Here is a 55,827-nt window from a genome sequence, read left to right on the forward strand (position 1 = left end):
AGGGTCGTGCTCGCGCCCGGTGACGTGGTGGCGCTGCCGAGCGACGGCTACTACCTGACGCGCACGTTGGCCGCCGAGCTGCCGGTGAAGGTGGTGGAGGTGCCGACGGCCGGGCCGTACCCGTCGTTCGAGGGCGTGCGGTTGGTGCTGCTGGAGTCGCCGTCGAACCCCGGGCTGGACGTGTGCGACATCGCCGCGCTGGTCCAGGCCGCGCACGCGGCGGGCGCGCTGGTGGCGGTGGACAACACGACCGCGACGCCGCTGGGGCAGCAGCCGCTGCTGCTCGGCGCGGACGCGGTGGTGAGCAGCGACACGAAGGCCGTCGCCGGGCACAGCGACGTGCTGCTGGGCCACGTGTCCACGGCGGATCCGGAGTTGGCGGAACGGGTGCGCGCGGCGCGGACGACCGGCGGCGCGATCCCCGGACCGTTCGAGGCGTGGCTGGCGCACCGGGGTCTCGGCACGCTCGACCTGCGGTTGAGCAGGCAGGCGGCGAACGCGGCGGCGCTGTACGAGGTGCTGGCCGGCCATCCGGCGGTCAGCGGGCTGCGGTGGCCCGGCGCCCCGGCGGACCCGGCGCACGAGGTGGCGTCGCGGCAGATGCGGCGGTTCGGCGGGGTGCTGACGTTCGTGCTGGCGGACGAGCGCGCGGTGGCGTCCTTCCTGGAGCGGTCCCGGCTGGTGTTCGCGAGCACGAGCTTCGGCGGCCTGCACACGAGCCTGGACCGGCGGGCGCAGTGGGGCGACCCGGTGCCCGAGGGCTTGGTGCGGCTGTCCGCGGGCTGCGAGGACACCGCCGATCTCGTCGAGGACGTGCTCCGGTCACTCTGACGGGTCCACTGCGTGGGAGGGGTTGCGTGGTGGCGAACCGGCTGCCACCCTCGTCACCATGTCTTTTCGCGCCATGACCGACGGGCGGGGTCACATCGACCTCCGCCTGGTCGCCAGCGCGCTCTGTCCTTCCCGGTGATCGTCCCGCGTCCCGCGGGCCCGAGAGGCTCGCACACGTCACCGAGTGCCGAGAAGGAATCATGTTCGCCGTTCCGGAGAACACCATCGCCCTGCCCCAGTCGCACGTCGCGCTGCACCCCGTGCGGATCGCGCTCGACACGGCGGCACGGCGTGAGCGCTGGGCCCACCTGCTCCGCTACGACCCGGAGACCCGCTTCGCCGCGCTGGTCGACCGCACCGACGAGCAGGAGGTGTGGCTGATGAGCTGGTTGCCCGGCCAGCACGCCGACCTGCACGACCACGGCGTCACCAGTGGCGCGTTCACCGTGGTCAGCGGCTCGTTGACGGAGGTGGTCACGCCGGGCCCGACCCAGGTGCTGCACCACCTCGTGGCGGGCCAGTCGCGGGTGTTCGGGCCGGGGTACGCGCACCAGGTGCGCAACGACGGCGTCGACCCCGCCGTCACGATCCACGTGTTCCGCGACGGCGGGCGCACCATGAGGCCGGTGCGGTTCGACCCGGTCTCGGGGACTACGTCCGCGCGGTGATGTGCGGCGGGACGTCCCAGTCGCCGACCAGCGCCGGGTCCGCCTCCGGCTCGCCCCACGCGGTGCGCAGCGGCAGCACGCCCGCCCAGCGCGCGTTGGCGGCGACGTCCTCGTCCTCGTCGCCGGGCGGGCCGCTGCGGATCTTCACCGACGCCTCGGTCAGGTCGAGCGACAGCACGGCGGTCGCGGCCAGCTCCTTCGGCGTCGGCAGGCGGGCGTAGTCCCACGAGCCGGGCGCGAGGTGCTCGGTGAGCACGCGCAGGGCGTGCAGCTTGGCGTCCGGGTCGGTGACGGGGACGGCGGTGCCGTGGACGACGGCGGCGCGGTAGTTCATCGAGTGGTCGAACACCGAGCGGGCGTAGACGACGCCGTCCAGGATCGTGACGGCGACGCACACGGGCACGCCGGTGGCGGCCTCGCGGAGGCTGCGCGCGCCGGTCGAGCCGTGCAGGTAGAGGGTGTCGCCGTCGCGGCCGTAGCCGGTGGGCAGCACGAGCGGCGCGTCGTCCACTACGACGGCCAGGTGGCAGACGAGGGCGGCGTCGAGGACGGCGTGCAGCGCCTCGCGTTCGGTGACGGCGCGGTTGCGCCCGCGCTTGATGGTGCTGCGGTCCGTCGGTGACAACGTCATGGGAGGAGCTTGTCCGGTAAAGTGGCCCTCTTCAAGTGCCAATTCTTGGCGTTTTGAGGAGGCCACTGTGGCGGAGACGGCGTTGGCGGTGGTGTTGGACCGCGAGTCGGCCGAACCGCTGGCCGTCCAGCTCGCGGACGCCCTGCGCGCGGCGGCGGGTGACGGGCGGCTGCGCAGCGGTGACCGGCTGCCCTCGACCCGGGCGTTGGCCGAGCGGCTCGGCGTGAGCCGGACCGTGACAGCGGCAGCATACGAGCAGTTGCACGCCGAGGGCTGGATCGCAGGACGCCACGGGTCGGGCACCTACGTGACGACCACGCCGCCGGGTGCGTTGAAGGCGCGGGCCCGGCGCGTGGCGGCGCCCGCCGTGCCGGTGGACGTGGTGGACCTCGCGCCCGGCGCGCCGTGGGCCGAGGGGTTGGACCGGGCGGCGTGGCGGCGGGCGTGGCGGGCGGCGGCGGACGTGCAGCCGTTGTTCCGGCCTGCGCGGGGCGGGTTGCCGGAGTACCGGGCGGTGGTGGCGGAGCACCTGTTGCGGCACCGGGGGTTGGCGGTGCGCGGCGGGTTGCGGGAGGAGTTGGTGCTGGCGACCGGCGGGACCACGGCGGCGTTGGTGGAGCTGGGGTCGGCCGTGCTGCGGCCGGGTGACGTGGTGGCGGTGGAGGAGCCGGGGTACCAGCGGGCGGTGTGGGCGTTGCGGTCGGCCGGGGTGAAGGTCGTGCAGGCGCCCGTGGACACCGAGGGGTTGTTGGTGGAGGCCGTGCCGCCGGGGGTTCGCGGGGTGTACTGCTCGCCCGCGCACCAGTACCCGATGGGCGGGCGGATGTCGGCGGCGCGGCGGGTGGCGTTGGTGGAGCGGGCGCGGGCGGAGGGGTGGCTGGTCGTCGAGGACGACTACGACGGCGAGCTGCGGTACGACGTCGCGCCGTTGCCGTTGCTGGCGGCGTTGGCGCCGGACGTGGTGGTGCACCTGGGCACGACGAGCAAGATCCTCACGCCGACGCTGGGCGCGGGGTGGATGGTCGCGCCCGAGCCGATCGCCGCCGAGGTGATGGCGCACCGCGACCGGACCGGCACCAGCCCGTCCGCGGCGGGGCAACGGATCCTGGTCGAGTTGGCGCGCAACGGCGACCTGGGGCGGCACCTGCGCAAGCTCCGGCGTGAGCTGTCCGAACGGCGTGCGCTGCTGTCTGCGGCGTTCGCCGACGCCGGTATCCCCGTGCTGGGTGACGACGCCGGCGCGCACATCGTCGTGCCGCTGCCGTCGGCGCAGGCGGAGCGGGACGTGCTGGCCGAGGCGCACGACCGCGGCCTGCGGCTGGACGGCCTCGGCCGCCACCACGCCGGCCGGCCGAAGGTGCACGGCGCCGCGATCGGCTACAGCGCCTGCTCGCGCGACCAGCTGACGGCGGCGATCCCGGACCTGATCCACATCCTCGCCACCCACGCCCGCCCGTCCTGAACGTAGAACTCGGGGTACCTGAGCGTTCGACACGCGCGACCTGAGCGTTCGACACGCGCGGCCTGGAGGTACGACTCGCGGGGCGCGAACGTAGGACACGCGCGAGAGTCCTAAGTTCGCGTCGCGCGTGTCGAACGCTCAGGTACCGCGTGTCGAACGCTCAGGACCCCCGAGTTCTACGCTCGGGTGTCCGGTGCGGGTGGGCGGTTACGCCATCCGGGTAGGGTCCGAGCCATGACACAGCGCAAGACCAAGGTCGCCGTGGTGTTCGGCGGGCGCAGCAGCGAGCACATGGTCTCCTGCCTGTCCGCCGGCAGTGTCCTGCCGCACCTGGACCGGGACAGGTTCGACGTCGTGCCCGTCGGCATCACCGAAACGGGCGCGTGGGTGATCGGCGCCGACGACACCAAGGCGCTCGAAGTGCGCGACCGGCAGCTGCCCACCGTCAACGCGCTGGTCCCCGTGTCCGGCAGCGAACTGGTGCCCGTGGCGCCCAACGACGTGCTGGCCGACGTCGAGGTCGTGTTCCCCGTGCTGCACGGCGCGTGGGGCGAGGACGGCACCATCCAGGGCCTGCTGGAGCTGGCCGACATCCCGTACGTGGGACCGGGTGTGCTGGCCAGCGCGGTCGCCATGGACAAGGAGTTCACCAAGCGCCTGCTCAAGGGCGCGGGCCTGCCGGTCGGCGAGTTCGCCGTGCTGCGCCGCGAGCAGGAGACCCTGGCCGAACGGGACCGGGAACGGTTGGGGCTGCCCGTCTTCGTCAAGCCCGCGCGCGCCGGGTCGTCCGTCGGCATCTCGAAGGTCGTCGACTGGGCCCACCTGGACAGCGCGATCGCGCTGGCGCGCAAGACCGACCCGAAGGTGATCATCGAGGCCGCCGTCTCCGGCCGCGAGGTCGAGTGCGGCGTGCTGGAGTTCCCGGACGGCCGGGTCGAGGCGTCGCTGCCCGCCGAGCTGCGCATCGTCGGCGGCGCGGTCGACTGGTACGACTTCGACGCCAAGTACCTCGACGACGTGTGCGAGTTCGACATCCCCGCCAAGCTGGACGAGCACGTCACCCGCGACCTGCGCGAGATGGCCGTCGCCGCGTTCCGCGCGCTGGACTGCCAGGGCCTGGCCCGGGTCGACTTCTTCGTCACCGACTACGACGAGCTCGTGGTCAACGAGGTCAACACCATGCCCGGCTTCACGCCGATCTCGATGTACCCGCGCATGTGGGCCGAGACGGGCGTGGACTACCCGACGCTGCTGACCACGTTGGTCGAGACCGCGATCGCCCGCGGCACGGGACTGCGTTAGACCGCACTAGCCCCTGGTGTCCACGGGGCCCTTGGCGAGGGTGTCCCGGATCGTGGTCGAGACGTCCTGCAAGGGTCCCGTGCCCGCGTCCGACGGCACGGTCAGCGCCACGTACACCGGCCGGTCCACCACGTACCAGGTGGCCGAACCGCCCTCGGACACCTCGAGCCACTGCACGTCCGAGATCACCCGCAGCGCGGAGGTCGGGGTGAGGTCACCGGGACGGTCCAGCCCGCACCGAAGAACGACGGGCTCGTGGTGCGCGTCACCCCACGCCACCGCGCCGGCCGGTGCGGGCGCGGCCAGCTCGCGGCGAGGCAGCGTGACGCCGCTGGACAGGAGCTGCGCGGGCAGCGCGCCCAGCAGCGCCTCGCACTCGTCCGACTCGGCCTTCGGCGCGGGCACCGGCACGAGCGCGACGGGCCCGGTGTGGACGGCGGACGGGTCCGCGGAGTCGTCGTCGCCGAGCAAGAGACCCGCCGCCGCGACGCCCACCACGAGCAGCGCCGTCAGCCCGATGGCGACGGCGAGCAACGGGCGGGGGAGCGGTGGAGCGGGTTCCGGTTCCTGTGCCACCCGGCTATGACAACACGGACCTACAGGTGCACCACCGGGCAGGTCAGCGTTCGGGTGATGCCCTCCACGTTCTGGATGCGGGCGACCACCAGTTGCCCCAACTGGTCGACGGTGTCGGCCTCGGCGCGGACGATGACGTCGTACGGGCCGGTGACGTCTTCCGCGGTGGCCACACCGGGGATGCCGGAGATCTCCGCCGCAACGGCGGCTGCCTTCCCGACCTCGGTCTGGATGAGGATGTATGCGTGCACCACGGCGTGCCCCTTCGTCGCGACAGGTTAGGTCGGGGTAGGAACGTGCACAGCAACGTACCCCAGTTGGGGTTCCGAATGCTCAGAACGGGAGGCAATCTTGCGTCCGGAGCCGCCGCGCAACGCGGACACGGTCGCTGAGGTGGGTGAGTTCGGTCTCATCCGCCGGGTGACGGCAGGTCGGACGCAGCCGCCCACCACCCTGCTCGGGCCGGGTGACGACGCGGCTGTGGTCGCGGTGCCCGACGGCCGCGTGGTGGTGTCCACCGACGTGCTGGTCGAAGGTGTCCACTTCAGACTCGACTGGTCGTCTCCCGAGCAGGTGGGACGCAAGGCGGCGGCGGTGAACCTGGCCGACGTGGTGGCCATGGGCGCGATGCCGACGGCCCTGCTGATCGGCCTCGCGTGCCCGGCCGACACGCCCTCCTCCGTGGTGGAGGGGATCACCGCCGGGCTGTGGCAGGAGGCGACCGTCGCGGGCGCGGGCGTGGTGGGCGGCGACATGGTGTCGTCCGCGACACTGGTGATCTCCGTTACCGCGATGGGTGACATGGGCGGGTTGGAGCCCGTCACCCGTTCAGGCGCGCAAGTGGGTGATGTCGTCGCGGTCTGCGGACGGCTCGGCTGGGCGGCGGGCGGGTTGGCCGTGCTGCAGCGCGGTTTCCGGTCGCCGGTCGCGGTCGTCGGCGCGCAGCGGAACCCCGAACCCCCTTACGAGGCCGGGCCCCAGGCCGCCGCGGCGGGCGCGACGGCGATGATCGACGTGTCGGACGGGCTGCTCGCCGACCTCGGGCACATCGCGGACGAGTCGGGCATCGGCATCGACATCCGCACGGAACTGCTGGAGGTCCACCCGCGGCTGATCGACGTCGCGGCGGCGCTCGGCGCGGACGCGCGGCACTGGGCGCTGACCGGTGGCGAGGATCACGCGCTGGCGGCGACGTTCCCCGAACCGGGGGCCGTTCCCGAGGGCTGGCGCACGATCGGCACGGTCCGGCACGGCAGCGGCGTGACCGTCGACGGGCGCGCGTACGAGAAACCCCCTGGCTGGGAGCACTGGCGGTAGGTAGCCTCGCGTTTGTGGAACTATGCACGCTGGCGTATGACCATCCAGACTCGGTCAAGCTGATCACCGACCTCCAGCAGGTCTACGTGGACCGCTACGGCGAGGGCGACGTCACGCCGGTCGACCCGGCCGAGTTCGCCGCGCCGCTGGGGCACTTCGTGGTCGGGTACCTCGACGGCGTGCCGGTGGCGTGCGGCGGGTGGCGCGCGCACGACGTGGCCAAGCACTCGTTGCGCCCCGGCGACGCCGAGATCAAGCGCATGTACGTGGGCGAGGCCCTGCGCGGGCGCGGACTGGCGCGGATCGTGCTGACGTCGCTGGAGACGGCGGCCCGGGCGGCCGGGCGCACGCGGATGGTGCTGGAGACCGGGTTGCGCCAGCCCGAGGCCATCGGGCTCTACCGGGCCAATGGATACGCGCGCATCGACAACTTCGGCGTCTACCGGGATGATCCCGAAAGCCTTTGCTTCGCGAAGGATCTCTGAGGGCCGGGAGGACCGGATGGCGATCTACGCGTTGGGTGACTTCGAGCCGGTGATCCACCCGGACGCCTACGTGCACCCCGACGCGACGGTGATCGGCGACGTGCGGATCGGCGCGCACGCGTCGGTGTGGCCGCAGGCCGTGCTGCGCGGCGACTACGGGCGCATCGAGGTCGGCGCGCGGACGTCGATCCAGGACGGCACGGTGGTGCACTGCACCGAGGTCCACCCGACGCTGATCGGCGCGGAGTGCGTCGTGGGGCACAACGTGCACATCGAGGGCGCGACCATCGCCGACCGGTGCCTGATCGCCTCGGGATCGGTGGTGCTCAACGGGTCCGTGGTGGAGACCGGCGCGATCGTCGGCGCGGGCGCGGTGGTGTCGTTCGAGGGGCACGTGCCCGCCCGGTCGATGGCGCTCGGCGTGCCCGCCCGGGTGCGCGAGGGGTACGTCGTGCCGGACGGCGCGTGGCAGTTCGCCGTGGACAAGTACGTGAACAACATCTTGCTGTACCGCAAGGAGCTGCGACGCCTGGACTGAGATAGGGTCCCGCCGTGGCACGTCCGCTTGAGGAGATCATGGAAGCCGGCTGGGCCGCGGCACTCGCGCCCGTGGCCGATCGCATCGCCGCGATGGGCGAGTTCCTGCGGGCGGAGGTGGCCGCGGGGCGGACATACCTGCCCGCCGGGGAGAACGTGCTGCGGGCGTTCCAGCAGCCGTTCCACGCCGTGCGGGTGCTGATCGTCGGCCAGGACCCGTACCCGACGCCGGGGCACGCGGTCGGGCTGAGCTTCTCGGTGTCGCCGGAGACCCGGCCCATCCCGAAGAGCCTGATCAACATCTACACCGAGTACGTGGCGGACCTGGGCCACCCCAAGCCGACCAACGGCGACCTGACCCCGTGGGCCGAGCGTGGCGTGCTGCTGCTCAACCGGGCGCTGACCGTGCAGCCGGGCAAGTCCAACTCCCACCGCAACAAGGGCTGGGAGCCGGTGACCGAGCAGGCGATCAAGGCGCTGGCCGAGCGGGACGCGCCGCTGGTCGCGATCCTGTGGGGCAGCCAGGCACGTGCCCTCAAGCCGCTGCTGGGCGCCGACCGCTGCGTGGAGTCGGTCCACCCGAGCCCGCTGTCCGCGGCAGGCGGCTTCTTCGGCTCGCGGCCGTTCAGCAAGGCCAACGAGCTGCTGGTGAAGCAGGGCGCCGAGCCGATCGACTGGAAGCTGCCGTAGCTCCGGCTTCGCGGTGGCTCCGGCTGCGTTTCGCGGTTGTCCACAGGCGGAGCCAGGTCGCCGCCTGGTAGGGCGTTGATGGCGAGGGCGCGCGGGCGACGCCGTGGGGGAAGTCGACCGCGCCGGAACCGTGCTGTACGCCGAAAGGGCCCCCGGGATCGCTCCCGGGGGCCCTTTCGCCAAGCTCAGGCGCGGGTCATCAGCCGCGCACCACCTTGCCCGCCTTCAGGCACGAGGTGCACACGTTCAGCCGCTGCCGCGTCGAAGAGGAAACCTTCGCGCGCACGGTCTGAATGTTCGGGTTCCACCGGCGGTTCGTCTTCCGGTGGGAGTGCGAGACAGAATGGCCGAAGCCCGGCCCCTTGCCACAGACGTCGCACACGGCAGCCACGTCAGCCACTCCTTAAGGTTCCTGATCGATACTCACGCCCCGGCGGGCGCGCAAGCGTGCACAAGCCTCAGCCGGGCATGGCAACCCAGACAGGGTAGCCGGTGGCGCGTTCTGCCACCAAACCGGGTCGAATACCCTCGCCGGCATGCAGGCTCTCGATGCGGTCGCGGTGCGCCAGTGGGCGGACGCCTGTGTTCGGTCGCTGGACGCCAACCGGGAGGCCATCGATCGCATCAACGTGTTCCCCGTGCCGGACGGCGACACCGGGACCAACCTGCTCCAGACGATGCGCTCGGCGTTGGACGCGCTGCTCAGGACACCCGTCGACACGGTCGGCGCGGCGTTGGGCGCGCTCGCGCGGGGCGCGCTGGCCGGTGCGCGGGGCAACTCCGGGGTGATCCTGTCGCAGGTGCTGCGCGGCCTGGCGGAGGCCGTCCAAGGCGCCTCCACGGCGTCCGGCGCGTCGTTGCGGCGGGCGTTGTGGCGTGCCGACGAACTGGCCACCGCCGCCGTCTCGGAGCCGGTCGCGGGCACGGTGCTGTCCGTGCTGCGCGCGGCGGCCGAGGCGGCCCGCGACTGCCCGTCCGACGACCTGGACGAGGTGGTCACGGTCGCGGCGAAGGCGGGTGCCGAGGCGTTGGCCGACACGCCGCGCCAGCTGGCCGTGCTGGCCAGGGCCGGCGTGGTCGACGCGGGCGGGCGGGGTCTGGTCGTGCTGCTGGACACGTTGGCGGCGGTGATCACCGGCCGGGCGGTCGAGGACGTGCCGGTCGTCGTCACGGTGCCGCGCGAGCCCCTGACCACCGCGCGCGAGGCCGGGTCGTCGGAGTTCGAGTACGAGGTCATGTACCTGCTGGACGGCTCGCCGGACGTGGAGGCGTTGAAGGCCGGGCTGACGGCCATCGGCGACTGCGTGTCCGTGGTCGGCGACGGCGCCGCGCTGTGGACCGTGCACGTGCACTGCAACGACATCGGCGCGGCGGTGGAGGCGGGCATCCGGGCCGGCCGGCCGCACCGGATCACGGTGGCGCGCTTCGCCGACCAGATCGCCGCCCAGGCCCCCCGGTTCGTGCGCGACCGGGCGATCGTCGTGCTCGTCGAGGGCGAGGGCGCGGCCGAGCTGTTCCGGTCCGAGGGCGCGGTGGTGTTCGAGCCGGGTGACGAGGTGACGGCGGCCGACCTGCTGGCCGTGGTGGTGAGCACGCGGGCGCGGCAGGTGACCGTGCTGCCCGGCGACCCGACGTGGCGCGAACCGCTGGACGAGGCCGTCACGCAAGCCGTCGCCGCAGGTCAGGACGTCGTGGTCGTGCCGACGTTCTCCCCGGTGCAGGCGTTGGCGGCGCTGGCCGTGCACTCGCCGTCCCGGCGCGCCGGTGACGACGTGGTCGCCATGGCGGAGGCGGCGGCGGCCACCCGGCGCGGCGAGGTCGCGGTGTCCGACCGGGAGGCGATCACCTGGGTCGGCCGGTGCCGTCCCGGCGACCTGCTCGGCATGGTGGACGGCGAGGTCGTGCTGATCGAGCCCGACCCGGCCGGCGTGGGCGCGCTGGCGTGCCGGCTGGTCGACCGGATGCTCGCCAGCGGCGGTGAGCTGGTCACCGTGCTGTGGGGACGGGCCGCCCCGGACGGGGTCGAGCGGGTGCTGGAAGATCACCTGCGCGTCGCCCACCCGGAGGTCGAACTCGCCGCTTACCCGGGCGGGCAGCGTGACGCGCTGCTGACTGTCGGTGTCGAGTAGTTGAATAGGCCGGGATGACGACCTTCGACGAGAAGCTGGTGTCGGTGCTCGGCAAGAAGAGCGCCGACGCGCTGGAGGCCGGGCTCGGCCTGACCACCGTCGGCGAGCTGCTGCGCCACTACCCCCGCCGGTACGACGAGCGCGGCAAGCTGACCGAGATCGCCGGGCTGGAGCTCGGCGAGCACGTCACCGTGCAGGCGCGGGTCAAGAGCGCGCGGCAGCGTCGGATGAAGTCGCGCAGCGGCGAGCTGCTGGAGGCCGTGATCACCGACGGCACCAGCGACCTGCACCTGGTGTTCTTCGGGCGCGGCTCGCGCAAGGTCGAGCGGGAGCTGCTGCCGGGCCGTGAGGCGATGTTCGCGGGCAAGGTCGGCATGTTCAACGGCAAGCTCCAGCTCGCGCACCCCGACTACCAGGTGCTCGACGGCGAGGGCGTGGCGGCGGCGGACTTCGCGGGGGCGATGATCCCGGTCTACCCGGCGGCGCAGGGCATCCAGTCGTGGAACGTCTCCAACTGCGTCGAGCAGGTCCTCGCGGTGTGGGACGGGGTGGCGGACGACCCGCTGCCCGAGTCGCTGCGGGCCTCGCGCGGGCTGATCGGGCTGGAGAAGGCGCTGCGCGACATCCACCGGCCGGACGGCTGGGCCGCGATCACCGTCGCGCAGCAGCGGTTGAAGTGGGACGAGGCGCTGGCGGTCCAGCTGACGTTGGCGCAGCGCCGCCGTTCGGCGACGGCCCGTCCCGCGCCCGCGTGCCCGCCCCGGGACGGCCTGGTGCGCGACGCGTTCGAAGCGCGGCTGCCGTTCGAGCTGACGGCGGGGCAGCGCGAGGTCGGCGAGCAGATCGTCCGGGACCTGTCCGGCGAGCACCCGATGAACCGGCTGCTCCAGGGGGAGGTCGGCTCGGGCAAGACGATCGTGGCGTTGCGGGCGATGTTGCAGGTGGTCGACGCCGGGCGGCAGGCGGCGATGCTCGCGCCGACCGAGGTGCTGGCGGCGCAGCACGCGCGGTCGTTGCGGGAGTTGTTGGGCGACCTCGGGCAGGCCGGTGAGCTGGGTGGGGCCGAGCACGCGACGCGGGTGACGTTGCTGACCGGGTCGATGGCGACGGCGGCGCGGAAGCGGGCGTTGTTGGAGATCGTGTCCGGCGAGGCCGGGATCGTGGTCGGCACGCACGCGTTGATCCAGGACAAGGTCGAGTTCGCGGACCTGGGGCTGGTCGTGGTGGACGAGCAGCACCGGTTCGGCGTGGAGCAGCGGGCCGCGTTGAGCGGGCGCGCGGGCGGGTCGACGCCGCACGTGCTGGTGATGACGGCCACGCCGATCCCCCGCACGGTGGCGATGACGGTGTACGGCGACCTGGAGGTGTCCGCGCTGCGCGAGCTGCCGCAGGGGCGTTCGCCGATCAGCACGTCCGTGGTGCCGGTGGCGCAGAAGCCGGGCTGGCTGGACCGGGCCTGGCAGCGGATCCACGAGGAGGTCGGCAAGGGCCACCAGGTGTACGTGGTGTGCCCGCGCATCGGCGACGGCGACGCGGAGGACGACGGGGAGGCGCCGCCGAAGGAGCCCGCCAAGGGCTCGCCGAAGGACGACGGCTCCGATCGCCGGCCGCCGCTCGCGGTGGTGGACGTGGCGAACAAGCTGGCCGAGGGGCCGTTGCGCGGGCTGCGGATCGACATCCTGCACGGCCGGATGCCGCCGGAGGACAAGGACGCCGTGATGCGGGCGTTCGCGGTGAACGAGGTGCAGGTGCTCGTCGCCACGACCGTGGTCGAGGTCGGCGTGAACGTGCCCAACGCCACCGTCATGGTGATCATGGACGCGGACCGGTTCGGGGTCAGCCAGCTGCACCAGCTGCGCGGGCGGGTCGGGCGGGGCAGCGCGCCGGGGCTGTGCCTGCTGGTCACCGAGATGCCGGACGGCACGTCGACGATGGAGCGGCTGCGGGCGGTCGAGTCCACTTTGGACGGCTTCGAGCTGGCGCAGCTGGACCTGGAGCTGCGGCGCGAGGGCGACATCCTCGGCGCGGCGCAGTCCGGCAAGCGGTCGGGGCTGAAGATGCTGTCGCTGCTGCGCGACGAGGACGTGATCGCCGAGGCGCGGGTGGTGGCGCAGGAGGTCGTGGAGGCGGACCCGGAGCTGACCGCGAACCCCGGGCTGGCCGGGCTCGTGGCGGGGCTGCTGGACGACGAGCGGGCGGAGTACCTGGAGAAGGCGTAGTCCGCTCGGTGTCCGGAGGGCTCGGTCGGCCCGGTGGCTGGTGCCGGTGGGCGGGGAAGGGCTGGTCGCGCTGCCGGTTACCCTGGCTTGTGCGCCGATTCCTGCTCGTCCTGGTTCCGTTGGTGCTCGTCGCCTGCACGGCCGCGCCCGCCGCTGACCCGGCCCCGACCACGTCTTCGCCGCCCAAGGGCGATCTGGCGGTGCTCGCCGAACGCATCGAGCAACGGCGGGTGGAGCTGGGCACGGCGACGTTCCACACCGAGGGGTTCGCGTCGGACGGGCAGGCCACCGAGGTGCGCAACGTGGTGGACGGCACGCTGCGGCGGGACGGCGACGGCGTGACCGGGGCGATGACGATGGACGTGTCGACCGGCGGCCGGCCGAAGAAGATCGCGCTGGTGGTCGTGCGCGACGGCACGTACGTGCAGGTCGAGGGCGCGCCGATGCCCGCGGGCAAGAAGTGGGGCTTCTACCCGTCGGCGAGCGGTGGCGAGGTGTCCGCGTTGCTGCGCGGCTTCGGGCCGAGCGCGACGCCCGGCGCGGAGCTGGACTACGTGCAGCCGCGGGCGGCGTTGATCGTGGGCAAGTCGTCCGAGCAGGTGGACGGGGTGCCGGCGACGCGGTTCGACCTGGTGGTCGACGCGCTGAAGATGGCGAAGGTCATCGAGGACCAGGACATCCAGTTGCAGCACACCCAGCTGGCCGAGTACGGGGTGACGATCTCGGCGTCGGTGTGGGTGGACGACACCAGCGCGCCGGTGCGGGCCGAGTACCGGTTCGAGCTGGACGGCAAGGTCGTGAAGCAGTCGACGACCCGGTTCCGCAGGTGGGGCGAACCGGTCGAGATCACCGTGCCGGCGCCGGGTGAGGTCGTGCCGGCCGACCAGCTGCCCCAGTAGGCGGAGGGGTAGGGCGCGGACTACTTGGACTGCCTGCCCTTGGGGACGGGCAGTTGGGTGGTCGGCTGCTCGGACGGGTCGGCGTCCTTGGCCTTGGTGGCGGGCTTGCCGTCGGAGGGTTTCGTGCCGGCGGGTTTCGTGCCGGTCGGCTTGGCGGGCACGGGCTTGGCGGTCGCCGGTTTGGCGGGTGCGTCGGCGGCGTTGGTCGCCTTGTCGGCGGCACGGCCGGCCGCCGCGTCGGCGGGGTCGCCGTCGGCCGTGGCTTCCTCGTCCAGCGGGGTGAGCGTGGCCACCGCCAGGGACACCGCTTCCTGCGCCGCGGCGAACTGCTCGCTCAACGCGCGGTGCACGCGGTGCAGCTCGGCCAGCTTCTCGTCGGCCGCCGTGGTGCGGCGGTCGGCGTGGGCGTCGGCCTCGGTGATGGTCTTCTCGGCGAGGGCGTCGGCTTCGGTGACCGTCTTCTCCGCGCGCGCGTTCGCCTCGCTCACCGCCTGCTCCGCCTTGGCCAGCGCCTCGGCCTCCAGCTCGGCGACCTGCTTCTCGGTCTCCGCGCGCAGCGCCGCCGCCTCGGCCCGAGCGGCTTCGAGGAGCTTCACGGCCTCGGCCTTCGCCTCGACCACGTGCACCTCGTGCTCCTTGCGGAGCTTGGTGCGCAGCTCGTCGTACTCCTTGTCGAGGTCGTCGTGGTAGCCCTTGTACTTCTGCTCCAGCTCGACCCGCTTCGCCTCGAGCCCGGCGGTCTTCGCCTCGAAGTCCTCGGTGAGCTTCTCGCGGTCGGCGCGGGACTCCGCCATCAACGCCTCGTGCTCGGCGGTCAGCTTGGCCCGCAGCTCCTCGTGCGAGCGCTCCAGCTCGGTGCGGCGCTCGTCGTACTGCCGCTCCAGCTCGGTGGTCCGCTGCTGGTGGGCGGCCTCCAGCTGCCGCCGCCGGTCCTCCAGCTCGCCCATCGCGCGGTGGTGCGCCGCCTTGCCCTCGGCCGCCGCCCGCTCGGCCTCGGCGCGGGTGGCGTTGGCCTGGTCGAGCGCGGCCTTGCGGATGTCGGCGATCTCCTCCTCGGCCAACGTCATCATCACGCGCACGCGCTCGGTGACGTTGGACGCGCTGGAAGGGCTCGTGGCCAGCTTGCCGAGCTGGGACTTGACCTTGTCGAGCTCGGCGCGGGTGGAGTTGAGGAGCTTGCCCAGCTCCGCCACCTGGGCCGACGCCGCCTCCCGGGCCCGGTTCGAGTTCTTGAGGTCGAACTCGAGCCGCGTCACCCGTTCGTTCACCTGACGCTGGTTGTACCCGCGCAGTACGACGTCGAAATGGGTGCGGGCAGCAGGCTGCCCAGTCCCTTCAGCCCCGGCCATGGGCCAACCCTACCGAGAAGTCGCCGGGCGTAGTCACCCGATGCGGCGAACGCACCGTAACGAGCCGGTGATCCACCGTGCGGGGTGAACGCCGGCGGGCGGGTGGTGCGGTAGGGGTCTCGTCGCGCGCCGGTCGATCCGCCGCACGCGTGGGGGCTGCGCCAGGCGACCTCGCAAGGGAGAATCCCGGGGCGTGATCCCTGGTCGCGCCCGCCTTGACCGGGGGAGTGAACGATCACGATGACGTCCGTCACGTGAGATGGAACTCCCGAGGGGCGGGAAGCGCACGGTAGCGTGCCTTGATTCACCGAGTCCCGCCCGCGCCTCGGGCGGGACTCGCCGAGTAACCGGGAGGGAACGCCGCATGTTCCGCAAGGTTCTTGTCGCCAACCGCGGCGAGATCGCGATCCGGGCCTTTCGCGCTGCCTACGAACTGGGCGCCGGCACGGTTGCCGTCTTCCCCCACGAGGACCGCAACTCCCTGCACCGGCTGAAGGCCGACGAGTCGTACGAGATCGGCGAGCCCGGCCACCCCGTCCGGGCCTACCTGTCCGTCGAGGAGATCATCAAGGCGGCGCGCAAGGCGGGCGCCGACGCGGTCTACCCCGGCTACGGGTTCCTGTCCGAGAACCCCGAGCTGGCCAAGGCCTGCGCGGACGCCGGCATCACGTTCGTCGGGCCGCCCTCGGACGTGCTCGAACTGACCGGCAACAAGGCGCGCGCGATCGCCGCGGCCCGCGCGGCCGGCCTGCCGGTGCTCAAGTCCAGCGAGCCGTCCAGCGACATCGACGCCCTGGTCCGGGCCGCCGAGGACATCGCGTTCCCGGTGTTCGTCAAGGCCGTCGCGGGTGGTGGCGGGCGCGGCATGCGGCGGGTGGAAGAGCCCGCCGCGCTCAGGGAGGCCCTGGAAGCCGCGTCACGCGAGGCGGAGTCGGCGTTCGGCGACCCGACGGTGTTCCTGGAGCAGGCCGTGGTCGAGCCGCGGCACATCGAGGTGCAGATCCTCGCCGACGGCGAGGGCAACGTGATGCACCTGTTCGAGCGCGACTGCTCGGTGCAGCGCCGCCACCAGAAGGTCATCGAGATCGCGCCCGCGCCGAACCTCGCGCCCGAGCTGCGCGACCGGATCTGCGCCGACGCGGTCAAGTTCGCCCGGCACATCGGCTACCGCAACGCCGGCACGGTCGAGTTCCTGCTCGACCCGAACGGCAACTACGTCTTCATCGAGATGAACCCCCGCATCCAGGTCGAGCACACGGTCACCGAAGAGGTCACCGACGTGGACCTGGTGCAGTCGCAGATGCGCATCGCGGGCGGTGAGTCGCTGGACGACCTCGGCCTGAGCCAGGAGACTGTGCAGCTGCGCGGCGCGGCCCTGCAGTGCCGCATCACCACGGAGGACCCGGCCAACGGCTTCCGCCCGGACACCGGCATGATCAGCGCCTACCGCTCGCCGGGCGGCTCGGGCATCCGGCTGGACGGCGGCACGACCGGCGCGGGCACGGTCATCGGCGCGCACTTCGACTCGATGCTGGTCAAGCTGACGTGCCGCGGTCGGACGTTCTCCGCCGCGGTGGCGCGGGCGCGGCGCGCGGTGGCCGAGTTCCGCATCCGGGGCGTGTCCACGAACATCCCGTTCATCCAGGCGGTGCTGGACGACCCGGACTTCTACGAGGGTCGCGTCACGACGTCGTTCATCGAGAAGCGCCCCCACCTGCTGACGGCGCGGCACTCCGCCGACCGCGGCACGCGGATGCTGACCTACCTGGCCGACGTGACGGTGAACAAGCCGAACGGCCCCCGCCCGTCCGTCGTGGACCCGAGGGTGAAGCTGCCGGTGGTCGACCTGAACGCCGAGCCGCCGGCGGGGTCGAAGCAGAAGCTGGACGAGCTGGGGCCGGAGGGCTTCGCCCGCTGGCTGCGGGAGAGCAAGGCGCTGGCCGTCACCGACACCACGTTCCGCGACGCGCACCAGTCGTTGCTGGCGACGCGGGTGCGGACGAAGGACCTGCTGGCCATCGCGCCGCACGTGGCGCGGATGGCGCCGCAACTGCTGTCGTTGGAGGCGTGGGGCGGCGCGACGTACGACGTGGCGCTGCGGTTCCTGGCCGAGGACCCGTGGGAACGGCTGGCGGCGCTGCGTGAGGCGGTGCCGAACATCACGCTGCAGATGCTGCTGCGCGGTCGGAACACGGTGGGCTACACGCCGTACCCCGAGGCGGTGACCAGCGCGTTCGTCGAAGAGGCGACGAAGACGGGTATCGACGTCTTCCGCATCTTCGACGCGCTGAACGACGTGGAGCAGATGCGGCCGGCGATCGAGGCGGTGCGCGAGACGGGCACGGCGGTGGCCGAGGTGTGCCTCTGCTACACGTCGGATCTCTCGAACCCGGACGAGCGGATCTACACGCTCGACTACTACCTGAAGCTGGCCGAGCAGATCGTGGGGGCCGGTGCGCACGTCCTCGCGGTGAAGGACATGGCGGGCCTGCTGCGCCCGCCGGCGGCGGCGCGGTTGGTGACGGCGCTGCGCAAGGAGTTCGACCTGCCGGTGCACCTGCACACGCACGACACGGCGGGTGGGCAGCTCGCCACGTACCTGGCGGCCATCCAGTCCGGGGTGGACGCGGTGGACGGCGCGGTGGCGTCGATGGCGGGCACGACGTCGCAGCCGCCGTTGTCGGCGATCGTGGCGGCCACCGACTACACGGAGCGGTCCACCGGGCTCGACCTGCGGGCGGTGTGCGACCTGGAGCCGTACTGGGAGTCGGTGCGCAAGGTCTACGCGCCGTTCGAGTCGGGGATCCCCGGGCCGACGGGGCGGGTCTACTCGCACGAGATCCCCGGTGGGCAGCTGTCGAACCTGCGGACGCAGGCGGTCGCGCTCGGGCTCGGGCAGAAGTTCGAGGAGATCGAGTCCATGTACGCGGCGGCCGACCGGATGCTCGGTCGGCTGGTGAAGGTGACGCCGTCGTCCAAGGTGGTGGGCGACCTGGCGTTGCACCTGGTCGGAGCGGGCGTCTCGCCGAAGGAGTTCGAGGCGGACCCGGGTCGGTTCGACATCCCGGCGTCGGTGATCGGGTTCCTGCACGGTGAGCTGGGCGACCCGCCCGGCGGGTGGCCGGAGCCGTTCCGGAGCAAGGCGTTGCAGGGCCGCGCCGCGCCGAAGGGCGTGGCGGAGCTGACCGAGGACGACGTGAAGGGGCTGGAGCACGACCGGCGCGCGACGCTCAACAGGTTGCTGTTCCCGGCGCCGACGAAGGAGTTCCTGGCGCACCGGGACGCGTACGGCGACACGAGCGTGCTGGGCAGCAAGGACTTCTTCTACGGGCTCAAGCCCGGGGAGGAGTACCAGGTCGACCTGGAGCCGGGTGTGCGGCTGCTGATCGGGCTGGAGGCCATCGGCGAGGCGGACGAGCGCGGTATCCGCACGGTGATGGCGACGTTGAACGGGCAGTTGCGGCCGATCCAGGTGCGTGACCGCTCGATCGCGGCCGAGGTGCCGGTGGCGGAGAAGGCGGACAGGGGCAATCCGGGGCACGTCGCGGCGCCGTTCGCCGGTGTCGTCACGCCGAGCGTGGCGGAGGACGAAGAGGTCGAGGTCGGGCAGACGATCGCGACGATCGAGGCGATGAAGATGGAGGCCGCGATCACCGCGCCCAAGGCCGGGCGGGTGAAGCGGCTGGCGGTGCGCGGGGTGCAGCAGGTCGAGGGTGGGGATCTGTTGATCGTGTTGGAGTGAGGGTTGGTTGTTGCGGGTCGGGTGGGGTGGCCTGGGTTGGGTCGGGTGGGGTCTGGCTCCGGTGGTTGCTCCGGGGTGAGGCCGGCTCGATGTGACGTGGGGCCCTTACGTGCACCCCAGGCTGGACGAAGCCGGGCAGGCTTGGCGGGAAATGCGTCCGCCAAACCTGCCCGGCTTCGTCCAGCCAACGGCACCCGAACCCATGTCAAATCGGGCCTGGGTGGGGCGGTTCCGGGGCGTTGTGGGCGGGATTGAGTGTTCGCGGCCACATCCGGCGTTCGGGGGAACCGGGTGGTCCGGGTTGGCGTTGGTCGTGGCATGAAGAAGGTCGCTGTCGGGTTGTTCGCTCTCACGGCCGGTGCCCTCGCCTGGGCGGTGCGGGATGTGTCGTTGGCGTTGGGTGGGAAGCCCGGTGGGGAGCGGGTGCTCCGGTCGCCCCGGTACCGCGACGGGAAGTTCCACAACGCCGCCACCACGCGGACGATGCCCGACGGCGCCGCCGGGACCGTGCGGGAGATGTTCTTCGGCGGGCAGCAGCGGCGGCCCGTGGGCGAGGTGCCTTTGGTGCCGCCGGCCGCCGGCTCGGCGGACGGGTTGCACATCACCTGGTACGGGCACGCGTCGACGTTGGTGGAGATCGACGGCGCGCGGGTGCTGATCGACCCCGTGTGGAGTGAGCGGGTCTCACCGTCGCAAGTGGTCGGTCCGCGTCGGCTGCACCCGGTGCCGCACTCGTTGCACGAGGTGGGGCGGGTGGACGCGGTGGTGATCTCGCATGACCACTACGACCACCTCGACCTGGCGACGGTCCGTGCGTTGACCGGGGACACGGACGCGGTGTTCGTGGTGCCGCTCGGCATCGGGGCGCACCTGCGCCGGTGGGACGTGCCCGAGCACCGGATCGTGGAGCTGGACTGGGACGAGTCGCACGAGGTGGCCGGCGTCACGTTGGTGGCCACGGCGGCGCAGCACTTCTCCGGCCGGGGCTTTCAGCGGGACACCACGTTGTGGGCGTCGTGGGTCTTGAAGGGGCCGGCGCACCGGGTCTATTACAGCGGTGACACCGGTTACTTCGACGGGTATCGGGCGATTGGCGAGGAGCACGGTCCGTTCGACGCTTCTCTGATCCAGATCGGTGCTTACGGGCCCGGGTGGCCGGACATCCACATGACGCCGGAAGAAGGTGTGGCGGCGCATCGTGACGTGCGAGGTGGGCTGTTGATCCCGGTGCACTGGGCGACCTTCAACCTGGCGTTCCACGACTGGTCCGAGCCGGTCGACCGGGTGTGGCGCGAGGCGAAGGCGCACGGGGTGCCGTTGGCCGTGCCGCGCCCCGGCGAGCGGATCGACGTGGAGCAGCCGCCGGAGGTCGACGGGTGGTGGCAGGCGCTCGCGGTGGGACGATGACCCGGTGACCAGGATCGTCGCGGGCGCCGCCGGTGGCCGCCGGCTGCAAGTGCCGCCGAGGGGTACCCGTCCCACCTCCGACCGGGTTCGGGAGGCGTTGTTCAGCTCGTTGGAGACGTTGGTCGACTTGGACGGCGCGGTGGTGCTCGACCTGTACGCGGGGTCGGGGGCGCTCGGGTTCGAGGCGTTGTCGCGGGGTGCGATGAGCGCCACGTTCGTGGAGTCGGACAAGCGGGCTGCCGAAGTCCTGAAGAGCAACGCCAAAGTGGTCGCGCTGCCCGGCGCGACGGTGCTGAACCGCACCGCGGAGGCGGTGGTGGGCGGTGCGGCGGAGGTGGCGTGCGACGTCGTCTTCGCCGATCCTCCCTACGCGGTGACGGACGAGCAGCTCAACCGGCTCCTCGCGTCGCTGGTCACGAACGGTTGGACGAAACCGGGGTCGCTGATCGTCGTCGAGCGCGGCGCGCGCAGCCCTGAACCGATTTGGCCGAGTCCGGTGGAATCGTTGCGCAGCAAGCGATACGGCGACACCGCGCTGCACTGGGCCGAACAGGTCGACGCCTCCGGGTGATGCCGACCACGCACCGGAGTGGACGCGTCCGATCGGGTGCTACCGTCCGAAACCATGACGCGTGCCGTGTGCCCCGGCTCCTACGACCCGGCCACCAACGGACACCTGGACATCATCGGCAGAGCGGCGAAGCTCTACGACGAGGTCGTCGTCGCCGTGCTCATCAACAAGACCAAGAAGACGTTGTTCTCGGTGGAAGAGCGCACGGAGATGCTGCGCGAGGTCACTTCGCAGTGGTCGAACGTCCGCGTCGACTCCTGGCACGGCCTGCTGGTCGACTACTGCCGGGAGAACGACATCCAGGCCATCATCAAGGGCCTGCGCGCGGTCAGCGACTACGACTACGAGCTGCAGATGGCGCAGATGAACTACCAGCTCAGCGGGGTCGAGACGCTGTTCATGCCGACGAACCCGATCTACAGCTTCCTGGCCAGCTCCCTGGTCAAGGACGTGGCGACCTACGGCGGCGACGTGACGAGCCTGGTGCCGCCGTCGATCAAGGACCGGCTCACGGCCAGGCGCGCAGAGGGTCGTTGACAGGTCACGGTCCGTTAACTCGAGGACCGCCTCGTCTTCGCCCGGTGTGGTTAGCGTTCACTGGCATGAGCGAGATCACATCGCGCACCGCGAAGGTGCTGCTCTCCCTGCTGCTGGTCCTCGCGGGCACGTTCACCACGTCGACCCAGGCGGTCGCGGCCGAGTCGGTCGCGGTCGCGCAGGCGGCCTGCGGTGACACGTCCGGCTTCCGCAAGGTCGCGCTGTCCGCCCTGCCCGTCCAGGCGACCGACACCGTGAGGCTGGTCCAGCGGGGCGGGCCGTACCCGTATCCGCAGGACAACCAGACCTTCTACAACCGCGAGGGCATCCTCCCGGCGTGCTCGACCGGCTACTACCGGGAGTACACGGTCAAGACGCCCGGCGTCTCCACCCGCGGCGCGCGGCGGATCGTGACCGGCAACGCCACCCCGAAGCTGTACTTCTACACGTCGGACCACTACGCGAGCTTCGTCCTGGTGGACATCACCCGTTAGCCGGACACGCCCTGCCGATCTCCCGGCGGCGAGGAGATCGGCAGGGCACACTAGGACGGGTACTGCTGTGGGCGCGAGGAGTGTGACGTGTACCGGGTGTTCGAGGCCCTCGACGAGCTGGTCACGATCGTCGAGGAAGCGCGTGGCGTGCCGATGACCTCCGGGTGCGTCGTGCCGCGCGGCGACGTGCTCGAACTCCTCGACGACGTGCGCGACGCCATCCCGGCGGAGCTGGACGACGCCCAGGACGTGCTCGACCACCGCGACGAGCTGGTCGGCAAGGCGCAGCACGACGCGGACCAGGCCCTGAGCAAGGCGCGGTCGGACTCCGAGCGGATGGTCGCCGAGGCTCAGCACGAGGCGGAGCGGATGCTGTCCGAGGCGCGGGCCCGGGCCGAGCGGATGGTCGCCGACGCCGAGGACCAGGCGCAGCGCACCGTCTCCGCGGGCCGCCAGGAGTACGAGGACCTGGTGGGCCGGGCGCACGCCGAGGCCGACCGCATGGTCCAGGCGGGCCGGGCCAACTACGAGCGCGCGATCGAGGAGGGCCGGGCGGAGCAGGCGCGCCTGGTCGACGGGACCGAGGTCGTGCAGGCGGCGCACGCCGAGGCCGCCCGCGTGCTGGACGCGGCCCGGACGGAGACCATCCGGCTGCGCAGCGAGTGCGACGCGTACGTGGACGGCAAGCTGGCCGACTTCGAGGACCTGCTCGCGCACACCCTGCGCAGCGTCGGGAAGGGTCGCTCGCACCTGCGCGGCCCGGCCGTCGCGAGCGCCGCCGCACCGTTCGACTACCACGAATGACCCAACCGGACGACGCCCCGACCAGCCGATTTCACTCCGACGCCCGTTGTCCCGTACCCTGGAACGGCTGGTCGTGGTAAGTCCCCGACGGCAACACCAAACATCATGTCTGAGCATCGTCACGCCTCCGCGCGTCCCACAGCGACCGGGCCCTGGGTCATCGACACCAGGGACCTCGGGCGTCGTGCGGGCTCCAGCCGCGGGCTGCGCAGGACGGTGCCCGCGGAGGGCGTCGGCCTTCTTGGCGTGATCGCGGTGCCGGCGGGGGGCAACGTCGAACTCGACCTCCTGCTGGAGTCGGTGGTCGAAGGCGTGCTCGTGACGGGCACGGCCGCGACGGTGGTCGAAGGGGAGTGCTCGCGCTGCCTCGATCCGCTGTCCGCGGAGATCGAGGTGGAGCTGACCGAGCTGTACGCGTACCCGGACAGCGCCACCGACGAGACGACCGAAGAGGACGAGGTCAGCCGTCTGCACGACGACCTGATCGACCTCGAACCCGTGGTGCGCGACGCCATCGTGCTCGCGCTGCCACAGGTGCCGCTGTGCTCGCCGGACTGCCTCGGGCTGTGCGTCGACTGCGGCGGCAGGCTGGCTGATCTCGGCCCCGACCACGGGCATGAGACGATTGACCCCCGTTGGGCCGCCCTGCAAGAGCGGTTCGACGGGAATCGTGACAATCCAGAGGAGAACTAGTCGTGGCCGTCCCGAAGCGGAAGATGTCGCGCTCGAACACGCGCTCGCGCCGCGCTCAGTGGAAGACCAGTGCTGTGCACCTGGTGGCTTGCCAGAACAGGGCCTGCCGCCAGCCGAAGCCGCAGCACATCGCCTGCCCGGCCTGCGGTCAGTACGACGGCCGCCAGGTCGTCCAGCCGGCCTGATCACCCTCTGGCGAAGGTAGCGGCGAATCGTGGGGGGTAGGTCGTCGCGCGGTCGGTCCGCCGACCGCGCCCCGTTGATCGAAGCGCTCGGCGTCCCGTTGGACGCCGAGCTGCTGACGCTCGCGCTCACACACCGGTCGTACGCGTACGAGAACGGTGGGCTGCCGCCGAACGAGCGGCTGGAGTTCCTCGGCGACGCGGTGCTCGGCCTCGTCGTCACCGATCACCTGTACCGCACGCACCCCGAGCTGCCCGAGGGTCAGCTCGCCAAGCTCCGCGCGAGCGTGGTGAACATGCACGCCCTGGCGGGCGTGGCCCGGGGTCTCGGCGACGACGGGTTGGGCGGGCACCTGCTGCTCGGTCGCGGCGAGGAGCTGACCGGCGGCAGGGACAAGGCGAGCATCCTCGCGGACGGCCTGGAAGCCGTCATCGGCGCGGTGTACCTGCAGTTCGGCATCGAGACCGCGCGTCAACTCGTTCACCACCTGTTCGACCCGTTGTTGGCGGAAGCGCCGCTTCGAGGTGCTGGACTGGACTGGAAGACGAGTCTCCAAGAGCTGACCGCGTCCGCCGGTCTGGGCGTCCCCGAGTACCGGGTGGACGACCAGGGCCCGGACCACCGCAAGGAGTTCACCGCGACGGTGCTCGTCGGTGGTCAGGCCTACGGGACCGGGGACGGGCGCACGAAGAAGGAAGCCGAGCAGAAGGCGGCCGAGGCCGCCTACCGGGTGCTGCACGAACGGGTCCGCGCCGAGGAGACCGGCGCGTCCGGGAACGGCCACGCGCCCGGCTCGGCCACGCAGGCTCCATCCCAGGCTTCACCTCAGGCTGCACCTACTCAGGAAGACTGACGCCGAAATGTATGCCACGAACGTCCGGACGAACCGGCGCGCCCGCCAGGCGCGTCCGTCCCGCCCGCTGAACGCCAGCCGCAACGGCGGTATCCAGGGCCTGGTCCTCGTGCGCGACACCGCCCAGGCGGGCGGCTGGGTGCTCAAGCCGACCAAGCCGCAGGCCGCCGCCTACCAGATGCTCGAAGAGCTGGAGCGGGCCGAGGCCGCCGCCGCCGAGCGCGAGTCCGAGGACTGATCACCCGCCGGTGCCCGAGCTGCCCGAGGTAGAGGTCGTCCGCCGAGGTCTGCACGAGCACGTCGCGGGGAGGACCGTCGAAGCGGTAGAAGTCCTCCACCCACGCGCGATCCGCCGACACCTGCCCGGTGCGGCGGATTTCGCCATGCGCCTGACCGGTCAGCGACTGGAGGCCGCGCGCCGTCGCGGCAAGTACCTGTGGGTCGACCTGTCGGGCGGTGACGCCATGCTCGCGCACCTCGGCATGAGCGGCCAGATGCTGGTCCAGCCCGTCGGCGCGCCGGACGAGAAGCACCTGCGGGTGCGGGTCCGGTTCGCCGACGGCGGCCCGGAACTGCGGTTCGTCGACCAGCGCACGTTCGGCGGGTTGGCGTTGGCGGAGATCGTCGAGGTCGACGGCGCCCGGTTGCCGCGGCCGGTGGCGCACATCGCGCGCGACCCGATGGACCCGGCGTTCGACCCGGACGCGGCGGTCGCGGCGTTGCGGAAGCGGCGGACCGAGGTCAAGCGCGCCCTGCTCGACCAGACGCTCGTCTCCGGCGTGGGGAACATCTACGCCGACGAGGCGCTGTGGCGGGCCGGGCTGCACGGGGCGCGACCCGTGGACAAGCTGACCAGGGCCAAGGCCGCCGAGCTGCTCGCTCACGCCACGCAGGTGATGCACGAGGCGCTCGGCGAGGGCGGCACGTCGTTCGACGCGCTGTACGTCAACGTGAACGGCCAGTCCGGCTACTTCGACCGGTCCCTGGCCGTGTACGGACGGGAGAACGAGCCGTGCCGGCGGTGCGGGACGGCGATCAGGCGCGAGCCGTTCATGAACCGCTCGTCCTACTCGTGCCCGCGCTGCCAGCCCCGACCCAGGGGGTGACGGGCCGGGCTCACCGCGCCGGGTCGGCGAGCCTGCGCAGCAGCGGCGTGACCGATCTGAGCGCGTCACGCTCTTCCGGCTCCAGCCGGGCGATCCGTTCGGACAACAGCTCCGCCTCGCCGTGCGCGAGCGACAGGATGGTGTCCCGGCCGAGGCCGGTCAGCTCGACGATGGTGGCCCGCCCGTCGGCCGGATCGGATTCGCGGCGCACCAGGCCGCTCGATTCCAGGCCCGTCACCACCGTGGTCGCCGTCGGCTGCGAGCACAGCGCCCGCACCGCGATCTCGCCGATCCTCATCGGCCCCTGCGACGCGAGTTCCGCGAGCACCAGCAGTTGTGTGGGCTGCAGGCGCCGGACGGACGCGGACTGGCGCAGGCTGCGGATCAGCCGGTGCACGGCGACCACGAGTTGTAACGCGTCCTGATTAGTCACACTGGTGGTCATCAGACCTCCTCGTGGCTCACCGTGAGTGAGCATGTGTCCGAATTCGGACAGGACATTCGCACTTTCGTAGTACGGCTGTCCAGGGAATGGATTCATTCGCACCCGGATGTACTCACGCTTTCCGCACCGATGCGGAGAAGGAAGCGTCAAAACGGCATAAAGGTGAACAGGGCCCGCATCAAGGGCCCGTCAGGAAGTTCGCCGAACGTAGTCGGGCACGGCGGGCGCGCGAAGTCCGGGCGTAGTGTCTCAGCGTGACAAAGGTGCTGGTCGTCGATGACGAGCCGCAGATCGTGCGGGCGTTGCGGATCAACCTGTCGGCCCGCGGCTACTCGGTCCTGACCGCGCACGACGGCACGACGGCGCTCAAGGCGGCGGCGGAGGGCAAGCCGGACGTGGTGGTGCTCGACCTCGGGCTGCCGGACGTGGACGGCACCGAGGTCATCGCGGGTCTGCGCGGCTGGACGACCGTGCCGATCATCGTGCTGTCCGCGCGGGTCGACTCCGCCGACAAGGTGGAGGCGCTGGACGCGGGCGCCGACGACTACGTGACCAAGCCGTTCGGGATGGACGAGCTGCTGGCCAGGTTGCGGGCCGCGGTGCGGCGCTCGGCGGTGGTGGAGGGCGAGGACGCGGTCGTGGAGACGGCGTCGTTCACGGTCGACCTGGCGGCGAAGAAGGTGCGCCGGGAGGGCGTCGAGGTGCACCTGACGCCGACGGAGTGGGGCCTGCTGGAGATCCTGGCCCGCAACCGCGGCCGGCTGGTGGCGCAGAAGCAGCTGCTGCAGGAGGTGTGGGGCCCGGCGTACGCGAAGGAGACCCACTACCTGCGCGTCTACCTGGCCCAGTTGCGGCGCAAGCTGGAGCCCGAGCCCGCACGCCCCCGACACCTGGTGACGGAGCCCGGCATGGGCTACCGGTTCGAGCTCTAGCGCACGTCGGGACGGGGAGTGCGCCAAGTGGCGACACCGCGTCGGCCGACGCGGTGTCGGGCGGGCCGCTCGACCGGCCGCACTCGGCCGGACCTGCGTGAGGTTCGCCGTGGCCGGTCGGCGGCCCGGTGACCGCTCAGCCCGCCGGCATCGTGGGGTGGCGCTGGAACATCAGGGCGGTGCGCACCACGAGTTCCTTGGTGATGGCCGCCGCACGGCCGGTGAGCACGCGTTCCCTCGGCCTGTCGTCGGCGTCCACGAACTGGATCAGGCCGTCCCGCCGACCGAGGCTGATGCACCGGATGCGGTACTGGAAGTCGAGCCGGTCAGCCGGCTGCCCGCCGGCGAGCCGCTTCGCCAGCGCCCGCACGGCCTGCTGCGACGTCGGCAGGCCGGTCGCGCAGGCCATGCGCAGTTCGAGGCCGTCGTGGCGCTTCATCGCGGCGGCGTCGCCGATGCCCTGGACGTCCGGGTGCGAGATCGACGTCAACGTCTGGTCGACCAGCATCCGGCCGCGGCCGTCCACCGCGAACCCGGCCCGCGCCGCCAGGTCCGGCACGGCGAAACCGGCTGTCCACACGACCGCGTCGGCGGCGACGAGCTCGCCGGTGTCGAGCACCAGGCCGTCGGCGCGGACCTCGGTGACGTGCGCGTGGTCGCGGACCCGGACGCCGAGCCGGTCGAACACCTCGCGCAGGTGCCGCCTGCCCTTGTCCGACAGGGCCTCGCCGAAGCCGCCGGCGGTGACCAGCAGCACGTCGAGGTCCGGGCGCGACTCGGCCAGCTCGGAGGCTGCCTCGATGCCGGTCAGCCCGCCGCCCATGACGGCGACCGTGCGCGCGGTCGTCAGCGCCACGGCCAGCTTCTCCGCGTCCTCCTGGGTGGACACCGCGTGCGCGTGCTCGGCCGCGCCCGGGACGCCGGCCAGGTCGGCGTGGCTGCCCAGGGCGTAGATCAGCCGGTCGTAGGCCAGCGTGCCGTTGGTGAGCTGGACCTTGCGCGTGTCGGGGTCGATGTCGGTGACCCGGTCCACCACCAGCTCGACACCGGTGCCCTTGAGGACGTCGGCGAGCGGGACGTCGCGCATCCGCTGCCCGGTCGCGAACTGGTGCAGCCGGACCCGTTCGACGAACCGGTCCCGCGCGTTGACGAGGGTGACCCGCGAGTCGGTCCACTTGGCCGCCAGCTTGGCCGCGGCCAGACCCGCGTAACCCGCACCGACCACCACGATGTGCTCTGCCATGTTCGGCTCCTTTCGCCTGTCAGAGGAGCGAAACGGGAGCGTCGGATGTGACGGCTTAGGGTGTGAAGCGTGTCACTCGTTTCCGTGATCCACACCTGGCAGGTGCCCGCGCCGACGCTCGTCGCGGCCCGCGAGCTGCTCGACGAGGCGTTCGACGGCGAGTTCGGCGACGAGGACTGGGAGCACAGCCTGGGCGGCGTGCACGCCTTCGTCTGGGACGGCGACGAGCTGATCGCCCACGGCGCCGTCGTGCAGCGTCGGTTGCTGCACGACGGGCGCGCGCTGCGGGCCGGGTACGTGGAGGGCGTCGCTGTGCGTGCGGATCGACGTCGTCAGGGCGTGGGCGGGGTCGTGATGACGGCGCTGGAGGACGTCGTGCGCGGTGCGTACCCCCTCGGCGCCCTCAGCGCGTCGGAGGACGGCCAGGAGTTCTACGCGGCACGGGGGTGGCAGCGGTGGCAGGGGAGGACGTTCGCGATGACGCCGACCGGGGTCGAGCGCACCGAGGAGGAGGACGACGGGGTTTACGTCCTGCCCGTCGTGCCGCTCGACCTGACGGGCGACCTCGCGTGCGACTGGCGTGACGGCGACGTCTGGTAGCTACGGCGCGTCCTGGTCGTCCTCTTCGTCCTTGGTGGTCGGCGCGGTGGCGTTGGTCGACGTGGAGGACGACGGCGCGGGTGGGCGGTAGGACACCGGCGGGTTGCTCGGCGGCTGGGCGGTGAGCCGGGGTTCGGACGACGTCGCCGCGCTGGTCTCCGGCGCCGCGTCCGCCGCCGGTGGGGTCGGGTTCTCCGGAGTGGAGCCCGCCGCCTTGCCCGGCGGCTGCTCGCCCGCGCGCTTGGACACCGTGACCACGAGCGTGGCCGTCCTCGCGTCCGGCGCGGCGGCGTCCGGCGCGTCCTCCGTCGTCAGCACCTCGACCTGTGGCACGGGTGGTGGCGCCGCCGTCGGCCCGCCGCCGGTCAGCACCGACGCGAGGGTGGCGATCACGGTGGCGACGACGGCGCCGCCCGCGGCGAGCAGCACGACCGCGGTGAGCTTCTTCTTCGGCGGCGCGGTCTGGTCTTCCTCGAACACACCATCTCCCTGTGGGGGATCCGGACGGATGGTCAGTGTTCGGGTTATCGGCCGCTCACGCCGCCTGCCTCAACGTTCGGGCGGTCCACCACACGATGGTGTGGCGGACCGTCACCGACGGCGGATGATCTCGTTACGCGCCCGACGGCGGGTCGACCGGCGCCGTGGTGGTCGTCGTCGTGGTGGTCGTCGGCTGCGTGGTCGTGGTGGTCGTGGTGGGAACGGTCGTCGTGATCACCGGCGGCGTCGTGGTGGTCGTCGGCTGGGGCTGGGGGTCGTCCACCACGGTGGTCGTGGTGGTGCCGTCCGGCCGGGTCACCGTGGTCACGCGGGTGCGGCGCGACGTGGTCGTCGTCGTGGTGGTCTCGGTCGTCGTGGTGGTCGACTCCGCGGTGGTGGTCTGGCTCACCGAAGAGGACGACGACGTGCGCGGCGCCGTGCTGAGCGTGCTGCGGGACACGACGTCCTCACGCGGCAGCTGGTTGCCGGGCGACGCGTCCGGGGTCGCGCCCGCCAGGGACGCGATGGTGGCGAAGATCGTCGACACGGCGACACCGGACGCGGCCAGCAGCACGTGGGGCGACACGCGCGGGCGGGTGCGCTCGGGCTCCGGGGTCTCGTACAACGGTTCTCCCAAGGTCTGTCGGACGTCGTCTCTACCAGCCGAAGTTCTGGGTCCAGTACCAGCCGCGGGTGTCCAGCCCCACGCCGATGGTGGTGAACCCGCAGTTCAGGATGTTGCGGCGGTGCCCGTCGGAGTTCATCCAGGCCTTCATGACCTGCTCGGCGGACCGCTGGCCCATGGCGATGTTCTCCCCGCCGGGGCTCGGGTAGCCCGCCGCGCGCATGCGCTGGGCGAAGTCGACGCCCTCGGGGGTCGTGTGCGAGAAGTAGTCGCGCTGGGCCATGTCGGCGCTGTGGCCCTGCGCGGCCGTGACCACCCGGTCGTCCACCTTCAGCGGCTTGCAGCCGGCGAGGTCGCGCGCCTCGTTCACCAGGGCGACGACCTGCTGCGCCTGCGGCGCGTCGGCGAGGGTGGTCGTCGTCGTGGGGGCGGGGGACGGCTCGGACGTCGTGGTCGTCGTCTCCGTCGTCGTGGTGGTGGTCTCGGTCGTGGTCGTCGTCTCGGTGGTGGTCTCCGTGGACGGCGGCGCTTCGGTGGTGGTCGGCAGGACTTCCGGCTCACGGCTCTGCGCGGGCCCGCCCACACCCCCGACCCCGCCGACGCCGGTGTTGTCGGAACGGCTGCGCTGTGCTGCGCTTTCCCCGACGAACGGGGCGAGCTGTTCCGGGTTGGCGACGGCGACGCCGGTCGCACCGGCCGCGCCGAGGAGCAGGCCGACGAGTCCGCCGATCACGGACCGGTTACCGCGCCGTGCTGTCACGGTCGCGCACCGTACCACTAACGGGTGAAATGACAGGATGGCTCTTGTGGCTGGAGTAGAGCGGACCGTGCGCCTGACCGCGTGGGTGCGGGGTCACGTGCAGGGTGTCGGTTTCCGGTGGTGGACCCGCGCCAGGGCGCTTGAGCTGGGACTTGTCGGTTCGGCGTCCAACCTGCGTGACGGCCGGGTCGAGGTGAACGCGGAAGGGTCCGAAGTCGCGTGCCGGGAGCTGCTGACTGCGCTGCGTTCGGGTGACACCCCCGGTCGGGTGGACTCGATCGTGGAGCGCTGGTCGGAGGCCCGCGGCGGCTTCACGGGTTTCGTCGAGCGTTGAACGCCGAGGGGCCCGATGGCGTAGTACATCGATGTGGACCGTGGCGAAGATGTCGTCAGGCAGCTGTACGGCCGTTGGCGCGGCCCGCTGCACGGCTACGTCCTGCGTCTGGTCGGCGGTGACCACCAGCAGGCGGAGGACGTCGTCCAGGAGACGTTGCTGCGGGCGTGGCGGCACGTCGACGAGCTGACCCCCGCCGACGCCGGCCCGTGGCTCTACACGGTGGCCAGGAACCTGGTCATCTCCGGCTTCCGCAAGCGCGGGGGCCGCAACAGCGAGGTGCCGATCGAACCGGGCGACCTGCCGCCGGTCGCGGACGAGGTGGAGCACGTCCTGCAGAGCTGGCAGGTCGCGGAGGTGCTGCGCGGGCTCAGCGCCGACCACCGCAACGTGGTGGTCGAGCTGTACTACCGGCGGCGTTCGGTGGCGGAGGCGGCGGCGGTGCTGGGCATCCCGCCCGGCACGGTCAAGTCGCGCTGCTTCTACGCCCTCCGGGCGCTGCGGGACGCGTTGGAGGAGCGGGGGGTGACCGAGTCGTGAGCTGTGACCAGACCGTGGCGCTCGGCGCCTACCTGCTCGGCTCGCTCGACCCGGCGGAGCGGTCGTCGTTCGAGCGGCACGTGCGCGGTTGCGCCGACTGCCGGCGGGAGATGGTCCGGTTGGCCCCGCTGCCCGGGTTGCTCGGCCAGGTGCAGCTGTCGGACCTGGAACTGCCGTTCGACGACCCCGCGCCCGATCCCGACCTGCGACCGTTGCCGCCCGCGCCCGAACCGGGGCCCGCGCCCGCGGTGCGTCGGAGGCGGTGGCCGGTGCTGGTCGGCGCGGGCGTGCTCGCCGTGGTCGTGGCGCTGGGCGTGCTCCTGGTGCCGAGGCTGACCGGGGACGACGCCGTGAGGTGGCACGCCACCGACGCCGCGTCGGGCGTGGTGGCCAGCGCGGACCTCGTCGGCAAGTCGTGGGGCACCGAGCTGTGGATGAGCATCGAGAACATGCCGAAGGGCGCGAGGTGCAAGCTGATCGTCCACGACCGGGCCGGACGGACCGAGATCGGCGGCTGGTGGGGCACCGACCACGCCCCGGACGAGCGGATACCCGGCGCCACGTCGTTCCCGGTCGAGGAGATCGAACGGCTCGACCTCGTGGTCGACATGACGGTGCTGGTCTCGGTCCGGCCCTGATCGCGCAGGTCAGCGTGCCGACGACCGGTTCGCGGCCCGCACGGGTACTCTGCCCCGCGTGCACCTCAAGAGCCTGACGCTGAAGGGGTTCAAGTCCTTCGCCTCGGCTACCACGCTGCGCTTCGAGCCGGGCATCACCTGCGTCGTCGGACCGAACGGCTCAGGCAAGTCGAACGTGCTCGACGCGCTGCGCTGGGTGATGGGCACGCAGGGCGCGAAGGACCTGCGCGGCGGCAAGATGGAGGACGTCATCTTCGCCGGCACGTCCGGCCGCGCGCCGCTCGGCCGCGCCGAGGTGACGCTGACCATCGACAACTCCGACGGCGCGCTGCCGATCGACTACGTCGAGGTGTCGATCACCCGCCGGATGTTCCGCGAGGGCGCCACCGAGTACGAGATCAACGGCAACTCGTGCCGGCTGATGGACATCCAGGAACTGCTCAGCGACTCCGGCATCGGCCGCGAGATGCACGTGATCGTCGGCCAGGGCCAGCTCGCCGCGATCCTGGAGTCCAAGCCCGAGGAACGGCGCGCGTTCGTCGAGGAGGCCGCGGGCGTCCTGAAGCACCGCAAGCGCAAGGAGAAGGCGCTGCGGAAGCTGGAGGCGATGCAGGCGAACCTGACCCGCCTGACCGACCTCACCGCCGAGCTGCGCCGCCAGCTCAAGCCGCTGGGCAAGCAGGCCGAGATCGCGCGTCGCGCGCAGGTCGTGCAGTCGGAGCTGCGGGACGCTCGGATGCGCCTGCTGGCCGACGACCTGGTGACGCAGCGCGTGGCGTTGGCGCGCGAGGAGCAGGACGAGGCCGCCGCCCGCGCCCGCCGCGCCGAGGTGGAGAAGTCGCTGCAACAGGCCCAGTTGCAGCAGAACGAGCTGGAGGACCAGGTCGCGGCCGACGCGCCGAAGCTCCAGCAGGCCCAGGACACCTGGTACCGGCTGTCGGCGCTGGAGGAACGGCTGCGCGGCACCGTGCGGCTGGCCGTGGAACGCGAGCGGCACCTGTCGGCGGCGGTGGACGCGCCGCGCGGCGGGCGTGACCCCGACGAGCTGGACGCCGAGGCCGAGCAGACCGCGGAGCTGGAGCAGGAGCTCCAGGACGGCGTGACCGAGGCCCGGGTGGGGCTGGCGGAGGCCGTGGAGACGCGGGCCGAGCTGGAGCGCATGGTGTCCGCGGCGGAGAAGGCGCACCTGGCCGCGGTGCGGGCGATCGCCGACCGGCGCGAGGGCCTGGCCCGCCTGTCCGGGCAGGTGGAGGCGCTGCGGTCGAAGACGAGCGCGACCGCCGAGGAGATCGAGCGGATGTCGATCGCGCTGGCCGAGGCGGTCGAGCGGTCGGAGGTCGTGCAGCAGGAGCTGGCCGAGGCCCGTGAGGTGACCGGGACCGAGGACGAGGACGACGTCGGGCTCGACGAGCGGCACCGGCTCGCGGTGGAGTCGGACGACGCGGCGCGCCGCCGGGTCGAGGAGCTGGTCAAGGCCGAGCGGACGGCCGAGCGGGACATCGCGTCGTGGAAGGCGCGGGTGGACGCGCTGTCGTTGGGCCTGACCCGCAAGGACGGCGCGGGCGCGTTGCTGGCGTCGCGGCTGCCGGGGTTGCTGGGCTCGGTCGCGGCGCTGCTGACCGTGGAGCCCGGCGCGGAGGTCGCGCTGGCGGCGGCGCTGGGTCCGATCGCGGACGCGGTCGCGGTGGCGTCCGGCGCGGACGCGGTGGCGGCGCTGGAGCTGTTGAAGGAGCAGGACACGGGTCGGGCCGGCGTGCTGGTGGGCGGTGCGCCGGTGAGCGTCGACCGGTCCGGTTGGCCGTCGTTGCCGCCGGGCGCGCGGTGGGCCGTGGACGCGGTGCAGGCGCCGGAGCCGCTGCGGCCCGCGTTGCACCGCGCGTTGGACCGGGTCGTGGTGGTCGACTCGCTGGCCACCGCGCGTGAGCTGGTGGACGCGCACCCGTCGGTGCGCGCGGTGACCCGTGACGGCGACGTGCTCGGCGCGGACTGGGCGGTCGGCGGGTCCGGGCGCAGCCAGAGCGTCATCGAGGTCCAGGCCGCGGTGGACGAGGCGTCGGAGAAGCTGGCGCTGGCGGAGCGCGCGCTGGAGCAGTCCACGGCCGCTCTCGAGGGCGCACGGGCCGAGCAGCAGGCACGGCGTGCCGAGGTCGCTGCGGTGAAGGAGCAGCTCAACGAGGCCAAGGTGCGGCGCGCCCGGTCGTCGGAGCGGCTGAACCGGCTGGCCGCGGCGGTGCGTTCGGCCGAGGCCGAGGTGGAGCGCGTGCGGGCGCAGCGGGAGAAGGTCGAGGCGGCCCGCGAGGAGAACCTGCTCAAGCTCGGCGAGCTGGAAGAACGCCTGCTGGTGGCGGAGGAGCAGCCGCTGGACGACGAGCCGGACACCTCCCACCGCGACGAGATGGCGTCCGAGCTGGCCGCCGCGCGCCAGGGCGAGGTGGACGCCCGGCTGGCGCTGCGGACCGCCGAGGAGCGCGCCCGCGCGTTGCAGGGCAAGGCGGAAGGGCTGCGCCGGGCGGCGCGTGCCGAGCGCGAGGCGCGGGAACGCGCCCAGCGCGCCCACGCCGCTCGGGCCAGGGGCGCGGTCGTGGCGAAGGCCGTGGTGCGGGGCGGTGAGGTCGCGCTGGAGCGGATCGCCGCGTCGTTGGGCCGTGCGGCCCGGGAACGTGACGCGGCGCAGGAGCGCAAGGCGCAGCGCGAGACGTACCTGGCGCAGGTGCGCAACCTCGTCCGCGAGATGTCGGTGGAGCTGGAGAAGCTGACCGACGCCGTGCACCGCGACGAGGTGCTGCGGGCCGAGCAGCGGATGCGCATCGAGCAGCTGGAGACCAAGGTCGCCGAGGAGTTCGGCATCGGCCTGGAGGACCTGGTCGCCGAGTACGGCCCGGACGTGTTCATCCCGCCGTCGCAGCAGGAGGTGGCCGAGTACGAGGCGGCGAAGGAGCGCGGCGAACTGGTGACCGCGCCGCAGCCGATGCCGTACGACCGGGACACGCAGGCGCGGCGGGCCAAGCGCGCCGAGCGGGACCTGTCGCTGCTGGGCAAGGTCAACCCGTTGGCGCTGGAGGAGTTCGCGGCGCTGGAGGAGCGCTACAAGTTCCTGTCCAACCAGCTGGAGGACATCAAGGCGACGCGGCGCGACCTGCTGACCGTGGTGAAGGAGGTCGACGACAAGATCCTGGAGGTCTTCACGTCGGCCTACGAGGACGTCGCGCGCGAGTTCGAGATCGTGTTCAAGGTGCTGTTCCCCGGCGGCGAGGGACGGCTGGTGCTGACCGAGCCGGACGACATGCTGACCACCGGCATCGAGCTGGAGGCCCGGCCGCCGGGCAAGAAGGTCAAGCGGCTGTCGCTGTTGTCGGGTGGCGAGAAGTCGCTGGCGGCGGTGGCGATGCTGGTCGCCATCTTCCGGGCGCGGCCGTCGCCGTTCTACGTGATGGACGAGGTCGAGGCGGCGTTGGACGACACCAACCTGCACCGGCTGATCAGCCTGTTCGAGCAGCTGCGCGAGCACTCGCAGCTGCTGATCATCACGCACCAGAAGCCGACGATGGAGATCGCCGACGCGCTGTACGGCGTCTCGATGCGCGGTGACGGGATCAGCCAGGTGATCTCCCAGCGCCTGCGCGGCGAGGACAAGCCGAAGCGCGCCAAGGCCGGACCCAAGGTCGCCGCGGCGACCGCCGTCGACGCCGCCCCGGACACCGGTGCCGCCGCCGTCGACGCCGCCCCGGACGCCGATGCCCGGCCGGAACCCGATGCCCGGCCGGAAACCCAGGCCGTCCCGGAGGACGCGCCGGTCGCGGAGGACGTGCCCGTCACCGAGCCCGGATCGACCCCGCCCGCCTAGCACCGAACCGGTAACGGGAGCGCCCCGGCGGTCGACTCCGTGATCAAGGGGAGTGGTCCGGCTGCCGCGACGTGCGCCGGCCCGTTCGGCACGAGGGGGTTCGATGCGGTGGTGGTCCTGGGTCGGAGCTGTCCTGTCCGCGGTCCTGGTGGCCGGGGCGGTGCTCCCGGTGGCGGCGCAAGCGGGAGCCACGACGCCCTACGCGTTCGAGGACCGGGCCTACACGCCCGTCACGCCGACGCGGGTCCTCGACACCCGTAGCGGCCTCGGCGCGCCGGCGGCGGCCCCGGTCGGGAGGCAGGGCCGGGTCGACGTGCGGCTGGCGGGGCGCGGCGGGGTGCCCACCTCGGGCGTGGCCGCGGTCGCGATCAACCTGACCGGCACCCAGCCGACCGCCGCCACCCACGTGATCGCCTACCCGGCCGGTGACACCAGGCCGACGGCGAGCAACCTGAACCTGGTCGCCGGCCAGACCGCGCCCAACGCGGTGGTCGTCAAGCTCGGCGCGGACGGCTCGATCAGCCTCCACAACAACGACGGGTCGGTGCACCTGATCGTCGACGTGGTCGGCTGGTTCGCCCACGGCCCCGACTTCACCGCCACCCGGCCCGCGCGCCTGCTCGACACCCGCTCGGGCCTCGGCGCCCCGGCGGGCAAGGTGGGTCCGCGCGGGACCGTCGACCTGGACGTGACCGGTGTGGGCGGTGTGCCCGCGGCGGGTGTCGGCGCGGTGGTGGTCAACCTCACCGGGACGGAGGCGACCGAGGGCACGCACGTCATCGCGCACGCGAAGGGCGCCGCGAGGCCGTCGACCAGCACCCTCAACGTGGTCGCCGGGCAGACCGTGCCGAACCTGGCGGTCGTCGAGGTCGGCGCGGACGGCTCGATCCGCCTCCACAACAACGCGGGCTCGATCCACCTCCTGGCCGACGTGGTCGGCTGGTTCGCGATCGGCGCCGACTACGCCGGCGTCGCGCCGACCCGCCTCTTCGACAGCCGCGCCGATCACCCCGTCCGGGAGGTCGGGGGCACGGACGTCCAGGTCGCCGGTCAGGGCGGGGTGCCCACCGTGGGCGTGGGCGCGGTCGTGCTCAACGTGACCGCGACCGAGGCGAACCGGGGCACCTACGTGACCGCGGGTCCGGTGGAGGAGTCCTTTCCGCAGATCAGCCACGTGAACGTCGAGCCGGGGCAGACCGCGTCGAACATGGTGGTCGTCAAGCTCGGCCCGTCGGGCCTGGTGCACCTGCACACCTGGACGGGCGACGTCCACCTCATCGTCGACGTCGTCGGTTGGCTGTCGGTCGGCGTCACCGCCGCGGTCGACAAGCCGGACGGCACCGAGATCGTCGCGCCCTCACGCGTCACCGCCGTGTCCGGCGCCGATGTCACGCTGACCGGCGCGGCACCCGCCACGGGCGCCGTCGTGTTCGTCGCGCCCGGCTCGGCGAGCACCGGCCGCGGCCTGCTCGGCCGGGTCACCGGCACGACCGCCGGCGACGGCGTCACCACGGTCCACACCCAGCCGGTGATGATCACCGAGGCCTTCCCGTCGGGGCGGGTGACGGGCGCCGTCGACACCCGCTCCCTGATGCCCGACGCCCCGCCGTCACCGGCGAAGGTGCTCGCCGGCCCGTCGCTGGTCGCCGGTCCGGGAGGCCGGGTGCGGGTCACCGCGCAGGACCTCGTCGCGCAGTGCCAGGGGCGCACGGCGGAGGTCGACGCCGACCTGTCGCTCCACGCCCGGGCGCTCGTCCACGCCGAGTGGGGCGCCGACGGCGCCCGGAGCGTGCGGACGGCCTTCGAGCTCGACCTCGACGGCGCGCTCACCGCGGTCGTGGCCGCACCGGCCGCGCCCGCCGCGCCGTGCGGGTTCGAGGTGGGCCCCGACATCCCGCTCGGCACGATCTGGGGCTTCACGCCCACCGTGCGCAACGCGCTGGACTTGCGGTTGTCGGGCGGCGTCCCGGAGACGGTCGACGTCAGCGGGCACGTCCGGGTCGGTGGGCACCACGTGCGCGGCCACGGCGTCGAGTGGCTCGACGAAGGTGACGTGCGGGGCACGCGGACCGCGGCGACCATCGCCGTGGACGGGAGCGTGGAGGTGCTCTTCGCGCCGCGCGGATCCGTGGCCTTCGCCTCGGTCGCCGGCCCGTCGTTCGTCGGCGGCATGTACGCCGACTCGACCACGTCGGTCATCGGCGATCCGTGGTGGTACTCGATCTACGGGGTGGAGGCCGCGGGGGACTTCGACGTCGACGGCTGGTTCCCCGTCGCGTCCGCCGCGCTCCCGGTGTCGCGGGGCCCGTGGACCGACTCCTACAACGCCTACGGGCTCTGGCCGGGACCGCGCATGGTGTCCGGTCCGCTGCGCCCGGCCGTGGTCGGCGCCGCCTACTTCGGGACCGTGGAGCTCAGGATCGGCCAGAACGCGATCGAGGGCGCGAGCGTCGTCGACGGCGACCTCCCACCAGGCCTGATCATGATGCCGTCGACCGGCGTGCTGCGCGGCACCCCCACCACCGCGGGCGACTACGGGTTCACGGTGGAAGCCCGCGACGTCCGGGGGCACCGGGTGCGGGCCTCGTTCACCCTGCCGGTGAACCCGGCGTAGGCGGGCGGTTCCGTAGGGTCGGGTCATGGGCGACTTCGAGGACCGGCTCCGGGCGCGCGTCGAGGACGTGCGGCGGGATCGGAGTCGGTCGCGGCGGCTCGCGGCGGACGTGATGGCCCGGTTGCCCGAGCACCGGGAGGTGTGGCGGGAGCAGGCTCGGGCGTTCGCGCGCGTCGCCGCCGCGATCGGCATGGCGACCAGGCGCGTCTCCGCCGAGCGCCGGTCGAGGAAGCGGTTCGGGATGGCGTGGACGACCTTCGTGGAGCACGATCTGCTGTTCGCCGAAGGCGGCGTCGCGGTCACGGCCGCCGGCGACCTCGTGGAGGTGGAGGGCGGCAAGCCGCTGCCGTTCACCGGTTTCCTGGACGAGGACGGCTTCAGCTACGACACCCTGACCGCCTGCGTGTACCGCGCGGACGACCGGCCGCACGTCGAGGACGTGGTCGGCATCCGCCGCAGCCCTCGCGGGCTCGCCTGCTGCGTCACCACCTCAGGTGAGCTGGTGGTGGTGTGCGACGGCGGCGAGGGCCGGGCGTTGCTGACCTTCGAACGGCGGCTGGCGGAGTCCGTGGCGAAGTGGGCCTAGGGCGCGGCCTCAGCGGTCGTCGAGGCGCTTGGCCTCCTCGGGCGTCGGCGCGGCGCCGCCGAGGTGGGCCGGTTGCCACCACTGGCCCTCGCCCGACTCCGGGTAACGGGCCTGGGCGTCGTCCAGCAGCTCCTGCATCCGCTCGCGCAGCGCGGCGTCCGTGGTCGGCTCGACCGGCTCGCCGACGATGATCCTGATCGGCACGTGCCGCTGGGTCAGCGACTTCGGCCTGCCCTTCGTCCACAGGCGCTGCGTGCCCCACACCGCGGTCGGCAGCAACGGCACACCGGCCTCGGCCGCCAGCCGCACCGCGCCGCTCTTCACGTCCTTGACCGTGAACGACCGGCTGATCGTGGCCTCCGGGAAGATCCCGACGACCTCGCCGGACCGCAGCGCGTCCAACGCCTGCTGGTAGGACGCCTGCCCGGCGGCCCGGTCCACCGGGATGTGGTGCATCCCGCGCATGAGCGGGCCGGACACGCGGTGCTTGAACACCTCGTGCTTGGCCATGAACCGGACCAGCCTGCGCGCGGGCAGCGCGCCGTAACCTGCGAAGATGAAGTCGAGGTAGGAGACGTGGTTCGAGGCCAGCACGGCCCCGCCGGTGGTCGGCACGTGCTCCGCGCCCTCCACGGTGATCCGCATGTCGAGCAGGCGGAACATCAGTTTGGCCGCGGCGATCACCGGCGGGTACACGCGATCTGGCATGAACCCAGCGTACGTTACTCGTCAGTAGTGCGATCGTGTTCGCGCACCACACGTGGAACGCCGGCCAGGTCCTCCTCATTGCACAGCAGCTTGAGGGCGTAGTACGGCGAACCCTTGGTGTCGTCGTAGTCCAGGTGGACCGCGATCACGTCGACCGCTTCACCGAGCCAGTCCTGTGTCTGCCGCAGCCAGGAGGCCGCGCGCTCCAACGCGCTGGGCAGGTCGTCATCGCGGAACTCGACCGGCCGGTAGGGGACCTCCTGGACGGTGTCCCGCTGGTTGGCAGGCATCGGTAGGTCTACCGCCACCCCGCTGTCGTTGAGTTCGAGTTGGATCGTTTCCTCGCTCACGCTCCCAGGGTTCCCCAACGCGAAACGCGCGGCAATAGATGTCGGTCATCGGTGACGTCGTGTCGGCATGTCGGGACTCGTTCGCCGGCGGGCCAGGCTCGACGCGCCGGCTTACCGAGCGACGTCACCCGCGACGCCATCAGACGCTGACCGGCAACTCGGCCAGACCGCTGACCAGCACCTTCCGCCACGCCAGCTCGTCGACCGGTCGGGCTGCCCGAAGCCCCGGGAACCGCCGCAGCAGGACCAGCAGCGCCTCCTGGAGCTCGATGCGCGCCAACTGCGCGCCGAGGCAGAAGTGCGGGCCGATCCCGAGCGCCAGGTGCTGGTTGGGCGTGCGCGCGAGGTCCAACGCGTCCGGGCCGGCGAACGCGCGCGGGTCGCGGTTGGCCGAGCCGATGGACGCCATCACGCCCTCGCCCGCCCGCACGACCACGCCCGCGACCTCCACGTCCTCCAGCGCCACGCGCAGCTGCCCGACCTCGCTGAGCCGGGTGAACCTCATCAGCTCCTCGACCGCGCTCGGCACCAGCCCCGGATCGCCGACCAGCCGTTCCCACTGCGACCGCTCGCGCAGCAGGGTGGCGACGAAGCTCGTGATCTGGTTGGCCGACGTCTCGTGCCCCGCGACCAGCAGGTTCAACGCGAACGCGACCAGCTCGTCGTGCGTCAGCGGCGTCGCGCACAGCTCGTCGAGCAGGTCGTCCGACCTCGGCGCCCGCCGTTTCGCCGCGACCAGGTCGCCCATGTACGCCAGCAGGCTCCCCATCGCCGCCTCGACCCGCGGCTGCTCGGCCATCTCCATGCTGTACGCGAGCTCGATCCACTCGCGGAACCGATCCCGGTCCTCGTAGGGCACGCCCAGCAGCGTGCAGATGACCTGGATCGGCAGCGGCAGCGCGTACACCTGCCGCAGGTCGGCGCCGTCCACGACGTCGTCGGCGAGCCGTTCGCACAGCTCACGGACCCACGGCCGGGTCTGCGAGATCGTCCGGTGCGAGAACGCGCCGGACACGAGCTTGCGCAGCCGGGTGTGCTCGGGCGGGTCCGTGGTCGGCAGGGTGCCGGGCAGCGGCCGGGACACGCCGACCCGGGGCGCGCCCGCCGCCACCACGCCCGCGCGGGAGAACCGGGGGTCGGCCAGCACCAGCTTCACGTCGTCGTAGCGGGTGACCAACCACACCTCGGCGCCCGCGAGCGTGCGGACCCGGACCACCGGCGACTCGTCCCGCAGCCGCGCCCACGTCGGCGAGGGGTCGAAGGCGAAGGCGTCCGCGAAGGGTATGTCGAGGACCTCGTCCGTCATGACCTCGACGCTAGGAGCCGAGGGGAGCGCAGTGCCAGCGCCATCCGGTGCGCTTCGGCAGGTCGTCGAGCGGCACGCGGCCGTTCGCCCACAGCAGCGTCCGAGCCGGGTCGCCGCCGGCCGGCGCCTCGGGGAACATCCGGACCAGCACCTTGCGCGCGAGGTCGGGCGGGATCGCGAACTCGCGCCCGAGACCGCGGGCCGCGTCGTGGGTGTGCACGAGCATCTCGTCGCACCCCATGCCGGCGAACCCCGCCGGGTCCGCCATGCCCCACGGGTGCCAGCCCAGGGCGTTCGCCGGTGTCGCGTCGACCACCGCCGCCAGCACCGACGCGAACGACCGCAGCGTGCGCACCAGGTCGGCCGGGGAGGAGTCGGGCCGCACGCCCACCTCGGCCGTGCTCAGCTCGACGGGTCCGGCGGCGAGGCCCGTGGCGTACCAGAGCAGGCAGTCCGAGACGTGGGCGACGGTCCGCGCGACCGTCCAGTCCATCCCCGGCACGACCGCCGTCCAGTCGCGGTCCACCACGCCCGCCAGGAACGCCGCGCACCGCTCGGCGACCTCCGTCACGTCCCGTCCGTCCACCACTGAAAACTCCCTCGCGTCGAGCCGACCTCGCGGGTGACCATTCCAGACATGTACGACATCCGTCCCGCCGCCCAGGACGACCTGGACGCCGTCCTCGCGCTGGTCCTGCGGTTGCAGGCCGACGACGCGCACCACATCGGCTACCTCGGCGAGACGCTCGGCGACATCTCCGCGGAGCTGGCCGAGTTCGAGCCGGACTGGGCCTCGTGCACCGTGGTCGCCACCGACGACTCGGGCTGGGTCGTCGGCGCGCTCAGCGTCGAGGTCGACGCCGAGTCGGGCCGCGCCTACCTGCACGGGCCGTTCGTCGACGTGCCGGTCAACCACCCGGCGGGCAGCCGGATCTGGGACCAGACCGCCGACGCGCTCTACGCCGCCGCCCTACCGCTGCTCGACGGCGTCACCGACCGCGAGCTGCTCGGCCACACCGGGCACCGGCGGCTGGCGGCGTTCGCCGAACGGCACCGCTTCGCCGCCGCGCGGGCGTGCGGCATCCACGTCCTCGACGGCGACGGCCTGCGCGGCCTGCTGCTGCGCGAGGCCGGTTGCCCGCGCACCGGTCCGGCCCGCGAGATGCGGGTCCTGCCGACCGACCACGCCGTGCACGAGGCGGTGGCCGTGCTGCACGAGCGGTGCTTCCCCAAGACCTACCTGTCCGGGCGAAAGCTCGTGGACGCCGCCCGACGGCACACCGTGGTGGTGGCCATGGACGGCGACCGCGTGCTCGGCTACGCCTCGGGCAAGGCCGAGCCGGGCGAGTTCTACCTGGACTTCGTGGCCGTGGAGCCGGACGTGCGCGGGCAGGGCGTCGGCGCGGCGCTGGTCACCGAGCTGGTGTGGAAGCTGGCGGAGAAGTCCGGGGCACGACCACAGGCCGCCGCCGCGATACTGGCCGGCAACCGCTCCTCCCAACGGCTCTTCGACCGGCTCGGCTTCCGCCTCCACCTCGAACTCGTCGCCTACCGCGCCAACGCCGCCTGAGCCCCGGCTCAGGACGCCTTGGCCGACACCACGTCGCCCTGCACGTCCGGTGGCTGGTAACCCTTGTGCCGCAACGACATCAAGCCGCCCACGAGCAACGTCACCAGCACGCCGAGCACGGTGTACCAGGGATAGGCCAGCGACACGATCTTCTGCGCGGGCGCCGCCGGCGAGAAGTCGATCGCCAGGGTCGCCTCCGGCCCGACGAACTTCACGCCCAGGATCACGAACGCCATCACGACCACCGTGACGACGAACGCGACGATCGCGTCGAGCTCCTTGGCCTTGCGGAACACCAGTCCGAGCAGGAACGCGCCGAGCAGCGCGCCGTAGGTGAACCCGGCGATCGACAGGCCCTGCTCCACGATCGGGTTGCCGCGGCGGGTCAGCGTGGCGAACAGCCCGGCGCACACGATCAGCAGACCGGCCCAGACCACCGTCCAGATCCGACCCTGCTTGAACACCTCCGCCTCGCTCATCGGCCGCCGCACCACGCGCTGCACGATGTCCGTCACGGTCGAGGAGGCCAGCGCGCCCAACGACGACGACAGCGCCGCCGCCAGGATGCCCGCGATCACGAACCCGGACAGGCCCGACGGCATGTCGTTGACGATGAAGTTGGCGAACAGCTCGTCGTTGTTGTTGAGCCCGAGGTCCTTGACCGGGTTGGCCGCCTTGTAGAACGCCCACAGCATCACGCCGATGAACAGGAACAGCGCGAACTGGAGGAACACCACGACACCGCTGGCGATCAACGCCTTCTGCGCCGAGCGCACGTCCTTCGTGGCCATCAGCCGCTGCACGATGAGCTGGTCCGCGCCGTGCGAGGCCATGGACAGCACCGCGCCGCCGATGAACGCGACGACGATCGCGTACGGCGAGGTGAGCGGGCTGGCGTTGAAGTCGAGGATCTGGAACTTGCCCGCGTCGGCCGCGCTGGCGAACCACCCGTCGGGCAGCTTGCCGTTGAGCACCAGGATCACCGCGAACGCGCCGACGACGTACCAGAGCATCTGGATCGCGTCGACCCACACCACGGCCCGCACGCCGCCGAGGAAGCTGTAGACCACCATCGCGATGCCCAGTGCCGCCACGATCACCCAGTACGACACGTCCACGCCGTACGCGACGAGCACGACCTTGATGGGGATGGCGGTGGCGAACAGCCGCAGCCCGTCCGCCAGCAGCCTGGTGACGAGGAACGTCAGCGACGCCGTGCTCTGGATGTTGCGCCCGAACCGCTTGCCGAGGAAGCCGTACGCGGTGATCAGCTCGCCCGCGATGTACTTCGGCAGCAGCACGAACGACACCACGATCCGACCGATCAGGTAGCCGACGGCCAGCGACAGGAACGTCATCGTGCCCAGGTAGGCGACCGTCGGCACGCTCAACACGGTCAGCGTGGACGTCTCCGCCGACACCACCGACACGCACACGACCCACCACGAGATGCGGCGTTCGCTGACGAAGTAGTCGGTGGCGGAGCGCTGGCGCCCGGCGATCCACACGCCCAGCAGCGGCATGCCCACCAGGAACAGCACGATGATGCCGACATCAAGCGCGCGCATGGCCTCTCCCATCCGACTGCCTCTCACGGCGGCCGATCGTCAATCCCGTCACGGCGGTGATCACGGGCTCGGGCAGGCGCAGCGGGTAGCGGCCGGGGGTGATCGACCCCAGCGGACGCGGGCCGGCGGCGCCGGTGGCGGACGGCACGTTCGCGGGCAGACCGTGCCAGGTCAGGAAGCCGAGCAGGGCGGCGAGGTAGGCCTCCTTGCCCGCGGCGGGCAGTCCCAGCTCGTCGCTCGTGCGCAGGTCCACGAGCCGTCCCAACGACTCGACCAGCACGGGGTTGCGCATCCCGCCGCCGGAGCCGATGACGGCGCCCTCGCACTCGGCGGCGATCGTGCGCGCGGTGAGCTCGGTCAGCGTGGCCAGCAAGTCCTCGGCCGGCATGGTCAGGCCTTCGGTGACGCGGTCCAGGTAGGCGCGGTTGAAGTGCTCCTTGCCGGTCGACTTGGGCGCGGGGAGGCCGTAGTAGGGGTCGGCCAGCAGGCGGTCGAGCAGCTCGGCGCGCACTCGGCCGCGGCGGGCGAACTCGCCGTCGGTGTCCTGGTTCCGCAGGCCGCCGGACAGGACGGTCATCGCGGCGTCCATGAGCGCGTTGCCGGGTCCGGTGTCGTAGGCGATCACACCTTCGGGCGAAACCTTGGTGACGTTGGCGATGCCGCCGATGTTCAGCGCGGTGGCCGGTCCGTCGAGATCGGCCAGCCACAGCGCGTCCAGGGTGCTCGCCAACGGCGCGCCGTGGCCGCCCGCGGCGACGTCGCGGACGCGCAGGTCGGAGACCACCGGCAGGCCGGTGGCTTCGGCTATCCACGCGGGTTGGCCGAGCTGGAGCGTGCCGAGGCAGCGGCCGTCCTCGACCCAGTGGTGCACGGTCTGGCCCAGTGACGACACGAGGTCGCCCTCGTACCGGGCGGCGACCTCGGCGAACGCCTGGCCGAGCCGGGTGTCGAGCACGCACAGGTCGGCGGCGCTGGTCGGCGGCCTGCGCAGGTCCTCCGGGAACGGGTGCTCGGCGTGCTCGACCGGGGTCAGCACGACGGTGCGGCCGTCCAGGGACAGGTCGGCGACGGCCACGTCGATGGCGTCCATCGACGTGCCCGAGATGAGCCCGATCACCTTCACGCCCTGTGGTCTATTCCACACTGCACGCTCGCGCAAGAGTGTTCGTTGGAAAGTTGCCTGAAATCAACCTGGTTCGTCGATCGGCAACATACGATGGCGTGCGAGGATTGCGCCGTGTCCACCACGTCCCTGATCTGGATCATCGTCGTCGTCGCGGCACTGCTCGCGGTCGCCCTCGTGACGGGCGTCGTGCTGGCGCGACGCCGGCGGATCAGCCTCACCGAGTCCGAGCAGGACAAGCCGGCCAAGGGCGGTTACCAGGCCGGTGGCGCCATCACGTTCAACGCGCCCGCGCCGCCGGTGGCGGAACCGACCAGACCGGCCGAGCCCGTGGAGCGCGCCGGTGCGTCGCCCGCGCCCGCCCCCACGCCCGCTCCCGCGCCGGTCGAACCCGTCGAGCACCCGGTCGCCGACCGCACCGAGGTCGACGGTCAGCCGGGGGTCGGTGACGACGCGGCCGTGCCGCGCGACTCGGTCAAGCGCGGGTTCGTCGAGGTCGAGCTGCCGGAGGAAGCCTCCGAGATCGAGGAGATCGAGCCGACCTCCGGGCGGTTGGAGCGGCTGCGCGGGCGGCTGTCGCGGTCGCGGTCGACGTTCGGGCAGAGCCTGCTGGGGCTGCTCGGCGCGGGCGACCTGGACGAGGACTCGTGGACGGACATCGAGGACACGCTGTTGATGGCCGACCTCGGTGCGGCGATCACGGACCAGATCGTGACGGCGCTGCGCGAGCAGATCGTGGCGCGTGGCGTGCGCACGTCCGACGACGCGCGGGCGTTGCTGCGGGAGGTGCTGGTCGACGCGCTGCACCCGGAGATGGCCCGCGCGGTGAACGCGTTGCCGCACGCCGACGGCGCGTCCGGGCCGAAGCCCGCCGTGGTGCTGGTGGTGGGCGTGAACGGCGTCGGCAAGACCACGACGACGGGCAAGCTGGCCCGGGTGCTGGTGGCTGACGGCCGCACCGTGCTGCTGGGTGCGGCGGACACCTTCCGCGCGGCGGCGGCGGACCAGTTGGAGACGTGGGGTTCGCGCGTGGGCGCGTCGACGGTCCGCGGGGCCGAGGGCGCGGACCCGGCTTCGGTGGCGTTCGAGGCGGTGAAGCGCGGCGTCAACGACGGTGTGGACACCGTGCTGATCGACACGGCGGGCCGGCTGCACACCAAGACCGGCCTGATGGACGAGCTGGGCAAGGTCAAGCGCGTGGTGGAGAAGCAGGCGGAGGTGGACGAGGTGCTCCTCGTGCTCGACGCCACCACCGGCCAGAACGGCCTGACCCAGGCGCGGGTGTTCGCCGAGGTGGTCGACGTGACCGGCATCGTGCTGACCAAGCTGGACGGCACCGCCAAGGGCGGCATCGTGTTCCAGGTCCAACGCGAGCTGGGCGTGCCCGTCAAGCTCGTCGGCCTCGGCGAAGGCGCCGACCACCTGGCCCCGTTCGAACCGACCGCCTTCGTCGACGCCCTCCTCAACTAACCCCGAGACTCCTACGTTCGCAACGCGAGAGTCCTACGTTCGCGACCCCTGAGTTCAACCCTCAGCCAGACCGCTCGGTCGGTCGAGTGTTGAACTCAGGGCCTCTGAACGTAGGACTCTCGCGTTCTGAACGTAGGACTCTCGAGGCTTGAACGTAGGACTCTCGCGGGGGTCAGGGGTGGGGGTGGGTGGAGAGGCGGGTGGCGGTGGCCAGGACGGCCGGGACGATGCGGGTCAGCGAGTCCTTGGTCAGGCGGCTGTCGGGGCCCGAGACGGAGACGGCGGCGAGGGTCGGGGCGCCGTGCAGCGGAACCGCGACGCAGCGCACGCCCAGTTCCTGCTCGCTCTCGTCCAACGCGTAGCCCTGTTCGGCGATCTGGTCCAGTGACGCCAGGAGCTCGTCGGCGTCGGTGATGGTGTTCGGCGTGTACGCGGGCAGGCCGGTGCGGGACAGCAGTGCCCGCACCTCGTCACGCGGCAGCTGCGACAGCATCGCCTTGCCCACGCCCGTGCCGTGCGGCAGCAGCCGGCGACCCACCTCGGTGAACATCCGCATCGAGTGCCGTGACGGCACCTGCGCCACGTACACCACCTCGTCACCGTCCAGCACGGCCAGGTTCGCGGTCTCCTCCACCTGGTCCACCAACTGCGCCAGCACCGGCCGCGCCCACGTGCCGAACTGCCGCGACGCGCTCTCGCCGAGCCGGATCAGCCGGGACCCGAGCGTGTACCGGCGGTTGCTGTTCTGCCGCACGTACCCCAGCGTGACAAGGGTGCGGATCAGCCGGTGGATGGTCGGCAGCGGCAGGCCGGAGGTGACGGCGAGCTCGGACAGGCTCGCCTCGCCACCCGCGTCGGCCAGGCGTTCCAGCAGGTCGAAGGCGCGTTGGAGCGACTGGACACCGCCCGTGGACTCTCGTGCCACCGACACCACTCCTTCGTTGCCGTTCCGCGTGGTGAAAACTATAGTCCGCGAAGTAGAAACCGACTCGGAACGAGGTGGGCTTCCATGTCCGGTGTTCGCGTCCTCGGTGGCGAAGTGGAGCGCGGGGACGAGATCCTCACGCCGGACGCGCTGGAGTTCGTGGCCGAGCTGCACCGCACGTTCGCGCTCGAGCACGCCGCCCTGATGCGCCGCCGCGCGGACCGCCGCCCGCTGGGCTTCCTGCCGGAGACGCAGGCGATCCGCGACGGCGACTGGCGGGTCGCCGAGGCGCCCGAGCCGCTGCGCGACCGGCGGGTGGAGATCACCGGCCCGACCGAGCGCAAGATGACCGTCAACGCGCTGAACTCCGGCGCGAAGGTCTGGCTGGCCGACCTGGAGGACGCCAACACGCCGCACTGGCACAACGTCGTCTCCGGCCAGGTCAACCTCTACGACGCGGCCCGCGGCACGGTCGAGCACACCTCGCCGGAGGGCAAGCACTACACCCTGCGCGACGACGTGGCCCGGCCGACGATCGTGGTCCGCCCCCGCGGCTGGCACCTGCCCGAGCGGCACGTCGAGGTCGACGGCAAGCCGGCCATCGGCGGGCTGGTCGACTTCGGCCTGCACTTCTTCCACAACGCCGAGCTCGGCCGGCCCTACTACTACCTGCCGAAGATGGAGAGCCACCTCGAAGCCCGGCTCTGGAACGACGTCTTCACCGCCGCCCAACGACGCCTCGGCGTCCCGCACGGCACGATCCGCGCGACCGTGCTGATCGAGACGATCCCCGCCGCGTTCGAGATGGACGAGATCCTCTACGAGCTGCGCGAGCACGCGTCCGGCCTGAACGCGGGCCGCTGGGACTACCTGTTCAGCATCATCAAGTACTTCCGCGACGCGGGCCGGGACTTCGTGCTGCCCGACCGCAACAGCATCACGATGACGGTGCCGTTCATGCGCGCCTACACCGAACTGCTGGTGCACACGTGCCACAAGCGCGGTGCGTTCGCCATGGGCGGCATGGCGGCGTTCATCCCGAACCGGCGCGACCCGGAGGTCACCCGCGCGGCGCTGGGGAAGGTGCGCGACGACAAGCGCCGCGAGGCGGGCGACGGCTTCGACGGCTCGTGGGTGGCGCACCCGGACCTGGTGCCGGAGTGCGCGGAGATCTTCGACCAGAAGTTCTCCGGCAAGCCCAACCAGCTCGACGAGCTGCGCCCCGAGGTGTCCGTCACCGCCGAGCAGCTGCTGGACTTCACGTCGGCGGGCGGCAGCGCGACGCGCGCGGGCGTGGAGTCCGCCGTGGACGTCGGTGTGCGGTACCTGCTGTCCTGGCTGGGCGGCAACGGCGCGGCGGCCATCCACAACCTGATGGAGGACGCCGCCACCGCCGAGATCTCCCGTTCGCAGCTGTGGCAGTGGGTGCACAACGACGTCGTGCTGGACGACGGCACGCCGGTCACCGCCGAGCTGGTCCGCACCGTGCTCGCGCAGGTGAAGGACAAGCTCGAAGGCGAGCACCTCGACCTGGCCGTGGAGCTGTTCGAGCAGGTCGCGCTGTCCGACGAGTTCGTGGACTTCCTGACCCTGCCCGCCTACGAGCGGATCGGCTGACGTGCCGCGCACGTCGTTGTCGGCCGACGCGGTGCGCGCGGTCACCGCGCGGCTGTCCGATGTGGAGCTGCGCGCGCCGGCGGGCCGTCAGCCCGTGCACACCTGCTACGCGCCCGCCGACCGGGTGAGCCCGTCCACACTCGGTGACTGGGGCGCGCAAGCGCTTGCGGCGCTGGCCGAGCACGCGCCGGACGGCTTGGCGGACGTGCTCGACCTCGCGCCGGACGTGGCGGAGGTCGTGCGCGGGCGCGTGCGGGCGAAGCTGGTCAGCGAACCCGTGGAGGACCTGCGGATCGACTTCGAGGACGGCTACGGCGTCCGCTCCGACGCGGAGGAGGACTCGGACGCCGAACGCACCGCGCTCGTCGTGCGGGACTGGCTGCGCGACGGCACGGCGCCGTTGCGGTTCGGGCTGCGGATGAAGTCCTTCGACACGAGGGCCCTGCGTGAGCGCGGCGTCCGGACGCTGGACGTCTTCCTCACCGCGCTGGGCCAGGCGCCCGAGGGATTCGTGATCACGTTCCCGAAGGTCACCTCGGTGGCCCAGGTGGAGGTGCTCGGCGACGTCCTGGACCTGTTCGGGCTGCCGCTCCGGTTCGAGATCCAGGTCGAGACGACGCAGTCGATCGTCGACCGCGAAGGCAGGCTGGCCCTGCCCCGGTTCATCGAGGCGGGCCGCGGTCGGGTCACCGGGCTGCACTTCGGCACGTACGACTACACCGCGGGTTGCGGCTTGGGCGCGGCCCACCAGCACCTGGCGCACGGCGCGTGCGATTTCGCCCGCAACGTGATGCAGGTGTCCGCGGCCGGCACGGGCGTCGCGCTGTCGGACGGCTCCACCAACGTGCTGCCGGTCGGCGACGACGTGCACGAGGGCTGGCGCACGCACTACCGGCTGGTGCGGCGTTCGTTGGCGCACGGCTTCCACCAGGGCTGGGACCTGCACCCGGCGCAGCTGGTGACCAGGTACGCGGCCGTGCACGCGTTCTACCTCGAAGGCGTGGACGCCGACGCGCGCCGGCTCAAGGCGTACGTGGCGCGGGCCGGCGGCTCGGTGCTGGACGAGCCCGCGACCGCGCAGGCGCTGTCCACGTCGTTCATCCGCGCCTTGGACTGCGGTGCCCTGGACGAGGACGAAGTCCGCCGTGCGACGGGACTCACCGTGACCGAATTGCAGGCTCTAGCCAGAAGAGAGTGATCGTGGCATCGCTGGATGGGGTGATCCTCAAACCAGCGAAAAGCCGAATCACGCGACACCGGTCAGTGTGTGTCCATGACCATGCGAGCCGGGTTGTGGACCGGGCTGCCGGACCTGGAGCGGGCGGAGTTCCGCTACCAGGTGGTGGCGTGCGCGGCGGACGTGGACGTGCTGATCGCCGCCCTGGCGCGGCCCGAGTGCAATGACGGGATGCTGGAGCACTTCGGCCGGGCGCCCGACGCCGAGGGGGAGAGCGACCACAACCTGGTGCTCGCCGTCCGCGGCGCGTGGGGCTACCTCAACTACGTGGACGACGAGTTCACCGGCTGGCCCAAGGGCGAGCCCGACGCGCCGTACGTGGACGAGACCTACACCGACTTCCCGCCGGGCGTGGCCGTGCCGCTGACGACGTACCGCGAGATCCTGCTGGAGTTCATGTTCACCGCCCGCCGGCCGACCGTCGTGGACTGGTACGAGGAGGCCGACCTGTTCCACGCCTGGCGGCTGCAGCGCATGGCCCTGCACAAGAAGGTGACGGGCCACTAGACCGTGCTCCCCGGTCCGGGAGCACGGTCCGCGACTCCGCTTCAGAACGTCGGCAGGGTGTGCCAGGCACCCCCGGCGTCCTCGGCGTCGTCACGCAGCACGGCGCCCTCGATCAGCCCGTACGGCCGGTCGGCGGCGTAGAACACCTCGTTGTCGTTCTCCAGCCCGAACGGCGACAGGTCCACCGCGAAGTGGTGCTTGTTCGGCATCGACAGCCGCACCTCCGCCACGTCCGGCCGGGCCTTCAGCACCGCCTCGCCCATCGCGTACAGGGTCTGCTGCAACGACAGGCTGTGCTTCGCCGCGAACGTGGCCAGCAGCAGCCGGCGGATCTCGGCGAAGCTCTTCGCCCAGTCGATCCCGTCGGTGGTCCGATCGCCGGCTCCGCCGGGGGCCTGGTAACGCCACCGCGCCGTCACCGAGGTGGCCAGGATCCGGTCGTGGGTCTCCTTCAACGTCGTGTACTCGTCGCGCGGGAAGCCGTGGAACTCCGACCCGGTCGACTTGAGCACCACCATGTCCCGCACGCCCGACACCACCCAAGCGCGCTCGCCCTCGACGGTCACGGCGGTCGTCCGCTTCTCGTTGCCGCCTTGCACGAACGAGTGATCGTTGCCCTCGATGCGCTCCCACGCGTGCTCGTCGATGAGCACGCGGGCGCCGGTGATCGCCTCCTGCGACGAGACGAAGTGCCGGCCCAGGCGCAGCGCGAAGTCCTCGATCTCGCCGACCGGCGCCTGCTTGGCGAAGGCGTAGACGGTGTTCTTCTGCGTGTCGGTCGCCAGCACCTTCGAGTTGTCGCCGGTCAGGTGGGTGTCCGCCAGGTCGCCGCGCAGGGAGGTGCCGACCGTGAGGTCCTTGATCGTGTGCACGGCGCCGTTGCGGGTCACCGTGACGAGGCGGTTCTCCGCCTTCCCGTACTGGTTGGGCCCCAGGACGATGGCCATCGGTCAGCTCCCTCGGTAGGTGGTGAACGCGTACGGGCTCAACAGGATCGGCACGTGCAGGTGCCCCCGGTCGCCGGTGACCCGGAACGCGACGGTGATCTCCGGGTAGAACGGCGTGTCGACCTCGAACGTCAGCCGGTGCACGCCGGGCGACAGCTCGCGCGCGAACCGCAGCCGGCCGTCGTCGTCGGTGACGCCCTCGGCCAGCACCTCGCCGTCGCGCGCCAACCGGACCGGCACGCCGACGCGCGGTCGGCCGGCCTCGGCGTCGAGCACGTGGGTGGACAGCGTCGTCGACTTCGGGTCTGTCATGCCAGCACCTTCTTCAGCCGCAGCGCGGCGATCTTCGCCAGCTCCCGGTTCACCACGCGCAGTTCCACGTCCGGCGGGTTGTCCATCCGGGCGGCGAGGTCGGCCAGCACCTGATCGCCGCTCAGCCCGGTGGCGCACACCAGGTAGATGTGCCCGAACCGGTCCTCGTAGGCGGCGTTGGCGGCGAGCAGCCGGTCGGCGGGTGACGCGGTGACGCCGGACTGCTCGTCGGCCGACCACTTCGCGGACACCCCGCCTCCCGCGGCCCGCTCCCCGATGCGCGGGTGGCCCCCGATGGCGGCGCGGACCTCGTCGTCGGTCAGGTCCGCGTGCCGGTCCGACGCGGCGAGCAGCGCGTCCACGTCGGCGTAGGGGCGCTCGGCGAGCAGCGCGTCGACCCAGCGCGGCACGGCGAGGCACTCGGTGAGCAGGGGGCGGAGCTCGGCCGCGGGTGCGGAGTTGAACCCTTCCAGATCGGGCACCAGGCTCCCTTTTCTGTATCGCGGAATCACATTTCCGCAAGGAGGGACGTTACGAGCGCGCCTCCGAGCGTGTCAACAGTCTTGCGCCGCCGTCGAGGGCCTGCCTACTCTCTCGGTGTACGGAAGTTGTCTTCCGCATGGTGGAAGGAATCTCCTAATGCGCTACGACGTCAACCTGTCGGTCCTGTTCACCGACCTCCCGGTGCTGGAACGACCCGCCGCGGCTCGGGCGGCCGGGTTCGACGCGGTCGAGTTCTGGTGGCCGTTCGCCGAAGCCGTGCCCCCGTCCCGCGAGATCGAGGCGTTCGAGGCGGCCGTCGCCGACGCGGGCGTGCGGCTCGTCGGGCTCAACTTCTTCGCGGGCGACCTGGCCGCGGGCGACCGCGGCCTGGTGGCGTGGCCGGGCAGGCAGTCCGAGTTCCGCGCCGGGGTGGAGATCGCGGTCGGCATCGCGGGCCGGCTCGGCTGCCGCGCGTTCAACGCCCTGCACGGCAACTTCCCCACCACGGACACGGCGCTGGACAACCTCGCGCACGCCGCCGACGTGGCAGCGGAGATCGGCGCGGTGGTCCTGGTGGAGCCGCTCTCCGGCGCGCCGGAGTACCCGCTGCGCACCGCCGCGGACGCGTTGGAGGTCGTCGACCGGGTCGGCCGCGACAACGTGGCGCTGCTGGCCGACCTCTACCACCTCGCCGTCAACGGGGACGACCTCGACGCCGTCGTCTCCGACCACGCGGACCGCATCGGCCACGTGCAGATCGCCGACGTGCCGGGCCGCGGCGAGCCGGGCACCGGAGAGCTCGACGTCTTCGGCTACCTGGCGAAGCTCGAGGCCAACGGCTACCAGGGCTACGTGGGCCTGGAGTACCAGGCGCGGACCGGCGGCTTCGACTGGCTCCCCGAGGGGGGACGGCGATGAGCAGGATCGGTTTCATCGGCCTGGGCATCATGGGCACGCCGATGTCCGCGCACCTGGTCGCCGCGGGCCACCGGGTCACCGGCTTCGACCTGAGCCGGGACGCGCTCGACAAGCTCACCGCGGCGGGCGGCACGGCGGCGGCGAGCGCGCGTGACGCCGTGGTGGACGCCGAGGTCGTCATCACCGTGCTGCCGAACCACCCGCAGGTGGAGGACGTCGTCCTGGGCACGGTCCTCGACGCGGTCGACCGGGGCACGCTCCTGGTCGACATGAGCACCATCCGCCCGGAGACGTCCCTCGCCGTGGCCGAGGAGGGCGCGAAGCGCGGCGTCCGCGTGCTCGACGCGCCGGTGTCCGGCGGTGAGGCCGGCGCGAGGCAGGCCACCCTGTCGATCATGGTCGGGGGTGACGAGGTCGACTTCGCCGCCGCGGAGCCGATCCTCGACGTCCTGGGCAAGACCGTCGTCCACGTCGGCCCGCACGGCGCGGGCCAGGTGGTGAAGGCCGCGAACCAGCTCCTGGTCGGCGGCATCTACGCCCTGGTGGCCGAGGCGATCGTCCTGCTGGAGGCGTCCGGGGTGGACGCCAAGGCCGGCTTGGACGTCCTCGCGGGCGGGCTGGCCGCCAACCGGATCCTGGACCTCAAGCGCGACGCGATGATCGCGCGCGAGTTCCAGCCGGGTTTCCGCATCGACCTGCACCACAAGGACATGGGGATCGCGCTCGCCGCGGCCCGCCAGGTCGACGTCGCGCTACCGGTGACGGGGCTGATCGCCCAGCTCATCGCGTCCGGCCGGGCACAGGGGCACGGATCCCTCGACCACTCGGCGTTGTTGAAGGTCATCGAGAACCTGTCCGGGAGGGCCTGATGGCTCGGGTACCCGTCATGCAAGCGGTCGTGGAAGTCCTCAAGAGCGAGGGGGTCGACACGGTCTTCGGCTGCCCGGGAGCGGCGATCCTGCCGCTCTACAAGGCGATGGAGGTCGACGGCACCATCGAGCACCTGATCGTGCGGCACGAGGAAGGCGCCACGCACATGGCCGACGGCTGGTCGCGCACGACCGGCAACGTCGGCGTGGCCATCGGGACGTCCGGCCCGGCGGGCACCAACATGATCACCGGCCTCTACACCGCGCAGGCGGACTCCGTGCCGATCCTGTGCGTCACCGGTCAGGCGGCGACGTCCAAGCTGCACCAGGAGGCGTTCCAGGCAGTCGACATCGTGGCGGTCGCCGCGCCCGTCACCAAGTGGGCGGTGCAGGTCAAGGAGGCCGCGCAGGCGCCGTGGATCTTCCGGGAGGCGTTCCGGATCGCCCGGTCCGGCCGGCCGGGGCCGGTGCTGATCGACCTGCCGATCGACGTGCAGAAGCAGGAGATCGAGTGGGACCACACCATCGACGCGCCGCTGCCCGTCACCCGGCCCGAACCGCACCCGGCCCGCGTGGCACGGGCGCTGGACATGATCCTCGCCGCCGAACGGCCGCTGCTCCTCGCGGGCGGCGGCGTGATCCTCGCCGAGGCGCACGAGGAGCTGCTGGCGCTGGCCGAGCACCTGAACGTGCCGGTCCAGGCCACGTTGATGGGCAAGGGCGCGATCGACGAGGACCACCCGTTGTACGCGGGCATGACGGGCATCCAGACGTCCCAGCGGTACGGCAAC

General features: G+C 72.1%; 58 protein-coding genes (2 of these 58 only partly in view). 38 read left to right on the forward strand and 20 right to left on the reverse strand.

Features of this window, described 5'->3' with window-relative positions:
* Together AB0H12_RS05555 and AB0H12_RS05560 are read left to right on the forward strand one after the other, a co-directional pair.
* On the forward strand, positions 1 to 831 hold the 3' portion of the coding sequence (locus AB0H12_RS05555; RefSeq protein WP_499621072.1) for a cystathionine gamma-lyase. The gene continues 228 nt to the left of window position 1, outside the view; only the last 831 of its 1,059 coding nucleotides appear in the window; the start codon falls outside the window, past its left edge; it ends in the stop codon at positions 829 to 831.
* Positions 832 to 1,031: 200 nt separating this feature from the next.
* Positions 1,032 to 1,499, forward strand: coding sequence for a cysteine dioxygenase (locus tag AB0H12_RS05560; RefSeq protein WP_499621073.1), 468 nt, complete (start codon positions 1,032 to 1,034; stop codon positions 1,497 to 1,499).
* On the opposite strand, the gene AB0H12_RS05565 is transcribed toward AB0H12_RS05560, so the two are convergent.
* A complete protein-coding gene (locus tag AB0H12_RS05565) occupies positions 1,483 to 2,130 on the reverse strand; it encodes a pyridoxamine 5'-phosphate oxidase family protein (RefSeq protein WP_499621074.1) in 648 nt (215 codons plus the stop codon). The genes AB0H12_RS05560 and AB0H12_RS05565 overlap by 17 nt on opposite strands.
* A 67-nt stretch (positions 2,131 to 2,197) precedes the next feature.
* Between AB0H12_RS05565 and pdxR the strand changes: the two genes are divergently transcribed.
* Both pdxR and AB0H12_RS05575 read left to right on the forward strand, forming a co-directional pair.
* A complete protein-coding gene (pdxR, locus tag AB0H12_RS05570; RefSeq protein ID WP_499621075.1) occupies positions 2,198 to 3,592 on the forward strand; it encodes a MocR-like pyridoxine biosynthesis transcription factor PdxR in 1,395 nt (464 codons plus the stop codon).
* Positions 3,593 to 3,826: 234 nt separating this feature from the next.
* Entirely contained in the window at positions 3,827 to 4,894 is a 1,068-nt protein-coding gene (locus AB0H12_RS05575; RefSeq protein WP_230567743.1) for a D-alanine--D-alanine ligase family protein, read from the forward strand.
* A gap of 6 nt (positions 4,895 to 4,900) precedes the next feature.
* Here the strand turns inward: AB0H12_RS05575 and AB0H12_RS05580 are convergent, their stop codons facing one another.
* Together AB0H12_RS05580 and AB0H12_RS05585 are read right to left on the reverse strand one after the other, a co-directional pair.
* Positions 4,901 to 5,470: a DUF3515 domain-containing protein gene (locus AB0H12_RS05580; RefSeq protein WP_499621076.1), complete on the reverse strand. Its 570-nt coding sequence runs from the start codon at positions 5,468 to 5,470 to the stop codon at positions 4,901 to 4,903.
* Between the two features lie 20 nt (positions 5,471 to 5,490).
* Positions 5,491 to 5,724 carry an Lrp/AsnC family transcriptional regulator gene (locus AB0H12_RS05585; protein WP_015104517.1) on the reverse strand — a complete coding sequence of 78 codons (234 nt, stop codon included), beginning with the start codon at positions 5,722 to 5,724 and terminating at the stop codon, positions 5,491 to 5,493.
* 97 nt (positions 5,725 to 5,821) lie between these two features.
* On the opposite strand from AB0H12_RS05585, the gene AB0H12_RS05590 reads away from it, so the two are divergent.
* The 4 genes from AB0H12_RS05590 to AB0H12_RS05605 are packed head-to-tail and all read left to right on the forward strand — an operon-like array spanning position 5,822 to position 8,499.
* Entirely contained in the window at positions 5,822 to 6,787 is a 966-nt protein-coding gene (locus tag AB0H12_RS05590) for a thiamine-phosphate kinase (RefSeq protein WP_499621077.1), read from the forward strand.
* A gap of 14 nt (positions 6,788 to 6,801) precedes the next feature.
* Positions 6,802 to 7,272, forward strand: coding sequence for a GNAT family N-acetyltransferase (locus tag AB0H12_RS05595; RefSeq protein WP_499621078.1), 471 nt, complete (start codon positions 6,802 to 6,804; stop codon positions 7,270 to 7,272).
* Positions 7,273 to 7,288: 16 nt separating this feature from the next.
* On the forward strand, positions 7,289 to 7,810 hold the full coding sequence (locus AB0H12_RS05600) for a gamma carbonic anhydrase family protein (protein ID WP_230567739.1): 522 nt from the start codon (positions 7,289 to 7,291) through the stop codon (positions 7,808 to 7,810).
* 14 nt (positions 7,811 to 7,824) lie between these two features.
* Positions 7,825 to 8,499, forward strand: coding sequence for a uracil-DNA glycosylase (locus AB0H12_RS05605; protein ID WP_499621080.1), 675 nt, complete (start codon positions 7,825 to 7,827; stop codon positions 8,497 to 8,499).
* A 199-nt stretch (positions 8,500 to 8,698) separates the two neighbouring features.
* On the opposite strand, the gene rpmB is transcribed toward AB0H12_RS05605, so the two are convergent.
* Entirely contained in the window at positions 8,699 to 8,890 is a 192-nt protein-coding gene (gene rpmB, locus AB0H12_RS05610; RefSeq protein ID WP_033437952.1) for a 50S ribosomal protein L28, read from the reverse strand.
* A 145-nt stretch (positions 8,891 to 9,035) separates the two neighbouring features.
* Here rpmB and AB0H12_RS05615 point away from each other — a divergent pair, with 145 nt between their 5' ends.
* From AB0H12_RS05615 to AB0H12_RS05625, 3 genes are all read left to right on the forward strand, one after another.
* Positions 9,036 to 10,628 carry a DAK2 domain-containing protein gene (locus AB0H12_RS05615; protein ID WP_499621081.1) on the forward strand — a complete coding sequence of 531 codons (1,593 nt, stop codon included), beginning with the start codon at positions 9,036 to 9,038 and terminating at the stop codon, positions 10,626 to 10,628.
* A gap of 14 nt (positions 10,629 to 10,642) precedes the next feature.
* Positions 10,643 to 12,847: an ATP-dependent DNA helicase RecG gene (gene recG / locus AB0H12_RS05620; protein ID WP_499621083.1), complete on the forward strand. Its 2,205-nt coding sequence runs from the start codon at positions 10,643 to 10,645 to the stop codon at positions 12,845 to 12,847.
* 89 nt (positions 12,848 to 12,936) lie between these two features.
* Positions 12,937 to 13,746 (forward strand): SCO4651 family lipoprotein, encoded by an 810-nt coding sequence (locus AB0H12_RS05625; protein WP_499621085.1) that lies wholly within the window; start codon positions 12,937 to 12,939, stop codon positions 13,744 to 13,746.
* Positions 13,747 to 13,766: 20 nt separating this feature from the next.
* Here AB0H12_RS05625 and AB0H12_RS05630 read toward each other — a convergent pair whose 3' ends face one another.
* Positions 13,767 to 15,002: a hypothetical protein gene (locus tag AB0H12_RS05630; RefSeq protein WP_499621087.1), complete on the reverse strand. Its 1,236-nt coding sequence runs from the start codon at positions 15,000 to 15,002 to the stop codon at positions 13,767 to 13,769.
* Between the two features lie 457 nt (positions 15,003 to 15,459).
* Between AB0H12_RS05630 and AB0H12_RS05635 the strand changes: the two genes are divergently transcribed.
* From AB0H12_RS05635 to mutM, 11 genes are all read left to right on the forward strand, one after another.
* The gene (locus AB0H12_RS05635; RefSeq protein WP_499621088.1) at positions 15,460 to 18,837 is read left to right on the forward strand and encodes a pyruvate carboxylase; all 3,378 of its coding nucleotides are present in this window, start codon (positions 15,460 to 15,462) and stop codon (positions 18,835 to 18,837) included.
* A 318-nt stretch (positions 18,838 to 19,155) separates the two neighbouring features.
* The gene (locus tag AB0H12_RS05640; protein ID WP_499621089.1) at positions 19,156 to 20,244 is read left to right on the forward strand and encodes an MBL fold metallo-hydrolase; all 1,089 of its coding nucleotides are present in this window, start codon (positions 19,156 to 19,158) and stop codon (positions 20,242 to 20,244) included.
* Between the two features lie 4 nt (positions 20,245 to 20,248).
* A complete protein-coding gene (gene rsmD, locus AB0H12_RS05645; protein WP_499621090.1) occupies positions 20,249 to 20,815 on the forward strand; it encodes a 16S rRNA (guanine(966)-N(2))-methyltransferase RsmD in 567 nt (188 codons plus the stop codon).
* Positions 20,816 to 20,869: 54 nt separating this feature from the next.
* Positions 20,870 to 21,352: a pantetheine-phosphate adenylyltransferase gene (gene coaD / locus AB0H12_RS05650; RefSeq protein WP_499621091.1), complete on the forward strand. Its 483-nt coding sequence runs from the start codon at positions 20,870 to 20,872 to the stop codon at positions 21,350 to 21,352.
* A 65-nt stretch (positions 21,353 to 21,417) separates the two neighbouring features.
* A complete protein-coding gene (locus AB0H12_RS05655; protein WP_498774740.1) occupies positions 21,418 to 21,846 on the forward strand; it encodes a guanyl-specific ribonuclease in 429 nt (142 codons plus the stop codon).
* A gap of 87 nt (positions 21,847 to 21,933) precedes the next feature.
* Entirely contained in the window at positions 21,934 to 22,650 is a 717-nt protein-coding gene (locus tag AB0H12_RS05660) for a DivIVA domain-containing protein (protein ID WP_499621093.1), read from the forward strand.
* Between the two features lie 105 nt (positions 22,651 to 22,755).
* Complete coding sequence (locus AB0H12_RS05665; RefSeq protein ID WP_499621094.1) at positions 22,756 to 23,343, forward strand: YceD family protein; 588 nt, start codon at positions 22,756 to 22,758, stop codon at positions 23,341 to 23,343.
* Positions 23,344 to 23,345: 2 nt separating this feature from the next.
* Positions 23,346 to 23,528 (forward strand): 50S ribosomal protein L32, encoded by a 183-nt coding sequence (gene rpmF, locus AB0H12_RS05670; RefSeq protein ID WP_053720453.1) that lies wholly within the window; start codon positions 23,346 to 23,348, stop codon positions 23,526 to 23,528.
* 29 nt (positions 23,529 to 23,557) lie between these two features.
* Positions 23,558 to 24,379 carry a ribonuclease III gene (gene rnc / locus AB0H12_RS05675; protein ID WP_499621095.1) on the forward strand — a complete coding sequence of 274 codons (822 nt, stop codon included), beginning with the start codon at positions 23,558 to 23,560 and terminating at the stop codon, positions 24,377 to 24,379.
* Positions 24,380 to 24,386: 7 nt separating this feature from the next.
* A complete protein-coding gene (locus tag AB0H12_RS05680) occupies positions 24,387 to 24,617 on the forward strand; it encodes a hypothetical protein (RefSeq protein ID WP_230567727.1) in 231 nt (76 codons plus the stop codon).
* A 10-nt stretch (positions 24,618 to 24,627) separates the two neighbouring features.
* The gene (gene mutM, locus AB0H12_RS05685) at positions 24,628 to 25,485 is read left to right on the forward strand and encodes a bifunctional DNA-formamidopyrimidine glycosylase/DNA-(apurinic or apyrimidinic site) lyase (RefSeq protein WP_499621096.1); all 858 of its coding nucleotides are present in this window, start codon (positions 24,628 to 24,630) and stop codon (positions 25,483 to 25,485) included.
* 10 nt (positions 25,486 to 25,495) lie between these two features.
* On the opposite strand, the gene AB0H12_RS05690 is transcribed toward mutM, so the two are convergent.
* Positions 25,496 to 25,930 (reverse strand): MarR family winged helix-turn-helix transcriptional regulator, encoded by a 435-nt coding sequence (locus AB0H12_RS05690; RefSeq protein ID WP_499621097.1) that lies wholly within the window; start codon positions 25,928 to 25,930, stop codon positions 25,496 to 25,498.
* 254 nt (positions 25,931 to 26,184) lie between these two features.
* On the opposite strand from AB0H12_RS05690, the gene AB0H12_RS05695 reads away from it, so the two are divergent.
* On the forward strand, positions 26,185 to 26,862 hold the full coding sequence (locus AB0H12_RS05695) for a response regulator (protein ID WP_499621098.1): 678 nt from the start codon (positions 26,185 to 26,187) through the stop codon (positions 26,860 to 26,862).
* Positions 26,863 to 26,998: 136 nt separating this feature from the next.
* Here the strand turns inward: AB0H12_RS05695 and AB0H12_RS05700 are convergent, their stop codons facing one another.
* Positions 26,999 to 28,105, reverse strand: a complete 1,107-nt coding sequence (locus AB0H12_RS05700) for an NAD(P)/FAD-dependent oxidoreductase (protein ID WP_499621099.1) — start codon at positions 28,103 to 28,105, stop codon at positions 26,999 to 27,001.
* Between the two features lie 69 nt (positions 28,106 to 28,174).
* Here AB0H12_RS05700 and AB0H12_RS05705 point away from each other — a divergent pair, with 69 nt between their 5' ends.
* On the forward strand, positions 28,175 to 28,705 hold the full coding sequence (locus AB0H12_RS05705) for a GNAT family N-acetyltransferase (protein ID WP_499621100.1): 531 nt from the start codon (positions 28,175 to 28,177) through the stop codon (positions 28,703 to 28,705).
* On the opposite strand, the gene AB0H12_RS05710 is transcribed toward AB0H12_RS05705, so the two are convergent.
* From AB0H12_RS05710 to AB0H12_RS05720, 3 genes are all read right to left on the reverse strand, one after another.
* Positions 28,706 to 29,185: a hypothetical protein gene (locus AB0H12_RS05710; RefSeq protein WP_499621102.1), complete on the reverse strand. Its 480-nt coding sequence runs from the start codon at positions 29,183 to 29,185 to the stop codon at positions 28,706 to 28,708.
* Between the two features lie 133 nt (positions 29,186 to 29,318).
* Complete coding sequence (locus AB0H12_RS05715; RefSeq protein WP_499621104.1) at positions 29,319 to 29,810, reverse strand: hypothetical protein; 492 nt, start codon at positions 29,808 to 29,810, stop codon at positions 29,319 to 29,321.
* Between the two features lie 31 nt (positions 29,811 to 29,841).
* On the reverse strand, positions 29,842 to 30,570 hold the full coding sequence (locus tag AB0H12_RS05720) for a CAP domain-containing protein (RefSeq protein WP_499621105.1): 729 nt from the start codon (positions 30,568 to 30,570) through the stop codon (positions 29,842 to 29,844).
* Positions 30,571 to 30,607: 37 nt separating this feature from the next.
* On the opposite strand from AB0H12_RS05720, the gene AB0H12_RS05725 reads away from it, so the two are divergent.
* From AB0H12_RS05725 to AB0H12_RS05750, 6 genes are all read left to right on the forward strand, one after another.
* Entirely contained in the window at positions 30,608 to 30,904 is a 297-nt protein-coding gene (locus tag AB0H12_RS05725) for an acylphosphatase (protein ID WP_499621106.1), read from the forward strand.
* Between the two features lie 33 nt (positions 30,905 to 30,937).
* The gene (locus tag AB0H12_RS05730; protein ID WP_082404192.1) at positions 30,938 to 31,444 is read left to right on the forward strand and encodes a sigma-70 family RNA polymerase sigma factor; all 507 of its coding nucleotides are present in this window, start codon (positions 30,938 to 30,940) and stop codon (positions 31,442 to 31,444) included.
* Positions 31,441 to 32,082 (forward strand): anti-sigma factor family protein, encoded by a 642-nt coding sequence (locus AB0H12_RS05735; protein ID WP_499621107.1) that lies wholly within the window; start codon positions 31,441 to 31,443, stop codon positions 32,080 to 32,082. The genes AB0H12_RS05730 and AB0H12_RS05735 overlap by 4 nt, the downstream gene beginning before the upstream one ends.
* A gap of 58 nt (positions 32,083 to 32,140) precedes the next feature.
* On the forward strand, positions 32,141 to 35,926 hold the full coding sequence (gene smc / locus AB0H12_RS05740; protein WP_499621108.1) for a chromosome segregation protein SMC: 3,786 nt from the start codon (positions 32,141 to 32,143) through the stop codon (positions 35,924 to 35,926).
* 103 nt (positions 35,927 to 36,029) lie between these two features.
* Positions 36,030 to 38,540, forward strand: coding sequence for an Ig domain-containing protein (locus tag AB0H12_RS05745; RefSeq protein WP_499621110.1), 2,511 nt, complete (start codon positions 36,030 to 36,032; stop codon positions 38,538 to 38,540).
* Between the two features lie 25 nt (positions 38,541 to 38,565).
* Entirely contained in the window at positions 38,566 to 39,126 is a 561-nt protein-coding gene (locus tag AB0H12_RS05750; RefSeq protein ID WP_499621112.1) for a hypothetical protein, read from the forward strand.
* 9 nt (positions 39,127 to 39,135) lie between these two features.
* Here AB0H12_RS05750 and AB0H12_RS05755 read toward each other — a convergent pair whose 3' ends face one another.
* The 4 genes from AB0H12_RS05755 to AB0H12_RS05770 form a co-directional block, all read right to left on the reverse strand.
* Entirely contained in the window at positions 39,136 to 39,834 is a 699-nt protein-coding gene (locus AB0H12_RS05755) for a lysophospholipid acyltransferase family protein (RefSeq protein ID WP_230567712.1), read from the reverse strand.
* Positions 39,835 to 39,848: 14 nt separating this feature from the next.
* Positions 39,849 to 40,184: a hypothetical protein gene (locus AB0H12_RS05760; RefSeq protein WP_053720469.1), complete on the reverse strand. Its 336-nt coding sequence runs from the start codon at positions 40,182 to 40,184 to the stop codon at positions 39,849 to 39,851.
* Between the two features lie 139 nt (positions 40,185 to 40,323).
* Positions 40,324 to 41,490 (reverse strand): cytochrome P450, encoded by a 1,167-nt coding sequence (locus tag AB0H12_RS05765; protein ID WP_499621114.1) that lies wholly within the window; start codon positions 41,488 to 41,490, stop codon positions 40,324 to 40,326.
* A gap of 10 nt (positions 41,491 to 41,500) precedes the next feature.
* Positions 41,501 to 42,079, reverse strand: a complete 579-nt coding sequence (locus AB0H12_RS05770; RefSeq protein ID WP_499621116.1) for a maleylpyruvate isomerase family mycothiol-dependent enzyme — start codon at positions 42,077 to 42,079, stop codon at positions 41,501 to 41,503.
* A gap of 48 nt (positions 42,080 to 42,127) precedes the next feature.
* Here AB0H12_RS05770 and AB0H12_RS05775 point away from each other — a divergent pair, with 48 nt between their 5' ends.
* Positions 42,128 to 43,060 carry a GNAT family N-acetyltransferase gene (locus AB0H12_RS05775; protein WP_499621117.1) on the forward strand — a complete coding sequence of 311 codons (933 nt, stop codon included), beginning with the start codon at positions 42,128 to 42,130 and terminating at the stop codon, positions 43,058 to 43,060.
* Between the two features lie 8 nt (positions 43,061 to 43,068).
* On the opposite strand, the gene AB0H12_RS05780 is transcribed toward AB0H12_RS05775, so the two are convergent.
* Both AB0H12_RS05780 and AB0H12_RS05785 read right to left on the reverse strand, forming a co-directional pair.
* The gene (locus tag AB0H12_RS05780; protein WP_499621118.1) at positions 43,069 to 44,628 is read right to left on the reverse strand and encodes a sodium:solute symporter; all 1,560 of its coding nucleotides are present in this window, start codon (positions 44,626 to 44,628) and stop codon (positions 43,069 to 43,071) included.
* Positions 44,615 to 45,751 (reverse strand): anhydro-N-acetylmuramic acid kinase, encoded by a 1,137-nt coding sequence (locus AB0H12_RS05785; RefSeq protein ID WP_499621119.1) that lies wholly within the window; start codon positions 45,749 to 45,751, stop codon positions 44,615 to 44,617. Before AB0H12_RS05785 ends, AB0H12_RS05780 begins: the two co-directional genes overlap by 14 nt.
* A 93-nt stretch (positions 45,752 to 45,844) precedes the next feature.
* On the opposite strand from AB0H12_RS05785, the gene ftsY reads away from it, so the two are divergent.
* The gene (gene ftsY, locus AB0H12_RS05790; RefSeq protein ID WP_499621121.1) at positions 45,845 to 47,221 is read left to right on the forward strand and encodes a signal recognition particle-docking protein FtsY; all 1,377 of its coding nucleotides are present in this window, start codon (positions 45,845 to 45,847) and stop codon (positions 47,219 to 47,221) included.
* 172 nt (positions 47,222 to 47,393) lie between these two features.
* Here ftsY and AB0H12_RS05795 read toward each other — a convergent pair whose 3' ends face one another.
* Positions 47,394 to 48,146 (reverse strand): IclR family transcriptional regulator, encoded by a 753-nt coding sequence (locus AB0H12_RS05795; RefSeq protein ID WP_499621123.1) that lies wholly within the window; start codon positions 48,144 to 48,146, stop codon positions 47,394 to 47,396.
* 84 nt (positions 48,147 to 48,230) lie between these two features.
* Between AB0H12_RS05795 and aceB the strand changes: the two genes are divergently transcribed.
* From aceB to AB0H12_RS05810, 3 genes are all read left to right on the forward strand, one after another.
* Positions 48,231 to 49,763 (forward strand): malate synthase A, encoded by a 1,533-nt coding sequence (gene aceB / locus AB0H12_RS05800; protein WP_499621125.1) that lies wholly within the window; start codon positions 48,231 to 48,233, stop codon positions 49,761 to 49,763.
* A 1-nt stretch (position 49,764) separates the two neighbouring features.
* Positions 49,765 to 50,961 carry a DUF6986 family protein gene (locus AB0H12_RS05805; RefSeq protein ID WP_499621126.1) on the forward strand — a complete coding sequence of 399 codons (1,197 nt, stop codon included), beginning with the start codon at positions 49,765 to 49,767 and terminating at the stop codon, positions 50,959 to 50,961.
* A 75-nt stretch (positions 50,962 to 51,036) separates the two neighbouring features.
* Entirely contained in the window at positions 51,037 to 51,507 is a 471-nt protein-coding gene (locus AB0H12_RS05810) for an Imm1 family immunity protein (RefSeq protein WP_498774685.1), read from the forward strand.
* A 41-nt stretch (positions 51,508 to 51,548) separates the two neighbouring features.
* Here the strand turns inward: AB0H12_RS05810 and pucL are convergent, their stop codons facing one another.
* Genes pucL through uraD form a run of 3 tightly spaced genes read right to left on the reverse strand, consistent with a single transcriptional unit; the run spans position 51,549 to position 53,248 of the window.
* Positions 51,549 to 52,454 (reverse strand): factor-independent urate hydroxylase, encoded by a 906-nt coding sequence (gene pucL / locus AB0H12_RS05815; protein ID WP_499621128.1) that lies wholly within the window; start codon positions 52,452 to 52,454, stop codon positions 51,549 to 51,551.
* A gap of 3 nt (positions 52,455 to 52,457) precedes the next feature.
* Positions 52,458 to 52,766, reverse strand: coding sequence for a hydroxyisourate hydrolase (locus AB0H12_RS05820; protein ID WP_499621129.1), 309 nt, complete (start codon positions 52,764 to 52,766; stop codon positions 52,458 to 52,460).
* The gene (gene uraD / locus AB0H12_RS05825) at positions 52,763 to 53,248 is read right to left on the reverse strand and encodes a 2-oxo-4-hydroxy-4-carboxy-5-ureidoimidazoline decarboxylase (RefSeq protein WP_499621131.1); all 486 of its coding nucleotides are present in this window, start codon (positions 53,246 to 53,248) and stop codon (positions 52,763 to 52,765) included. Before uraD ends, AB0H12_RS05820 begins: the two co-directional genes overlap by 4 nt.
* 157 nt (positions 53,249 to 53,405) lie before the next feature.
* Between uraD and AB0H12_RS05830 the strand changes: the two genes are divergently transcribed.
* The 3 genes in view from AB0H12_RS05830 to gcl are tightly spaced (at most 17 nt apart) and all read left to right on the forward strand, a layout consistent with a single transcriptional unit that may run on beyond the window.
* Positions 53,406 to 54,167: a hydroxypyruvate isomerase family protein gene (locus tag AB0H12_RS05830; RefSeq protein WP_499621132.1), complete on the forward strand. Its 762-nt coding sequence runs from the start codon at positions 53,406 to 53,408 to the stop codon at positions 54,165 to 54,167.
* Complete coding sequence (locus AB0H12_RS05835; protein WP_499621133.1) at positions 54,164 to 55,036, forward strand: 2-hydroxy-3-oxopropionate reductase; 873 nt, start codon at positions 54,164 to 54,166, stop codon at positions 55,034 to 55,036. The genes AB0H12_RS05830 and AB0H12_RS05835 overlap by 4 nt, the downstream gene beginning before the upstream one ends.
* Positions 55,037 to 55,053: 17 nt before the next feature.
* Positions 55,054 to 55,827, forward strand: partial view of a glyoxylate carboligase gene (gene gcl / locus AB0H12_RS05840; RefSeq protein ID WP_499621771.1) — the beginning only. It continues 924 nt past the right edge of the window; the window shows 774 of its 1,698 coding nt (coding positions 1-774); it begins with the start codon at positions 55,054 to 55,056; the stop codon falls past the right edge of the window.

This window comes from Actinosynnema sp. NPDC023794, assembly GCF_040639675.1.
Taxonomy (GTDB): domain Bacteria; phylum Actinomycetota; class Actinomycetes; order Mycobacteriales; family Pseudonocardiaceae; genus Actinosynnema; species Actinosynnema luteola.

Coding starts and splice junctions, on each gene's coding strand:
- AB0H12_RS05560 (WP_499621073.1), top strand. CDS start 1,032: ATGTTCGCCGTTCCGGAGAACACCATCGCCCTGCCCCAGTCGCACGTC.
- AB0H12_RS05565 (WP_499621074.1), bottom strand. CDS start 2,130: ATGACGTTGTCACCGACGGACCGCAGCACCATCAAGCGCGGGCGCAAC.
- AB0H12_RS05575 (WP_230567743.1), top strand. CDS start 3,827: ATGACACAGCGCAAGACCAAGGTCGCCGTGGTGTTCGGCGGGCGCAGC.
- AB0H12_RS05600 (WP_230567739.1), top strand. CDS start 7,289: ATGGCGATCTACGCGTTGGGTGACTTCGAGCCGGTGATCCACCCGGAC.
- AB0H12_RS05615 (WP_499621081.1), top strand. CDS start 9,036: ATGCAGGCTCTCGATGCGGTCGCGGTGCGCCAGTGGGCGGACGCCTGT.
- recG (WP_499621083.1), top strand. CDS start 10,643: ATGACGACCTTCGACGAGAAGCTGGTGTCGGTGCTCGGCAAGAAGAGC.
- AB0H12_RS05635 (WP_499621088.1), top strand. CDS start 15,460: ATGTTCCGCAAGGTTCTTGTCGCCAACCGCGGCGAGATCGCGATCCGG.
- AB0H12_RS05640 (WP_499621089.1), top strand. CDS start 19,156: ATGAAGAAGGTCGCTGTCGGGTTGTTCGCTCTCACGGCCGGTGCCCTC.
- coaD (WP_499621091.1), top strand. CDS start 20,870: ATGACGCGTGCCGTGTGCCCCGGCTCCTACGACCCGGCCACCAACGGA.
- AB0H12_RS05655 (WP_498774740.1), top strand. CDS start 21,418: ATGAGCGAGATCACATCGCGCACCGCGAAGGTGCTGCTCTCCCTGCTG.
- AB0H12_RS05665 (WP_499621094.1), top strand. CDS start 22,756: ATGTCTGAGCATCGTCACGCCTCCGCGCGTCCCACAGCGACCGGGCCC.
- AB0H12_RS05680 (WP_230567727.1), top strand. CDS start 24,387: ATGTATGCCACGAACGTCCGGACGAACCGGCGCGCCCGCCAGGCGCGT.
- AB0H12_RS05690 (WP_499621097.1), bottom strand. CDS start 25,930: ATGACCACCAGTGTGACTAATCAGGACGCGTTACAACTCGTGGTCGCC.
- AB0H12_RS05700 (WP_499621099.1), bottom strand. CDS start 28,105: ATGGCAGAGCACATCGTGGTGGTCGGTGCGGGTTACGCGGGTCTGGCC.
- AB0H12_RS05725 (WP_499621106.1), top strand. CDS start 30,608: ATGGCTCTTGTGGCTGGAGTAGAGCGGACCGTGCGCCTGACCGCGTGG.
- AB0H12_RS05745 (WP_499621110.1), top strand. CDS start 36,030: ATGCGGTGGTGGTCCTGGGTCGGAGCTGTCCTGTCCGCGGTCCTGGTG.
- AB0H12_RS05750 (WP_499621112.1), top strand. CDS start 38,566: ATGGGCGACTTCGAGGACCGGCTCCGGGCGCGCGTCGAGGACGTGCGG.
- AB0H12_RS05755 (WP_230567712.1), bottom strand. CDS start 39,834: ATGCCAGATCGCGTGTACCCGCCGGTGATCGCCGCGGCCAAACTGATG.
- AB0H12_RS05765 (WP_499621114.1), bottom strand. CDS start 41,490: ATGACGGACGAGGTCCTCGACATACCCTTCGCGGACGCCTTCGCCTTC.
- AB0H12_RS05775 (WP_499621117.1), top strand. CDS start 42,128: ATGTACGACATCCGTCCCGCCGCCCAGGACGACCTGGACGCCGTCCTC.
- AB0H12_RS05780 (WP_499621118.1), bottom strand. CDS start 44,628: ATGCGCGCGCTTGATGTCGGCATCATCGTGCTGTTCCTGGTGGGCATG.
- ftsY (WP_499621121.1), top strand. CDS start 45,845: ATGGCGTGCGAGGATTGCGCCGTGTCCACCACGTCCCTGATCTGGATC.
- aceB (WP_499621125.1), top strand. CDS start 48,231: ATGTCCGGTGTTCGCGTCCTCGGTGGCGAAGTGGAGCGCGGGGACGAG.
- AB0H12_RS05810 (WP_498774685.1), top strand. CDS start 51,037: ATGACCATGCGAGCCGGGTTGTGGACCGGGCTGCCGGACCTGGAGCGG.
- pucL (WP_499621128.1), bottom strand. CDS start 52,454: ATGGCCATCGTCCTGGGGCCCAACCAGTACGGGAAGGCGGAGAACCGC.
- AB0H12_RS05820 (WP_499621129.1), bottom strand. CDS start 52,766: ATGACAGACCCGAAGTCGACGACGCTGTCCACCCACGTGCTCGACGCC.
- AB0H12_RS05830 (WP_499621132.1), top strand. CDS start 53,406: ATGCGCTACGACGTCAACCTGTCGGTCCTGTTCACCGACCTCCCGGTG.
- AB0H12_RS05835 (WP_499621133.1), top strand. CDS start 54,164: ATGAGCAGGATCGGTTTCATCGGCCTGGGCATCATGGGCACGCCGATG.